General features: G+C 62.3%; 52 protein-coding genes (2 of these 52 running past the window's edge). 13 read left to right on the top strand and 39 right to left on the bottom strand.

Annotated features, from left to right (window positions below):
• The 5 genes from KO539_RS14090 to KO539_RS14070 all read right to left on the bottom strand — a co-directional run.
• A protein-coding gene (locus KO539_RS14090; protein WP_219310250.1) for a type II and III secretion system protein family protein crosses the window boundary here: on the bottom strand, positions 1-839 show its 5' portion. 610 nt of this gene lie to the left of the window's left edge; only the first 839 of its 1,449 coding nucleotides appear in the window; it begins with the start codon at positions 837-839; its stop codon lies off the left edge, out of view.
• An 18-nt stretch (positions 840-857) separates the two neighbouring features.
• Positions 858-1,715, bottom strand: coding sequence for a Flp pilus assembly protein CpaB (cpaB, locus tag KO539_RS14085; RefSeq protein WP_219310248.1), 858 nt, complete (start codon positions 1,713-1,715; stop codon positions 858-860).
• Entirely contained in the window at positions 1,712-3,085 is a 1,374-nt protein-coding gene (locus KO539_RS14080) for an ATP-binding protein (RefSeq protein WP_219310246.1), read from the bottom strand. Before KO539_RS14080 ends, cpaB begins: the two co-directional genes overlap by 4 nt.
• A gap of 93 nt (positions 3,086-3,178) precedes the next feature.
• Positions 3,179-3,712 (bottom strand): prepilin peptidase, encoded by a 534-nt coding sequence (locus tag KO539_RS14075; protein WP_219310245.1) that lies wholly within the window; start codon positions 3,710-3,712, stop codon positions 3,179-3,181.
• A gap of 53 nt (positions 3,713-3,765) precedes the next feature.
• Positions 3,766-3,948, bottom strand: coding sequence for a Flp family type IVb pilin (locus KO539_RS14070; RefSeq protein WP_034752975.1), 183 nt, complete (start codon positions 3,946-3,948; stop codon positions 3,766-3,768).
• A gap of 481 nt (positions 3,949-4,429) precedes the next feature.
• Here KO539_RS14070 and KO539_RS14065 point away from each other — a divergent pair, with 481 nt between their 5' ends.
• Complete coding sequence (locus tag KO539_RS14065) at positions 4,430-5,476, top strand: GGDEF domain-containing protein (protein WP_219310244.1); 1,047 nt, start codon at positions 4,430-4,432, stop codon at positions 5,474-5,476.
• Here KO539_RS14065 and KO539_RS14060 read toward each other — a convergent pair.
• Entirely contained in the window at positions 5,473-6,699 is a 1,227-nt protein-coding gene (locus KO539_RS14060) for an HD-GYP domain-containing protein (protein WP_219310243.1), read from the bottom strand. The two genes, KO539_RS14065 and KO539_RS14060, sit on opposite strands and share 4 nt — an antisense overlap.
• 149 nt (positions 6,700-6,848) lie before the next feature.
• On the opposite strand from KO539_RS14060, the gene KO539_RS14055 reads away from it, so the two are divergent.
• The 4 genes from KO539_RS14055 to KO539_RS14040 all read left to right on the top strand — a co-directional run bounded on the left by KO539_RS14055 (position 6,849) and on the right by KO539_RS14040 (position 13,218).
• Positions 6,849-7,790 carry a LysR substrate-binding domain-containing protein gene (locus KO539_RS14055; RefSeq protein WP_219310241.1) on the top strand — a complete coding sequence of 314 codons (942 nt, stop codon included), beginning with the start codon at positions 6,849-6,851 and terminating at the stop codon, positions 7,788-7,790.
• 194 nt (positions 7,791-7,984) lie between these two features.
• The gene (locus KO539_RS14050) at positions 7,985-11,581 is read left to right on the top strand and encodes an indolepyruvate ferredoxin oxidoreductase family protein (RefSeq protein ID WP_219310239.1); all 3,597 of its coding nucleotides are present in this window, start codon (positions 7,985-7,987) and stop codon (positions 11,579-11,581) included.
• Between the two features lie 154 nt (positions 11,582-11,735).
• Positions 11,736-11,921 carry a hypothetical protein gene (locus KO539_RS14045; protein ID WP_219310237.1) on the top strand — a complete coding sequence of 62 codons (186 nt, stop codon included), beginning with the start codon at positions 11,736-11,738 and terminating at the stop codon, positions 11,919-11,921.
• Between the two features lie 202 nt (positions 11,922-12,123).
• Positions 12,124-13,218, top strand: coding sequence for a type I restriction endonuclease (locus KO539_RS14040; protein ID WP_219310235.1), 1,095 nt, complete (start codon positions 12,124-12,126; stop codon positions 13,216-13,218).
• Between the two features lie 65 nt (positions 13,219-13,283).
• On the opposite strand, the gene KO539_RS14035 is transcribed toward KO539_RS14040, so the two are convergent.
• On the bottom strand, positions 13,284-14,294 hold the full coding sequence (locus tag KO539_RS14035; RefSeq protein ID WP_035823717.1) for a substrate-binding domain-containing protein: 1,011 nt from the start codon (positions 14,292-14,294) through the stop codon (positions 13,284-13,286).
• A gap of 444 nt (positions 14,295-14,738) precedes the next feature.
• Here KO539_RS14035 and KO539_RS14030 point away from each other — a divergent pair, with 444 nt between their 5' ends.
• On the top strand, positions 14,739-15,071 hold the full coding sequence (locus KO539_RS14030; RefSeq protein WP_035828508.1) for a hypothetical protein: 333 nt from the start codon (positions 14,739-14,741) through the stop codon (positions 15,069-15,071).
• Between the two features lies 1 nt (position 15,072).
• Here the strand turns inward: KO539_RS14030 and KO539_RS14025 are convergent, their stop codons facing one another.
• On the bottom strand, positions 15,073-16,116 hold the full coding sequence (locus tag KO539_RS14025; RefSeq protein WP_219310233.1) for an MBL fold metallo-hydrolase: 1,044 nt from the start codon (positions 16,114-16,116) through the stop codon (positions 15,073-15,075).
• Positions 16,117-16,285: 169 nt separating this feature from the next.
• Between KO539_RS14025 and KO539_RS14020 the strand changes: the two genes are divergently transcribed.
• Positions 16,286-16,909 (top strand): TetR/AcrR family transcriptional regulator, encoded by a 624-nt coding sequence (locus tag KO539_RS14020; protein WP_219310231.1) that lies wholly within the window; start codon positions 16,286-16,288, stop codon positions 16,907-16,909.
• Here KO539_RS14020 and KO539_RS14015 read toward each other — a convergent pair.
• Positions 16,882-17,979, bottom strand: a complete 1,098-nt coding sequence (locus KO539_RS14015) for an exo-alpha-sialidase (RefSeq protein ID WP_219310228.1) — start codon at positions 17,977-17,979, stop codon at positions 16,882-16,884. The genes KO539_RS14020 and KO539_RS14015 overlap by 28 nt on opposite strands.
• Before the next feature lie 2 nt (positions 17,980-17,981).
• Positions 17,982-18,251 carry a MoaD/ThiS family protein gene (locus KO539_RS14010; protein WP_219310226.1) on the bottom strand — a complete coding sequence of 90 codons (270 nt, stop codon included), beginning with the start codon at positions 18,249-18,251 and terminating at the stop codon, positions 17,982-17,984.
• Positions 18,252-18,343: 92 nt separating this feature from the next.
• On the opposite strand from KO539_RS14010, the gene KO539_RS14005 reads away from it, so the two are divergent.
• Entirely contained in the window at positions 18,344-18,655 is a 312-nt protein-coding gene (locus KO539_RS14005; protein ID WP_035823702.1) for a hypothetical protein, read from the top strand.
• A 1-nt stretch (position 18,656) separates the two neighbouring features.
• Here the strand turns inward: KO539_RS14005 and KO539_RS14000 are convergent, their stop codons facing one another.
• The 13 genes from KO539_RS14000 to KO539_RS13940 all read right to left on the bottom strand — a co-directional run bounded on the left by KO539_RS14000 (position 18,657) and on the right by KO539_RS13940 (position 31,718).
• Positions 18,657-18,947: a 2Fe-2S iron-sulfur cluster-binding protein gene (locus KO539_RS14000; RefSeq protein ID WP_219310225.1), complete on the bottom strand. Its 291-nt coding sequence runs from the start codon at positions 18,945-18,947 to the stop codon at positions 18,657-18,659.
• A gap of 16 nt (positions 18,948-18,963) precedes the next feature.
• Positions 18,964-20,112 carry a Gfo/Idh/MocA family protein gene (locus tag KO539_RS13995; protein ID WP_225243055.1) on the bottom strand — a complete coding sequence of 383 codons (1,149 nt, stop codon included), beginning with the start codon at positions 20,110-20,112 and terminating at the stop codon, positions 18,964-18,966.
• A 9-nt stretch (positions 20,113-20,121) separates the two neighbouring features.
• Positions 20,122-21,174 (bottom strand): sugar phosphate isomerase/epimerase, encoded by a 1,053-nt coding sequence (locus KO539_RS13990; RefSeq protein ID WP_219310223.1) that lies wholly within the window; start codon positions 21,172-21,174, stop codon positions 20,122-20,124.
• A gap of 79 nt (positions 21,175-21,253) precedes the next feature.
• Entirely contained in the window at positions 21,254-22,189 is a 936-nt protein-coding gene (locus KO539_RS13985) for a substrate-binding domain-containing protein (protein ID WP_225243231.1), read from the bottom strand.
• Positions 22,190-22,277: 88 nt separating this feature from the next.
• On the bottom strand, positions 22,278-23,285 hold the full coding sequence (locus KO539_RS13980; protein WP_219310221.1) for an ABC transporter permease: 1,008 nt from the start codon (positions 23,283-23,285) through the stop codon (positions 22,278-22,280).
• Positions 23,266-24,753 (bottom strand): sugar ABC transporter ATP-binding protein, encoded by a 1,488-nt coding sequence (locus KO539_RS13975; protein ID WP_219310219.1) that lies wholly within the window; start codon positions 24,751-24,753, stop codon positions 23,266-23,268. Before KO539_RS13975 ends, KO539_RS13980 begins: the two co-directional genes overlap by 20 nt.
• A complete protein-coding gene (locus KO539_RS13970; RefSeq protein WP_257626291.1) occupies positions 24,753-25,778 on the bottom strand; it encodes a LacI family DNA-binding transcriptional regulator in 1,026 nt (341 codons plus the stop codon). Before KO539_RS13970 ends, KO539_RS13975 begins: the two co-directional genes overlap by 1 nt.
• 125 nt (positions 25,779-25,903) lie before the next feature.
• A complete protein-coding gene (locus tag KO539_RS13965) occupies positions 25,904-26,488 on the bottom strand; it encodes a hypothetical protein (protein WP_219310215.1) in 585 nt (194 codons plus the stop codon).
• 24 nt (positions 26,489-26,512) lie between these two features.
• Complete coding sequence (locus KO539_RS13960) at positions 26,513-27,424, bottom strand: glycerophosphodiester phosphodiesterase (protein ID WP_219310213.1); 912 nt, start codon at positions 27,422-27,424, stop codon at positions 26,513-26,515.
• Complete coding sequence (locus KO539_RS13955) at positions 27,399-29,039, bottom strand: hypothetical protein (protein WP_257626290.1); 1,641 nt, start codon at positions 29,037-29,039, stop codon at positions 27,399-27,401. Before KO539_RS13955 ends, KO539_RS13960 begins: the two co-directional genes overlap by 26 nt.
• Before the next feature lies 1 nt (position 29,040).
• Positions 29,041-29,898: a hypothetical protein gene (locus KO539_RS13950; protein ID WP_219310204.1), complete on the bottom strand. Its 858-nt coding sequence runs from the start codon at positions 29,896-29,898 to the stop codon at positions 29,041-29,043.
• Positions 29,899-29,931: 33 nt separating this feature from the next.
• Positions 29,932-30,957: a hypothetical protein gene (locus tag KO539_RS13945; RefSeq protein WP_219310202.1), complete on the bottom strand. Its 1,026-nt coding sequence runs from the start codon at positions 30,955-30,957 to the stop codon at positions 29,932-29,934.
• A complete protein-coding gene (locus KO539_RS13940) occupies positions 30,954-31,718 on the bottom strand; it encodes a hypothetical protein (RefSeq protein WP_219310200.1) in 765 nt (254 codons plus the stop codon). Before KO539_RS13940 ends, KO539_RS13945 begins: the two co-directional genes overlap by 4 nt.
• 175 nt (positions 31,719-31,893) lie before the next feature.
• On the opposite strand from KO539_RS13940, the gene KO539_RS13935 reads away from it, so the two are divergent.
• The 4 genes from KO539_RS13935 (at position 31,894) to KO539_RS13920 (ending at position 36,253) form a co-directional block, all read left to right on the top strand.
• A complete protein-coding gene (locus KO539_RS13935; RefSeq protein WP_219310198.1) occupies positions 31,894-33,270 on the top strand; it encodes a caspase family protein in 1,377 nt (458 codons plus the stop codon).
• Between the two features lie 85 nt (positions 33,271-33,355).
• A complete protein-coding gene (locus KO539_RS13930) occupies positions 33,356-34,177 on the top strand; it encodes a hypothetical protein (protein ID WP_219310196.1) in 822 nt (273 codons plus the stop codon).
• Between the two features lie 32 nt (positions 34,178-34,209).
• Positions 34,210-34,941, top strand: coding sequence for a hypothetical protein (locus KO539_RS13925; protein WP_219310194.1), 732 nt, complete (start codon positions 34,210-34,212; stop codon positions 34,939-34,941).
• 46 nt (positions 34,942-34,987) lie between these two features.
• Positions 34,988-36,253 carry a DUF6445 family protein gene (locus KO539_RS13920; protein ID WP_219310192.1) on the top strand — a complete coding sequence of 422 codons (1,266 nt, stop codon included), beginning with the start codon at positions 34,988-34,990 and terminating at the stop codon, positions 36,251-36,253.
• Between the two features lie 62 nt (positions 36,254-36,315).
• Here the strand turns inward: KO539_RS13920 and KO539_RS13915 are convergent, their stop codons facing one another.
• From KO539_RS13915 to KO539_RS13840, 16 genes are all read right to left on the bottom strand, one after another.
• The gene (locus KO539_RS13915; RefSeq protein ID WP_035823672.1) at positions 36,316-37,257 is read right to left on the bottom strand and encodes a LysR family transcriptional regulator; all 942 of its coding nucleotides are present in this window, start codon (positions 37,255-37,257) and stop codon (positions 36,316-36,318) included.
• Between the two features lie 93 nt (positions 37,258-37,350).
• Positions 37,351-38,325, bottom strand: coding sequence for a glycoside hydrolase family 43 protein (locus tag KO539_RS13910; RefSeq protein ID WP_219310191.1), 975 nt, complete (start codon positions 38,323-38,325; stop codon positions 37,351-37,353).
• A gap of 4 nt (positions 38,326-38,329) precedes the next feature.
• A complete protein-coding gene (gene yjfF / locus KO539_RS13905; RefSeq protein WP_099401186.1) occupies positions 38,330-39,304 on the bottom strand; it encodes a galactofuranose ABC transporter, permease protein YjfF in 975 nt (324 codons plus the stop codon).
• Positions 39,301-40,371: an ABC transporter permease gene (locus tag KO539_RS13900; RefSeq protein ID WP_219310189.1), complete on the bottom strand. Its 1,071-nt coding sequence runs from the start codon at positions 40,369-40,371 to the stop codon at positions 39,301-39,303. Before KO539_RS13900 ends, yjfF begins: the two co-directional genes overlap by 4 nt.
• Positions 40,368-41,909, bottom strand: coding sequence for a sugar ABC transporter ATP-binding protein (locus tag KO539_RS13895; protein WP_219310187.1), 1,542 nt, complete (start codon positions 41,907-41,909; stop codon positions 40,368-40,370). The genes KO539_RS13900 and KO539_RS13895 overlap by 4 nt, the downstream gene beginning before the upstream one ends.
• A 9-nt stretch (positions 41,910-41,918) precedes the next feature.
• On the bottom strand, positions 41,919-42,881 hold the full coding sequence (locus tag KO539_RS13890; RefSeq protein WP_035823666.1) for an ABC transporter substrate-binding protein: 963 nt from the start codon (positions 42,879-42,881) through the stop codon (positions 41,919-41,921).
• A 160-nt stretch (positions 42,882-43,041) separates the two neighbouring features.
• On the bottom strand, positions 43,042-44,067 hold the full coding sequence (locus KO539_RS13885) for an arabinan endo-1,5-alpha-L-arabinosidase (RefSeq protein WP_219310185.1): 1,026 nt from the start codon (positions 44,065-44,067) through the stop codon (positions 43,042-43,044).
• A gap of 65 nt (positions 44,068-44,132) precedes the next feature.
• On the bottom strand, positions 44,133-45,680 hold the full coding sequence (locus KO539_RS13880) for an alpha-N-arabinofuranosidase (protein WP_219310183.1): 1,548 nt from the start codon (positions 45,678-45,680) through the stop codon (positions 44,133-44,135).
• A 154-nt stretch (positions 45,681-45,834) separates the two neighbouring features.
• Positions 45,835-46,602, bottom strand: a complete 768-nt coding sequence (locus KO539_RS13875; RefSeq protein WP_219310181.1) for an SDR family NAD(P)-dependent oxidoreductase — start codon at positions 46,600-46,602, stop codon at positions 45,835-45,837.
• Between the two features lie 36 nt (positions 46,603-46,638).
• On the bottom strand, positions 46,639-48,216 hold the full coding sequence (locus tag KO539_RS13870; RefSeq protein WP_219310179.1) for an aldehyde dehydrogenase (NADP(+)): 1,578 nt from the start codon (positions 48,214-48,216) through the stop codon (positions 46,639-46,641).
• Entirely contained in the window at positions 48,213-49,205 is a 993-nt protein-coding gene (gene araD1 / locus KO539_RS13865; RefSeq protein WP_219310177.1) for an AraD1 family protein, read from the bottom strand. Before araD1 ends, KO539_RS13870 begins: the two co-directional genes overlap by 4 nt.
• Positions 49,206-49,217: 12 nt before the next feature.
• Positions 49,218-50,960, bottom strand: a complete 1,743-nt coding sequence (locus KO539_RS13860) for an IlvD/Edd family dehydratase (protein ID WP_034752921.1) — start codon at positions 50,958-50,960, stop codon at positions 49,218-49,220.
• 196 nt (positions 50,961-51,156) lie between these two features.
• On the bottom strand, positions 51,157-52,227 hold the full coding sequence (locus tag KO539_RS13855; protein ID WP_219310176.1) for an aldose epimerase family protein: 1,071 nt from the start codon (positions 52,225-52,227) through the stop codon (positions 51,157-51,159).
• A gap of 17 nt (positions 52,228-52,244) precedes the next feature.
• A complete protein-coding gene (locus KO539_RS13850; RefSeq protein ID WP_219310175.1) occupies positions 52,245-53,192 on the bottom strand; it encodes a family 43 glycosylhydrolase in 948 nt (315 codons plus the stop codon).
• A gap of 24 nt (positions 53,193-53,216) precedes the next feature.
• Positions 53,217-54,569 carry an MFS transporter gene (locus tag KO539_RS13845; protein ID WP_219310174.1) on the bottom strand — a complete coding sequence of 451 codons (1,353 nt, stop codon included), beginning with the start codon at positions 54,567-54,569 and terminating at the stop codon, positions 53,217-53,219.
• Positions 54,570-54,678: 109 nt separating this feature from the next.
• Positions 54,679-57,336, bottom strand: a complete 2,658-nt coding sequence (locus KO539_RS13840; RefSeq protein WP_219310173.1) for a TonB-dependent receptor — start codon at positions 57,334-57,336, stop codon at positions 54,679-54,681.
• A gap of 276 nt (positions 57,337-57,612) precedes the next feature.
• On the opposite strand from KO539_RS13840, the gene KO539_RS13835 reads away from it, so the two are divergent.
• Positions 57,613-57,671, top strand: the 5' end (the start) of a protein-coding gene (locus KO539_RS13835; protein WP_219310172.1) for a hypothetical protein. 160 nt of this gene lie beyond the right edge of the window; only the first 59 of its 219 coding nucleotides appear in the window; the start codon lies at positions 57,613-57,615; its stop codon lies beyond the right edge, outside the window.

Below are 57,671 nucleotides of genomic sequence, written 5' to 3'. Positions count from 1 at the left end.
ATCACCGTCGGCTCGGCCAGAATGCGCACCAGGCCATCCTGTTTCTGCGCCTCGATGGTCAGTTGCTGGCGGCCATTCGACTTGCGTACGTCGAGCAAACCATTGGCCGTGCCACTGAGGAAATTCGACAGCAAGGTGGTGGCCCAGCTGCCGGAAGCGAAGCGCAGGGTGGCGCCCACTTCCAGCCGTTCCAGCAGCGACTTCGACACTTCGGCGATCTGCACGGCCAGCATCACCTGCTGCGGCGCGCTGACGTCGAGCATGTTGATGATGCGGCTGTTCGCGCCGCCCGCGCCGCCACCGGGCGCCGTGGCGGCGAGGGGCATGGCGGCGCCATCGACAGGCTTGGGCAGCGCCAGCGGCACTGTAGCGCGGCGCACATACGCGTGCGCCAGCTCGACGGCGCGCAGCACGGCGCCCGCATCCTGCACCGTGCCCGACAGCACCAGGGTGTCGGCCACGGCCGTGACGCGGATGGCTTTTTCTTCCGGCATCAGGGCCGCCAGAGTCGCTTGCAAGCCGGCCGGGTCCATGCTGACGCTGACGTTCACCACGCTGCACACGCCGCTTCGGCCCTGGATGATCATGTTCGTGCTGCCCACCTCGACGCCGACCACATACAAGGTGTCGGGCGCGACCAGCATGGCTTGCACCACGGCCGGGTTGCCGACGCTGCGCTGCTGCACGGCTTCAGGCAGGCGCAGCATGCTCGACTTGCCCACCTGCAGCTGCAAATTGCCGGGCGAGGCCGCTTCACCGCCGCAGCGCGGACCAGAATCGGCCGCCGCGCCGGCCAGCGGCGACAGCAGGCAGAACAGTATCAACAGGGCGCGGTTCATGAGCGTGTCCATGGTTGGCTAAAAACATTCGCGCGACTGGCGCGTCCCGTCGATGACGCCGCTGCACTGGCGCGTCGCTTCCGGCGGCGCCTTCGCCACGCGTACCGCGCGCGGCGCTGCGGCCAGCACGGGTGCGGCGGCAGGAACAGGTTCGTCAGCTTCGTGCGGTCCGCCCAGCAGGGTCAGCTTGGTGGCGCCCACCGTCACGCCCGGCTGCGGGTCGACCTGGTTGCGCAGCACCAGCGACAGGCTGCCCACGCTGCGCGCCAGGTCCAGGTTTTCCGCCTGCTCCGGCGTCACTTCCAGGGTCACCGCATTGACCACGCGCGGCTTGGTCTCGTCGCGCCCCACTTCCTGCGCCACGGCCAGCACCAGGATGCGTTCGAGCACGATCTTGGAAATGTTGCGGCTTTGCGGAAAGGCGCGGTCGCCGGCATCTTGCTGGGTGCTCACGATGATGTCGACATAGTTGCCCGGCAAGGCGAAGCCGGCCACGCCGATCACATCGTTGACGCGCACGGTGATGGCGCGCCGCCCTTCCGTGATCAGCGCCGACAGGCCGCCCAGGGTGCCGGCCGGCGCCAGCTTGGCTTCGCTCAGCGGCTCGCCGCGCAGCACGCTGGTTTTCAGCACCCGTCCCGCCAGCTTTGCCGGGTCTTGCAGCGCGCCCTGCGGCAAGCTTTCCGCCGGCCATACAGCCAGGCGCAGCATCTCGGGCGTCAGGCGCTGGCCCAGGTTGACATCGCTGGCGGCGACGACGATCTTGCCCTTGCCGGCCGGCGTCTGGCGCAGCAGCCAGTGCGAGGCCAGCAGCACGGCCAGCAGACCCAGCACGACCGCCAGGCCCATCATCAGGAGGGCGCGCCGGTTTTTCATGCGATACGCTCGCACAGGCTGGCGGCCGGCATGTCGCAGCTGGCAAACAGGCTGCCCCAGGCCTGCTCCAGGGCGGCCAGCGTCAGGCGCGGCTCGCAGCCGGCAAAGCCGGCGAAGTCGCCTATGCGCGCCAGCAATTCCTGCGGATAGCTGGCCAGCAAGGGCCGTCCCTGCGCGCCATGCAGCTGCAGCAGGTGATTGACGGCCAGTTCGTCGATGGCCATGCCGGCCAGCCGGCATTGCTGGCGGAACAGGGCGCGATAGGCGTTCTCGGCCAGCGGCCCCACCTGCACCTTGTAGCCGATGCGGCGCAGCAAGGCGGCGTCAAACAGCTCGCCCGGCGGCACATTCGTGGCCAGCACGAGGGCATTGTCGAACGGCACGCTGATCTGCACCCCGCCGGGCAGACCCAGCTGATCGCTGCCGCGCGCCAGCGGCTGCATCAGCCGCGTCAGCAATTCGGGGGCGCCCAGGCGCTGGCGGCCCAGGTCGTCGATGATCAGCATGCCATTGTTCGCCCGCACATGGGGCGGCGCCTGGTAGCAGCCGCCGCTGGCGTCATGGCGCAGCTCCAGCATGCCGGCGTCGAGCTCGGCACCCACGTGGATCACGGGACGCTGGCACAGCACCCAGCGGATATCCGTGCTGCGCCGCTCCAGCGCCTGGCGCGCATGGCTGATGTGCTGCGGCGCGGGCGGCAGGTGCTGGGCCGGATCGTACAACTGGATGATGTCCTGGCCGACGACGATGGCGTGCGGCACGGCGACGAGGCCGTGCAGCAATTGGCCCAACTGCAGCGCCAGGGTCGACTTGCCGCTGCCGGGCGGACCGTACAGCAGCAGCGAGCGTCCCGAATGCAGGGCAGCACCGACCACGTCGAGCATGCCCGGCCCCGCATGGGCGCCACCGAGCACGGCCGCCAGGTCGTCGCTGCCGACGCGCTGTTCCTGCGCCTGCCACGACTGGCGCGCCACCATGGCGCGGTACGCTTCCAGGGTGACGGGCGCGGCGCCGATATATGCGCAGCGCTCAAGAAAAGCGCTGGCGCGCTGCTTGCCGGCGCCCGTCAGCTGGTACTGCACATCGATATCGGATTCGCCGCGCCAGGCCACTTCGGCCATCTGCTCGGTCACCATGAAATCGAGCACTTCACGCAAGACATTGATCGACAGACGCAAGCGCGTCGTCAGTGCGGACAAATGCGTCTTGCCGCCCACAAACATCAGCTTGGCGATCAGTTCGACGACCAGCGGCCGCTCGAGTCCCGTTTCACGCAAGCTCTTCGGCTGCGGCGGCAAGGGCGGCATCAGGTTCGCATCGGCAGGGCGCGGCGTGCTGTCGGTGCTCAGGGAATAGTCGACCTCGGTCATGCTGCGTCTCCTAGCCGGTTAGGACTGCATTGAACAGAATTCATTCTAGCGAGCGGGCATAGCTGCCCATTGATTCAGAGCAATGAATACCAATCAGAAATAATGCCGCCCTTGCACCAGCAGGCAGCCCAAGGCAATGGCCAGTCCGTACGGCATGTTGCCCACGCTGGCGCCACTGCCCAGTGCGTTAGGCGCCAGGGGAATGCCGGCCATGCGCGCGATCATCGGCCACAGCAGCTGGCGCAGATTGACCAGGCAGGCGCGCCACTTGCCCTGGTACGTGATCATCAGCACGGCCATCAGGCCGCCCAGGACAAACGTGGCGAAACAGATCTGCAGCACGGGCCAAGGACCGGCAAAGGCGCCCGCCATGGCGATCAGCTTGACGTCGCCGGCGGCCATGCCGCGCAGCACGTACAAGGGTAAAAAGAGGAAAAAGCCCGTCGCCATGCCGCCCAGCCACAGCGGCAGCACGTTTTGCGGCCACAGCCACAGGTGCACGACCAGGCCGGCGAGGATGCCGGACAACACCAGCCAATTCGGAATCTTGCGGCGGATCAAATCACTGACGGCGGCCCCCGTCACGAAGCACAGCAACAGCAAATCGCACAAGGCAGTTGCAGGCATGGCATACCTCCCGAAAAAAACCCGCTGCCGGCCGGCCAGCAGCGGGCACCCGCTTAGGGCGTCAACACCAGGTTCGACGAAATGTCGGTGAGGACGGCCAGCAAGTTGGTCTTGATCAGCAAGAAACCGGCCGTGATGGCGGTAGCCATCAACGCCGCAATCAGGCCGTATTCGATTGCCGTAATGCCATCCTCATCCTTGACAAACTGCTGTACTGCCGACAGGAAGGTATGCATGACAAGCTCCCAAAAGTGAATCACAAGTCCCTGGCGCAATCGGGTGTGAAACATTGCCCTTTCCTGCTAATATGTTTCCTGCCGTAAATTTCTGCGCCATTACATTGACTATAAAGCGTCCACGTTTTGGCAAATTGACGCGCCACAAGTTTCCACATGGAAATTATCAAACTCTGGTGAAATGGCGGCTGGCGCAAACAAATGTTGCGATCCGGATTGAAAGCCTGCGTCAGGGCAAGTTTTTTGCAATGCAGTGCATGAATCTCATGTATTTACATGAAATATTGCATACGTTAATTGCCTATTAGGCAAAAAGACATTATCCTGCTTAGCTCTTCTTTGGAAAGGCCTCTCGCCCGGCGGTACAGAGCGTCATGCCACCAAATAAATCTTGGCTTCTTGTAGACGGACGCGAACATGCTCTTGCTTGATGCAATGCTGGTATGACGACACTTGTGTGACTACTTTCCAGAGATCGACAATGGATTCCCTACTGAAACACATGGTGGACATGACCGGGCACCGCGACCACACGATGCTCGACATCTCCGTGATCTCGGCGGTCCAGGAACTCGCTGCCGCGTCGCAGACCCGTGTGCTGGCCCTGACCACCGTGCGTGGCCAGGTGTTCGTGCGGTCGCGGGCCATCATCGTGGCGGGCAGCGTGGCCCGCATGGAAGAGCATAACGACCCTACCCTGGCGGGCGAACCGCTGTCGGATTACCCGGCGCTGGCCGCCTGCATCAAGCGCCATGAAGCAAGCGCCGACACCTTGTGCGCCGACGGCCGCCACCTGCTGTGGCTGCCCATCTGGATCGGCGACCAGGTCACCACCTGCCTGGAAATCACCAACCCCACGCCGTACACGGGCGCCACCATCCAGGTGATCGGCGGCATCGTCAGCGTGTACCGCAATTTCCAGAACCTGCTCGACTACAGCGAACGCGATTCGCTCACCGGCTTGTTGAACCGCAAGACCTTCGACGACCAGCTGGCGAAAATCCTGCAAAGCCGCGGCGACACGGAAGCGGAGAAGCCGCGTCCCGTCGATGAAGAACGGCGCCACCATACGGACACGGAACGGCAATGGCTGGCCGTCATCGACGTCGACCATTTCAAACTGGTCAACGATAAATTTGGCCACCTGTATGGCGATGAAGTGCTGATCCTCATCGCCAACCAGCTGCAATCGTCGTTCCGCTCGCAAGACCGCATCTTCCGCTTCGGCGGCGAGGAATTCGTCGTGCTGCTGCGCTCGATCACCCTGGACAATGCGCAGAAAATCATCGACCGCTTCCGCACCAACGTCGAAGCGCACGACTTCCCGCAAGTGGGCAGAGTGACCGTCAGCGTGGGCTTCGTCAGCATCAACGCCTACGAGGCGCCCGTCATCATCCTCGGCCGCGCCGACCAGGCCCTGTATTACGCGAAAAGCCATGGCCGCAACCTGGCCTGCCACTATGACGAGCTGGTGTCCAAAGGTCTGTTAACCACCATTACCTCGAACGATACGGCAGAATTCTTCTAGGCATCCGCCAGCGATAAAAAACGCATGGGATCGACCTGCCACTTGGCGGCCGACTCATGGCCGACGATCTTGTCGGCGCCGCCGAAACCGAAGCCGCGCGACAGGTCGACCGTTTCCGGCTTGATGTAGGTCTTGCTCTTCGTACTGAAAAACACATTCACCTTCGGCGCCAGCAGATTGCTTTCGTGTGCCTCGACAACGACGGCCAGGCGGCCCGATTCCAGCATCACCATGGTGCCGACCGGATAGATGCCCACGCAGCGCATGAAATCCTGCGCGAACACGGGATTGAAATGGAATTTGCTCCATTCATAGATCTTGCGCAGGGCTTCGGCGGCGGGGATGCCCTTGTGATAGCTGCGGTCCGACGTCAGCGCGTCATACACGTCGACGATGGCGGCCATCTGCGCCAGTTCGCTGATGGCGTCGCCGGCCAGCTGGTCGGGATAGCCGCTGCCGTCGCGCCGTTCGTGGTGGTGCAAGGCGATGTCGAGGGGAATCGCGCCCAGCTCGGGCGACTGGCACAGGATATCGTAGCCGTCGCGCGGATGGCGCTTGATCAGGGCAAATTCTTCCGGCGTCAAGGGACCGGGCTTGTTCAGCACGCTGTCGGGCACCAGAGCCTTGCCTGTGTCGTGCAGCAAGCCACCGAGGCCGGCCTGGTGCGTGGTGGCCGCATCGATGCCGCGCGAGCGGCAAAACGCCACCAGCAGCGCACACACGCTGACGGAATGCAAAAAGGTGTAGTCATCCTTGCTCTTGATGCGCAACAAGCCGACGAGGGCGCCAGGATTGCGCAGGATCGATTCCGTGATGTCTTGCACCGTGTGCTGCACGCGGTCGAGCTCGACCGCCTTGCCCAGGCGCACGTCGGCCATCACCGTGCGCACCAGGCTGGCCGCCTGCCGCCGCACCTGCGTGGCGCGCGCCAGCTCCATGCCCAGCGACACGCGCGTGACCACTTGCGGCGCCGCGGCGATCTGCACCAGTTCGCGTTCCGTCTCGGCGCGCGCCTGCGCCACGGTGGGCGCGTCCTGCACGTCGAGGCCCTTGCCACTGTCGATCACCACGTCGTGGATGCCGGCCTGCACGATCTTGCGGATCTCATCGTCGCTGCGCAACAGGAAACGGTTGCGCACGAAGGGATGCGTCATCCAGTCGCAGCTGAGGTCATGAATGTACATGCCCACTTTTAATTGAGACGAATCAACTTTCTTGAGCATGCTGTCATCCCACAAATACGCGGCTGGAGCACCGAAGGCGCTAGAATGAGTATAACAAAATTGTTATTCTGCTGGCCGCGTTCGGCGCCGTGGCGCAACACCCGGTTTTTTCCGCTCAACGCATCCTCAACGCACCGCTCTTGAACCCCATGGAACTGCGCCAATTACGCTACTTTGTTGCCATCGTCGACCACGGCTCGCTGTCGCGCGCGGCCCTGGTCCTGCACGTGGCGCAGCCGGCCCTGACGCAGCAGCTGCGCCAGCTGGAAGAGGAACTGGGCGTGCAGCTGTTGCACCGCTCGGCCCAGGGCGTGCTCAGCACGGACGCGGGCAAGGTGTTTTACGAACATGCGCAGGCGATCCTGAAACAGGTGGCCGACGCCCGCTCGGCCGTCACGCAAAGCGCCACGCGGCCGTCCGGCAATGTCACCCTGGGCTTGCCGCACAGCATTTCCGGCGCCCTGGCCCTGCCCCTGCTGCTGGCCGCGCGCGAACGCTATCCCGAAATCACCCTGCAACTGACGGAAGAAATCACGGGCAACCTCAATGAACAGCTCAAATCGGGCCGCATCAACCTGGCCGTGCTGTTCGACGATGGCCAGCTGACGCCGTTTTCCTGCAGCCCGCTGGTGGAAGAAGAGATGCGTTTTATCTGCCGCAGCGATTCGCCGTTCGCGCCCGCCGGCCATGCCGTGTCGTTCCAGCAAGCCCTGAGCGCCACCCTGATCCTGCCGGGCCTGCAGCATGGCGTGCGCCCACGCATCGACAGCCGCGCGCGCGAACTGGGCCTGGAAACGGCGAACGTGATCGAGATCAACTCGATCGCCATCCTGAAATCGGCCATCCTGGCCGGCATGGGCGCCACCATCCTGCCGGCCGCGCCCATGCTGGCCGAGCTGGACAGCGGCGCCATGCGCAGCTACGCCATCCACAGCCCCGTCCTGTCGCGTACGGTGGCCCTGTGCGCCTCGAAAAATATCCCGCTGACGAATGCAGGCAACGCCGTGAAAAACCTCGTGCTGCAAGTGGCCGCCGAGCTGTGCGGCAGCGGGCGCTGGGTGGGGGCAAACGTGCTCTCGCCCATGGCATAAGTATTTCTTATACCCCCATCGGCAAAGCGTATTTGCCCCCTCCCCTGACTCGTTCTACACTGACCACATTAACTATTTTAAATTTAAAATAGTTATATGCCGCCCACACGCGGCCATCCCGTCTGCACAGCGCGCGCCTTACCGGGCGCGCCCCTTGTACAGCCGTCATCTGAAACACCCTTTTGGAGACAGCCATGTCCGTGACCACGGAAAACGGCTCCGCAGCGTTCGTTAGAAACGCCGGTGCCGCGCCATCTACACCGCTTGAACCTTCCCGTTTGACCACCGTCAGCCTCGACGACAAATACACAGCCACTTCCGGCGCCATCTTCCTGTCCGGCATCCAGGCCCTCGTGCGCCTGCCGATGATGCAGCGCCTGCGCGACCAGGCCGCTGGCCTCAACACGGCTGGCTTCATCTCCGGCTACCGGGGCTCGCCCCTGGGCGGCCTCGACGAGAACCTGTGGAAAGCCAAGAAACAGCTGGAAGCGCACCACGTGCAGTTCGTGCCCGGCGTCAATGAAGACCTGGCCGCCACGGCCGTCTGGGGTTCGCAGCAAGTCGACCTGATCGGCCCGGCCAAGTATGACGGCGTATTCGCCATGTGGTACGGCAAGGGTCCGGGCGTGGACCGCTGCGGCGATGTCTTCAAGCACATGAACCATGCGGGAACGTCGAAACTGGGCGGCGTGCTGCTGGTGGCCGGCGACGACCATGGCGCGTATTCGTCGACCCTGCCGCACCAGTCCGACCATTTGTTCTCCGCCTCGATGATTCCCGTCCTGTATCCGTGCAATGTGCAGGAATACCTGGACCTCGGCATCCACGGCTGGGCCATGTCGCGCTTTTCCGGCTGCACCGTGGCCTTCAAGGCCCTGGCCGACACGGTCGAATCGTCGGCCTCCATCGATGCCGATCCGTTCCGCGTGGAAGTGAAGATTCCGCAGGATTTCATCATGCCCGAAGGCGGCCTGAACGCGCGCCTGTCGAGCATCCCGCTGGGCCAGCAGGCGCGCAACCAGGAAGCGCTGATGCAGGACTACAAGATCTATGCAGCCCTGGCCTACGCGCGCGAAAACAAGCTCAACCACACCACCATCGACAGCCCGAACGCCAAGCTGGGCATCATCGCGTCCGGCAAATCGTATCTGGACGTGCTCGAAGCGCTGGAAGAACTGGGCATCGATGAGCAAATGGCGGCCGACGTCGGCATGCGGCTGTTCAAGGTGGCCATGCCGTGGCCGCTGGAACCGGACAGCGTGCGCGAATTCGCGCAAGGCCTCGATGAAATCCTCGTGGTAGAAGAGAAGCGGCAAATCGTCGAGTACCAGTTGAAAGAACAACTCTACAACTGGCGCGACGACGTGCGCCCTAGAGTCATCGGCAAATTCGACGAAAAGGGCGAATGGGTGGCGCCGCGCGGCGAATGGCTGCTCACCTCGAAGGCGGACTTTTCCGTCTCGCAAGTGGCGCGTGTCATCGCCAGCCGCATCGCGCGCCTGATTTCCGACCCCGTCACCTGCGACCTGATCAAGGCTCGACTCAGTTTCCTCGACGCCAAGGATGCGGTATTAAAGAAAGCCGTGAACACGCCGTTCCGTCCCGCGTTTTACTGCTCCGGCTGCCCGCACAACACCTCGACCAAAGTCCCCGACGGCAGCCTGGCGCTGGCCGGCATCGGCTGCCACGTGATGGCCACGTCGATCTACCCGGAAATGAACAAGCTGACCACGCACATGGGCGGCGAAGGCGCGCCGTGGATAGGCCAGGCCGCGTTTTCCGAACTGCCGCACGTGTTCCAGAATCTGGGCGACGGCACGTATTTCCATTCAGGGTACCTGGCCATCCGCGCCGCGCAGGCGGCCAAGGTCAACATCACCTACAAGATCCTGTACAACGACGCCGTCGCCATGACGGGCGGCCAGCCCGTGGACGGCCTCATCACCGTGCCGATGATGGCGCAGCAGGTGGCGGCCGAAGGCATCGCCCGCATCGCGCTGGTGACGGAAGATTTATCGCGCTACAGCGACCGCAGCAACCTGCCCGCCCACGTAACCTTGCATGACCGCAAGGACATGGATGCCGTGCAGCGCGAATTGCGCGAAGTAGCCGGCGTGTCCGTGCTGATCTACGACCAGACCTGTGCCGCCGAGAAACGCCGGCGCCGCAAAAAGGGCGAGTATCCGGACGTGGCCAAACGCATGGTCATCAACGACGCCGTCTGCGAAGGCTGCGGCGACTGCGGCGTGCAGTCGAACTGCGTGTCGATCTTGCCGAAGGAAACGGAATTTGGCCGCAAGCGCACCATCGACCAATCCTCATGCAACAAGGATTACTCGTGCGCCAAGGGTTTTTGCCCCAGCTTCGTCACGGTCGAAGGCGGCAGCCTGAAGAAGACCAAGACGGGTGCCAGCAAAGCGGGCGAGACGGACAACTTCGGCCCCTTGCCGGAACCGGTACTGCCCGCCTGCGACGCGCCGTACAACATCCTCATCAACGGCATCGGCGGCACGGGTGTCATCACCGTCGGCGCCCTGATGGGCATGGCGGCCCACCTGGAAGGCAAGGGCGCGTCCGTGCTGGACATGACGGGCATGTCGCAAAAGAATGGTTCCGTCACCTCGCACGTGAAAATCGCGCGCTCCCCGGCGCACATCCGCGCACAGCGCATCGCCACGGGCGAAGCGGACCTGATCCTGGGCTGCGACATGCTGACGGCCGGCGCGCAGGATGCCGTGTCGAAAATGCGTCCGGGCCGCAGTCTGGCCGTCGTCAACCTGCACGAGCAGCCGCCGGGCACGTTTGCGCAGAATGCCGACTGGCAATATCCGACGGCGGAAGTGCGCCAGCTGATCGAGGAATCCGTCGGCGGCGCGGACGCGGCCGACTTCATCGACGCCACAAAATTAGCCACCGCGCTGATGGGCGACTCGATCGCCGCCAACCTGTTCATGCTCGGCTACGCCTGGCAAAAAGGCCGCATCCCGCTGACGGAAGCGGCCTTGCTGCGCGCCATTGAACTCAATGGCGTGGGCATCGAGTCGAACAAGAAAAGTTTCCTGTGGGGCCGCCGCGCCGCCGTCGACGTGCGCAAGGTGACGCAGATCGCCACGCCGTCGCAAGCGATCATCGTGCAAATGCCGCAAAGCCTCGATAGCGTCATCAAGAAGCGCGTGGAGTTCCTCACGGCCTACCAGAACGCCGCGTATGCGGATGGTTATTCCACTTTGGTGAAACAGGTGCGCGACCGCGAAAACACCCTGGGACTGGGACAGAAATTGTCGACGGCCGTGGCGAAAAGCTATTTCAAATTGCTCGCCTACAAGGACGAATACGAAGTGGCGCGTTTGTACACGGATGGCCGTTTCGTGGAGCAATTGCAGCAGCAGTTCGAAGGGAATTTCTCCGTCAAATTCAACCTGGCGCCACCGCTGTTCGCCAAGAAAGATGCCAAGGGTCACCTCGTAAAAGCGGAGTTCGGTTCCTGGATGTGGCGCGCCTTCAAGCTGCTGGCCAAAGCCAAGGGCTTGCGCGGCGGCACCTTCGACATCTTCGGTTATACAAACGAGCGCAAGATGGAACGCGCCCTCATCGTCGAATACCGCGAACTGCTGGCCGGCATGCTGGTCAACCTGACGGCCGAGAACCTGTCCACCTGCGTGGAACTGGCGACCCTGCCCGAGAAAATCCGCGGCTTCGGCCACGTCAAGGAAGCGGCCGTCGCCACGTATCGCCAGGATAAGGCGAGATTATTGGCGGTACTGGCTGACGGAACAAAACACGCGGCCTAAGACTCTAAGCTACAGCGCTTGATTCGTAATGCGCTATGCCAGCAGCAGTACACTCTGCCGGCATAGCGCATTTTTATTCAAGCCTGCACATCTTTATCACACCAGAAAAACGACAACATCACATTCCTCATAAAAATCAGTCACTTACTATCACATGACCAAGCACTGGGTCACCCGGGCAATCGCGCTGCTTCAGTCAAGCCGCGACCCGGTACCGCATGAGATCAATGAACTGGATTGGAAGCTAAGCCTGTCTGGCAATAAAGAGCGGCTCATCGAGCATTTGATTGCCTTCACCAATGAAAATAACCCACGTAACGGCATCAATTTTAGATATTAAAATATATACATTTTTCAATAAAAATTGTTTTCTTTAAGTTATCGGAAGTAATTTTTATATTTTTTCTCAGAATTTGCTTTTCCAGAAAATTCGATTTTCATTGCCACACAGATGAAATTCGTGCAAAACTTATTCGTTCATTCTGTATTTTCAACAGGGACGAGTACGTTTACGAATTTCTACCCACGCCATAGGAAAAGCAATGGATTTAATCGACCAACTCAGAGCACTTGCCTCCCGAATCGCAGCGACCAAGGATATTATCCAGACGGAGGAAGCCACAAAAAACGCGATGATCATGCCTTTCATCCAGATTTTGGGCTACAACGTATTCGATCCCACGGAAGTGACACCAGAATTAATTGCCGACGTCGGTACAAAAAAGGGAGAAAAAGTCGATTACGCCATTCTCAGTGATGGCAAGCCAATTATTCTCTTCGAATGCAAGAAAAGTGGTGGAGACCTGAGCATCAATCATGCTGGGCAGTTGTTCAGATATTTCCATGTCACTGCAGCACGATTCGGTGTGTTGACAAATGGGCTTACCTATAAATTCTTCACCGATCTTGAGCAACCCAACAAGATGGATGAAAAACCCTTCTTTGAGTTTAATATTCTGGACTTCAAAGAGCGTGATGTGGATGAACTCAAGAAATTTGCAAAATCTCAATTCGACGTCGATACCATATTGACGACAGCGAACGATCTAAAATATACGCGTGCTATCCAGAATCGTCTGGCAGAATGGACACTCAATCCCTCCGAAGAATTTGTAAAAATACTGTCATCAGATTTACTCGGAGGGAAGCGCTTTACACCCGCTGTCAAAGATCAATTTACCGTCATTACTAAACGGGCATTTGAGCAATTATTGGGGGAGCGCATCAATGATCGCCTCAAGGGCGCAATGACGCCGGAATCATCGCCGGCACAAGAACTGGTACCAGTCATTCCTCCTGAGGGTATCGTTGAAAACCCGATCATCACGACACCAGAAGAGATCGAAGGATTGCACATCATCCGCGCGATACTGCGCGGTGTTGTCAGTTCGCGCCGCATAGTCATGCGTGATTCGCAGAGTTACTGTGCGATCTTGTTAGACGACAATAATCGTAAGCCAGTTTGCCGCCTACGCTTCAACAATACTGAAAAACTTGCCGTTGGCCTGTTCAATCAAAAGAGGGAAGAGGAAAAGTTTCCAATTGCCAGCCTAGACGATCTGTACACCCATGCAGAACAATTGAAGGCTACCGTCCTGATGCATTTGCCTACGGAAGATGCAGAGAAAACAGCGTAAGAGATAGCATTAGATACTGTAGAACCAAGTCCGGGACGAGTTCCGGACTTGCAACGCATGCTTACTCAATCCGCGCAGCGACCCACCGTCGCCCCCGGCAGCAGCACCGGTTGCCATATCTCCTGCAGCCGTTCCGGCGGCGTGCCGGCCAGCAGCGATTGCAGCATTTCAACCATCTTGGCGCCGGCGCGGCGCAGGTCTGGCTGGTCGATGGTGGTGACGTTGATGCCAATCAAGGTGTCTTCCACATTGCCCCAGACGATGACGGAGATTTCCTTACCGATCTCGATGCCCGCATCCATCAGCGCGCGCACTACGCCGACGCCGGACAAGTGGTTGTCGACGATGACGGCAGTCGGGCGGGGCGAGCAGGCCAGCAATTGCTGCATGGCCTGGTAGCCGCTGCGGCGATCAAAAGTGTTGTCGAGCAGATAGGCGGGATCGACCGGCAAGCCCGCTTGCGCCATGCAGCGGATAAAACTTTCCTTCCGCTCATAGGCAAAATGCAGCGCCAGCGGCGCGCTCAACAACGCGATGCGCTGGTGGCCATGCGCCGCCAGGAAGGACACGGCCAGGTCGATGCCCGTGTCGTTGTCGTAGTCAAAATACGCATACGGCGCGTCGATGCGCGTGCGGCCATTCGCGACAAAAGGAAAGCCGACTTTCGTCAGATAGGCGATGCGCTCGTCGACCACCTTGGTGCGCCCCACCACCAGGCCATCGACCTGGCGCCCGCGCACCATGTTTTCATATGACGGCTGTTCATTCTGCGGCGACACGGGAGCGATGATCAAACTCATCTTCGACGCTTCGACGGCGTCGGACATGCCATTGACCACGGAAAGAAAGACGCTGTCGCCCAGGTCGCTGGGCAGCAGGGGATAGATCATGCCCAGCACATTGGTGCGGCCGACGGCCAGGCTGCGCGCGAGCGGGTTGGGCCGGTAGCCGACTTTCTTGGCGGCGGCCAGGACGATTTCACGGGTGCGGGAATTGACTTCCGGATAGCCGTTCAACGCCCTGCTGACCGTCGTTTTCGACATGCCGAGGGCAATTGCGAGGCTCTTGAGATTCATGTTAACTACCTGTCTGTATGGCAAAAGAAACCAACTCTGACCGTCAATTATAGCCCAGAGCGCCAAACAGGCCGCGCATTAGCGTGCGCAGACATGGTATAAAAACAACAATACATTGACTATCTAAAAAGCAACGTTTTATATGTGAGCACTTGTGCCTCTCTATGGCACTGCAGCGCCAATGGCTGATAAACAATGCTCGAAGGCGACAGCATGTGCTCACTTCGACAATCACTGGCTCACCTTTGGCATGCCGTGTCGACAACACAGGGCGCACGCGATAGCATTATCAAGAAAACATATTTACTGGAACTGTGCGAGAATTTGTCCTACTCTTGATTCAGGTAAAGGTTACCGCCAGACATGTTACGTCTGGTGCAGCACATCTTCCTGGACTCCCCTCTTTTCTGTACACGCCTGGACATACTTTCAAAGGTGAACAATGTGGTCACGCTAACGTCTGTCAACAACTTGCAAGCCTCGCTGGCCACGGCGCAGCGCCGGGTCGAGCAAGGCCAGAACCAGGTACAGCGCGACAGTGAACAGCTGGCGCAAAGCCGCCAGTTGCTGGCGCGGGAACAGGAATCGCTGAGCCAGACGCAGCGCAGCAGCCAGCAAGCGCAGGCCGACGCCCCCACCGCCATCAAGGCGCCGCAGCTGGATCAGGCGATCAAGGTGGCCGTGCCGCAACAAGCCATCCCCGCCGCGCCGAAAAGCACGCCCCAGCTGAACGGCTATGGCCAGACCCTGGGACGCCTGATCGACGTGACGGCGTAAATTACCGGCCCATTTCTTCTTCCAGCATCGCCAGCCACCATTTTTCACCTTTTTTCGGCTGCGCCAGGTCGACCGCCTCGCCCATCTGCGGCGTGGCCAGGTTCACGCCCTGCTTGGCCGCCAGCCCCGTGATGCGGTCGAACGGTTCATGCCAGGCGTGCAGCCCCAGGTCAAAGGTGCCGTTGTGCACGGGCATGAGCCACTTGCCACGCAAGTCCAGGTGGGCTTGCAAGGTCTGTTCCGGCTGCATGTGCACGTCCGGCCACAGCTTGTCGTAGGCACCCGTCTCGATCATGGTCACGTCGAACGGGCCGTACTTGTCGCCGATCTGCTTGAAGCCATCGAAATAGCCGGAGTCGCCGCTGAAAAACACGCGCACCTCGGGCGCGTCGATCACCCACGAGGCCCACAGGGTTTGATTGCCGTCAAACAAGCCGCGCCCCGAGAAATGCTGCGATGGCGTGGCAACGAGTTTCACGCCGGCAATCGTCGTGCCTTGCCACCAGTCGAATTGCTGTACCTTGTCCTTCGGCACGCCCCATTCGACCAAGGTGTCGCCCACGCCCAGTGGCGCAACAAAATGTTCCGTCTTGGCGGCCAGTTGCAGCACGGCAGCATAGTCGAGGTGGTCGTAATGGTTATGCGACAGGATGACAGCCTTGATCGGCGGCAAGTCGGCGATGCTGATGGGCGGCTGGTGAAAGCGCTTCGGTCCGGCCCACTGCACCGGCGAGGCGCGTTCGGAAAACACGGGATCCGTGAGGAAGAATTCATTGTTCAGTTTCAACAGCAGGGTCGAGTGGCCGAGGCGAAACAGACTGTTATCGGGCGCGGCCAGCAGCTGCGCCCGGCTCAAGGCTTGCACGGGCACGGTAGCGGCCGGCACCGTGCTGTCCGGTTTATCAAAGACAAAAGTCCACAGCAGCTTGAGCGTCGCTGCCGTACCCAATTTGTACATTTCCACAGGATTGCGGAACTTGCCTTCGTGGCGTTGTGGGGATTCAGAGGGCGCGGCAGGCGCGGCGCGCAGGGTGCAAGAACTCATGATGATCAGGACTCCCAGAAAGAAGAGACGACGTGCGGCTCGGTGCAAGTGCATATGTGGCCCGGCAAGGAATGTACAAGGATTAAATTACACTACACAGTGTAGTTCCTATTTCTAGCAAAGTAAACCAGGAGGTGTAAAATATTGTTTTCAAAGGAGATTTTCAGCCATGGCCGCACCGCAACGCCTCACCGACCGCAAGCGCGTCGCCATCGTCGATGCCGCCATCGCCGAGTTCCGCGACCACGGTTTTGATGCGACCAGCATGGACAGGATCGCCGCCACGGCCGCCGTTTCCAAGCGCACCGTGTACAACCATTTCCCCAGCAAGGACGAGTTGTTCGCGGAAATCCTGCAGCGCATGTGGGAAAGCAGCATGGCCCAGCCCGCCGTGCCCTATGTTGCCGACCAGCCCCTGCGCCCGCAAGTGCTGGCCCTGGTCGAGCAGAAAATGGGCTTGCTATGCGACGCGGCCTTCATCGACCTGGCGCGCGTGATCTTTGGCGAAACCATCCACTCGCCCGAGCGGGCGCAAGCCATGGTGGCGCGCCTGAATGAAAAGGAAACGGGCCTGTATATCTGGATCCGCGCGGCGCAGCAAGACGGGCGCATCAAGGCGGGCGAGACGGTGGAAGTGGCGCACCTCTTGATGTCGCCTTTAAAAACCTTTGCCTTCTGGCCGCAGATCACCCTGGGTGAGCCTCTGCTGGGCCCGGCACGCCGGCGCGAAGTGACGGAACTGGCCGTCGATATCTTCCTGTGCTACTACGGCGTGGCAAAACAGACGGCATAAACGGGCGGCAAGTGAGCGGAGATGGTCTGCCAATGCTCGCCCTCGTCGCCCGAATACCAGGCGCCCCCTGTCGTTGAGGCCATCAATAAACTTCGGCCGTCGCCGGCCAGCGCCAGCCCGTGGCGGTAGATGAGGTCGTAGCAATGCTGCTGCGGCAAGCCCGCGCGCAACACCTCGAACGTTTTTCCGCCATCGCGCGTGCGCGTGACGGCCAGCGCGCCATCGATGGGAATGCGCAGCACATCCGCCTGCGCCGGCACGAACCAGGCCGTGTCGCCATCGCGCGGATGCACGGCCACGGCAAAGCCGAAATGCGACAGCGGCGCCGTGGTGACTTCCTGCCAGTGCCAGCCGGCATCGTCCGAACGCCAGATGCCGTTATGGTGCTGGCACCACAGCGCGTCCGGCGTGCCGGTGCTGCGCACGATACGATGCGGGTCTTGCACGGCTTCGTTTTCATCGAGCTCGGGCGGCATGTAGTCGGCGCGCATGCCCGTCGCGCTCAGGCTCCAGCTGGCACCGCCATCGCGCGTTTGCCACACGCCGCCGCAGGACACGCCGACCAGCACCTTTTGGCTGTCGCGCGGGTCGACACAAATGCTGTGGATGCCGGGCACGTCATAGCCGCCGCCAAACCACTGCGCCCGCTGCGGCGCGTTCCACAAGGATTCCACCAGCTGCCAGCTGTCGCCGCGGTCGCTGGAACGGAACAGGCCGCCAGGTAAAGTCCCTGCCCACAGCACGCCAGGCTGGTCCGCGCCGCCAGCGGCCAGCGACCAGATCTGCCGCAGAGTCCAGTCCACGCTATCGGTGCTGTCTTCCGGCTTGGCGGGGTAGGCGGGCACAGCGACTTCCTGCCACGCGCTGGCGCCCGCGTCGAGGCGGTGCAGCTTGGCGCCGAAGTGCCCCAGGTTCAGGGCCGCGTACAGGGTACCGTCGCGGCCATCGTGCAGCAGCATGGAAACGGGATCGCCAGCAAACTGCACCAGCGCCAGCTGCCAGGCGCCGGCCACATCGACATCGAACTGGAACAGCCCCTTGCGGGTGCCGAGATACGCGCGTTGAGCCATACTTAACCTCCGGAAAGTGCTTGCAAGATATAGACCTGGCTGTCGGGCCGCAAGGCATCGTCGAGCACGCGCCGCTCGCGGCAGCGGGCGCCGTCGATGAAAATCACCACATTGGGACGCAAAGCCCCCTGCTCGTCGAGCACGTAGCCGCGCAGACGCGGCTGTTGCGCAAACGCGCTATCCAAGGCCGCGCGCAGGCGTGGCGCGGCCACCTCGAGCGTGGGGACGTCGAGGAAGCGTGCCAGTTGTTGCGTAAAATGCAGATGCGCCATGCTGCCCTTCGACGTCGTCGGCCTCGACTCATTCTAGTCCGCTTTGCGGCCAATACAATTAAAATAGCGGCAAGCACACAAGGAGGCCAGGCATGACGATTACCCCGGAAGAACTAGCGGTGCTGATGCAGGAAGTGGAAGTGGCCGATCCCATCGATTTTGCCGACTTGCCCTTCGACGAGCAGGAATTGCGCGGGCTGATCGCCAACCACCTGTGCGAGATGGCCGACGCGATGGAAAGTTTCAGCCCGGAAGACCGCAACCTGGCCCTGCTGGCCGTGGCGGCCAAGCTGGTGCTGGAAAATCTCGTCTTGCACGTGCAGTTGCTGCGCCGCCACGGCCTGCCCGTCAGCGACAGCGTGGACGCGCTGCTGCAGCGCCTCAAGGGCGGCAAGTCCTCCTGATTCAAGCGCCCGTGCGCACGGCGCGCGCCTGGATGGTGAGATCGCTTTCCGCCACGGCCACGCAGGGCAGGATGTAGCCGTCGAGCCGCTCATCGGGGCTAATGCCGGGCCAGTCCACCGTGTAGCGGATCTTTCCTTCGGGCATGTGACAGAGGCAGGTGCGGCAAGTGCCGTTGCGGCAGGAACTGAGCAGGCGGATGCCAGCCAGCTCGGCGGCGGCCAAGATGGTCGTGCCCGCTTCGGCCGGGAATTGCCAGCCTTGCGGAAGGATGGTGATGGTAAAGGAGCGCATGGCTCCAGTGTAACAGTCAGCTTGCCAGGGTCGTCCAGCTCGCGCCATTGGCATGGCTGCGCAGCACGGCTTCCGCAAAGGCCAGGCCGGCCACGCCATCGGTGACGGTGGGCAGCCAGCTCGCTTCCTTGGGCATGGGCAAGCCCGATTGCAAGGCGCGGATGGCCAGGGCCGCGTCCAGGTACAGCTGCGCGAACGCTTCCAGATACCCCTCCGGATGGCCGGCCGGCACGCGCGTGGCGTGGCGCGCGGCGGCGCTGTCGACTCGGCCCGGACGCAGCAGTTGCCGGTTGCCACCCTGCGGCGTACACCACAGCTCATTTGGTTTTTCCTGGTCAAAATCGAGCTGCGCCTTGCTGCCGAACAGGCGCAAGCGCACCGTGTTTTCGCAACCGGTGGCCACCTGGCTGGCCCACAAAGTACCCTTTGCCCCATTGGCGTAGCGCAGCATCACCTGCACGTGGTCGTCCAGGGTGCGATTCGGAACAAAGGTCGACAGTTCCGCCAGCACGGATTGGGGCGTCAGTCCGCTGACGAATTGCGCCAGGTGGTAGGCGTGCAGTCCCACGTCGAGCAGGGTGCCGCCGGGACCGGCCTTGTGCGGGTCGTTATGCCAGTTGCCCTCGTTCATGCCGCCAGCCGCGATGGCATCAGCCAGCCAATCCTGCGAATACTCGACTTGCACGAGGCGCAGCTCGCCGATCTCGCCCGCCTCGACCATGGCTTTCGCGTGGCGCAGCAGCGGGTAGCCGCTGTAGGTATGCGTGAGCGCAAACAGCACATTTTTGCGTTGCGCCAGCGCCGCCAGCTTTTGCCCTTCCGCCAGAGAAATGCCCAGCGGCTTGTCGCAGATCACGTGGATGCCCGCTTCCAGGAACGCCGTGGCGACGGGCGCGTGCAAGTGATTCGGCGTGACGATGGCCACGGCCTCGATGCCGTCCGTCCTGGCGGCCTCCGCCTGCGCCATGGCGCGGTAATCGCAATAGCTGCGCTCGGGCGCCAGGTGCAGCGCGGCGCCGCTGTCACGCGCGCGCTGCGGGTCGGACGACAGGGCGCCCGCCACCAACTCGTACTGGTCGTCAATGCGCGCCGCGATGCGGTGCACGGCGCCGATGAATGCGCCCTGCCCGCCCCCTACCATGCCCAGCCGTAAGCGTCGCTGCATGTCGTCTCCTTATTTCAAGCCAAGCAAGTGATGAATTTGATCCTGGTCAACCGCACTGCCCGCGAAATCGTCAAATGCGTGTTCAGCCACGTGGATGATGTGATCGCGGATGAAACGTGCGCCCTCTGCAGCGCCATCTTCCTGGTGTTTCAAACAGCATTCCCATTCCAGCACGGCCCAGCCGGGAAAGTCGTACTGCGCCATCTTCGAGAAAATCGCCTTGAAGTCGATCTGCCCGTCGCCCAGCGAGCGGAAGCGCCCGGCGCGGTCTTGCCAGTCGGCATAGCCGCCATACACGCCCTGGCGCCCGTTCGGCCGGAATTCCGCATCTTTCACATGGAAGGCCTTGATGCGCGCATGATAAATGTCGATGAAGGCCAGATAGTCGAGCTGCTGCAGCACGAAGTGGCTGGGGTCGTACAGAATCGACGCGCGCGGGTGGTCGTTGACGGCGGCCAGGAAGCGCTCGAAGGTCACGCCGTCGTGCAAGTCCTCGCCCGGATGCAATTCATAGCAGACGTCCACGCCGGCCGCGTCAAACGCATCGAGGATGGGCAGCCAGCGTTTGGCCAGCTCGGCAAATGCCGTTTCCACCAGGCCAGCCGGGCGCTGCGGCCATGGATACAGATACGGCCAGGCCAGCGCGCCGGAAAACGTCACGTGCGCCGTCAAACCCAGGCGCTGCGAGGCGGTGGCCGCCCACAGCAGTTGCTGCGTGGCCCAGGCCGTACGGGCCGCGCTGTCGCCACGCACGTGGTCGGGCGCAAAGCCATCGAACAGGGCGTCGTAGGCGGGATGCACGGCGATCAGCTGGCCCTGCAAATGCGTCGACAATTCCGTCACTTGCAAACCGTGGCGCGCCAGCAAGGCTTTCACGTCGTCGCAATACTGCTGGCTATTGGCCGCTTGTTCCAGATCGAACAATCGCGGCGCCGTCGGCAGCTGCAAGCCCTTGTAACCCAGGCCGGCCGCCCATTGCGCCAGGTGCTCGAGCGAGTCGAACGGCGGCTCGTCGCCGAGAAACTGGGCCAGGAAAATGGCCGGGCCCTGGATGGTTTTCATATCAATGTCCTGTTAACCCAAACCGAAACCCGGGGTCGTACCCTGAGGGTACGACCCCAGCCCTTGTTTTGGGGTGTCGTTAAAAAGGCGAGTTCGGAAAGTAAAACTGCTTGGCGTTCTCGCGCGTGATCAGCACCGAAGGGATGATCGTATTGGCCGGCAATTTATCACCTTTCAGGCGCGCTTCCGTCGTCAGCTTGATGGCGTCGTACATGAACTTGGGCGAGTACGATACGTCGGCCACGATCAGCGGGTCGGAACCGTCCATGATCTTTTTCACCGCGCCCTTGGCGCCCGCGCCGCCGAACACTTGCTTGATGTCCGTGCGCTTGGCTTGCGCGATGGCTTTTTGCACGCCGATGGCCATGTCGTCATCGGCGGCCCAGACGGCGTCGATGTGCTTGAAGCGGGTCAGGTAATCCTGCATGACCTTGAAGGCATCGTCGCGGTTCCAGTTGCCGTACTTGGCGTCCAGCACCTTGATCTCGGGATGGCCCTTCATCACGGCGGAAAACGCGTCGTAGCGCTCGTTGTCGAGGGTGGTCGGCATGCCGCGCAGCACGACGATATTGCCCTTGCCATTCAGGCTTTTCGCCAGATACTCGGCCGGCAGCTTGCCGAACGCCGTGTTGTCGCCCGCGATGTACGCATCCTGCGACTGCGTGTTCGTCAAGCCGCGGTCGACCACGGTCACGTAGACCCCCTTGTTTTTCACTTGCGCCACGGGCTGCGTCAGCGAGGCCGATTCGATGGGGAAGATCACCAGGGTGTTGATCTTGTTGACCGTCAACATGTCCTGCAACTGGTTCGCCTGCTCGGGCGCCGTGGCGGCCGTCTTGACGATGATTTTCAGGCCCGGATGGGCTTTTTCCAGTTCCGCCTTGGCCTGGTTCGCCCACCAGACGATGCCCGAGGTAAAGCTGTGCGTGGCCGTGGGAATCGCCACGCCCACCACCAGCTTCTCCGCCGCCTGTGCACTCGGCAGCGCCCACGCCTGCATCACCAGCACTGCCATCCCTGCTACCCGTCTAAAGCTCTTCATGCTGCTCTCCTCCAAGGTTGTGGGCGCCCGTTGGCCGCCCTTTCAGAACGCCGCTGTGTTTTTATTTGCGGCCTCGCTGCAGGAAGGCGACGGCGATGATCACCACGCCTTGCACTGCGGCATTCAGGTAGACACTGATGATGCTGGTCAAATTCAGGATATTGCTGATCACGGACAAGAGGATGGCGCCGATCACGGTGCCGACGATGCGCCCCTCTCCGCCCTTCAGGGCCGTGCCGCCGACGACGACGGCGGCGATGGCTTCGAGTTCCCACAGCAAGCCCGTGGTCGGCGTGGCCGAGCCCAGGCGCGGCACGTACAGCACCGTGGCGATCCCCACGCAGACGCCCAGCAGCATGTAGGTGGCAATTTTCACCTTGTCGACATTGATGGCCGCATAGCGCGCCACTTGCTCGTTAGAACCAATCGCCTGCACATGGCGGCCAAAGGTCGTGCGGTTGAGGATGATGGCGCCGGCCGCGGCGACGAATAAAAAGATCCAGATCGGGATCGGCGCGCCCAGCACGCTCGTGTAGTAGACGGGGCTGTACAGCTCGGACAGGGTCGCATCCAGGGTCAGCGCGCCGCCATCGGCCAGGTACGTGAGCACGGCGCGGAAGATGCCCAAGGTGCCCAGGGTGACGATGAACGGCTCGATATTGCCCTTGCTGATCAACAAGCCATGCATCAGGCCGAAACCGGCGCCCAGCACCAGCGCCATGGCGATGCCCAGCACCAGCATGGTGATCGGCGCCAGGTCGCCGCCCGCCCCTTGCGCCAGCGCATTCATGAAATAGATCATGCAGCCGGCGATCAGGGCCGCCATCGAGCCAACGGACAAGTCGATGCCGCCCGAGATGATCACGAAGGTCATGCCGACGGCGATGATGCCAATAAAAGCCGTGCGCGTGAGCACGTTCATCAGGTTGTCGACAGTGGCGAAGTCGCCATTGAGCAAGGTGCCCGCGATGCACAGAGATAACAGGCCCAGCACGGGGCCAAAGCCCTTGATGCGCGCGCCGAATCGAGCAATAGGGGATACGGTGGTGTCAGTGCGTGCCGGTTGCATGGGCAATCAACTCCTCTTCAGTCAGGTGGTCAGCAGACAGGGTGGCTTGCAAGGTGCCGGCGCGCATCACGGCCACGCGGTGGCACAGGCCTATCAATTCGATCAGTTCGGATGAAATCACGATCACGGCGCGCCCTTCGGCAGCCAGGCGGTGGATCAGGAAATAAATGTCACGCTTGGCGCCCACGTCCACGCCACGGCTCGGTTCATCGAGCACGACGACGCGCGGGTCTGAATGCAGGTATTTCGCCAGCGCCAGCTTTTGCTGGTTGCCGCCAGACAGCATGCGCGCGCGGCTGTCCAGGTCGCCCGTGCGGATATTGAAATCCTCGACGGCCTTGGCCAGCGCCCCCTTTTCCGCTTTCAAGTCCAGCCATGGCCGCGCATAGCGCTCCATCGTCATCATGGTGAGGTTTTCCCGTAAACCCAGGTTCACGTGCAAGCCCTTGCCCTTGCGGTCTTCGCTCAGATAGGTCATGCCGTGCTGCATGGCTTCACGCGGCGTGCGGATGTCCACGGGCTGGCCATTGATCTCGATCACACCCGCGCTGCGCGGACGCAAGCCCAGCAAGGCCTCGAACGATTCCGTACGCCCCGCGCCCACCAGGCCCGCAAAGCCCAGCACTTCGCCGGCGCGCACCTCGAAGGACAGATCCTTGGCCCAGCCGGGCACAGACAAACCCTCCACTTTCAGCAACACAGGAGCGTCTTTCGCCAGCGGCACTTTGGCCGGGAACATGTCGGACAATTCGCGCCCCACCATCAGGTTCGCCATCTGCTGGCGCGTCAAGCTGGCCGTCGGCTCGCGCGTGACGAAACGCCCGTCGCGCATGACGATGACCTCGTCCGTGTTGCGCTCGACCTCGTCGAGCTTGTGCGAGATATATAAAATCGTCACGCCATCCGCTTTCAGCTGCGCCATGACGGCAAACAATCGCTGGGTTTCCGACGACGTCAGGGTGGCCGTCGGCTCGTCCATGATCAGGAAGCGGGCGCGGCGCGACAAGGCCTTGGCGATTTCCACAAGCTGCTTTTCAGCAACTATGAGGTCGCGGATTGTCGTATCGGGCGACACGTCCAGGCCCACCTGTTTCAGGTAGCGCGACGCTTCTTCCTTCATGGCGCTCTCGTCGAGCAGCCAGCCGCGCGTCTTTTCGTGGCCAAGGAACATGTTTTGCGCCACCGTCAGGTGCTCGGCCAGGTTGAATTCCTGGTGGATCAGCACGATGCCGGCCGATTCCGCGGCGCGCGAACTGTCAAAGTGCCGGGGCTGGCCATCGATCAGTAGCTGGCCTTCGCTGACGGCTTCGTAGCCGGCGAGGATTTTCATCAAGGTCGACTTGCCGGCGCCATTTTCGCCGAGCAAGCCATACACGCGCCCCGGCGACAGGGTAAAACTGACGCCATGCAAGACGCGCACGGGGCCGAAATCCTTGCAGACCCCTTCGAAACCGACGGCAACGCTCACTATGCACTCCCTCGCAAAATTAATTGGTGTTGCAGCAGCACGCCCGGCACTTGGGCAGCCGGGTCCGCCAGGCGTTGCAGCAACAAGCGCGCCGCCGTCTCGCCCAGTTCGCGCATCGGCTGGGCAATCGTGGTGAGGCCAGGGGCTATCTGCGCGGCAATGGCGATATCGTCGAAGCCGATGACGGCCACGTCCTCGGGCACGCGCTTGTTCAGCTGGCGCAGCGCGCTCAAGACGCCGATGGCCAGGGTATCGGAGACGGCAAAGATGGCCGTCGGTGCGTCGGGCTGCGCCATCATCCGCAACGTGGCGGCCGTGCCCGCTTCGTAATCGAGGCTTTGCACCGTGTGCACCCACTGCGGCTGCACGGGCAAGCCGGCCGCCGCCAAGGTGTCCAGATAGCCTTGCTGGCGTTGCCGTGCGTACAGATAGCGTTCATCGGAGTTAATCAGGCCGATGCGCGTATGACCGCGCGACAGCAGATGGGCAACGGCGTCGGAGGCGGCGCGGTGGTTGTCGATGCCGACATAGGGCACGGCCACGGCCGGGTCGAACTCGCAGCAGGCCACCCACGGCAGGCTGACGGATTCATGCGACAAGGCATGTTGCACCGTGTCCGGATCGAGGCAGATGGCGCCATCGGCGCGGTGCATGCGCAGCAAGTCGAAGTAGGAGCGCTCGCGGCCCGCGTCGGCGCCCGTATCGCACAGCAGCACGAAATAGCCATGTTCGCGCGCCACCGTATCGATGCCGCGCACGATTTGCGCATAGAAGGGGTTGCCCACGTCAGGCACCATGGTCAGCAGCATGCGGCTCTCGGCCGTGCGCAGGCTGCGCGCCAGGTGGTTCATGCGGTAGCCGAGCGCGGCCACGGACGCCAGCACCTTGTCGCGCGTGGGCGCCCGCACTCCCGCCTGCTCGTTCATCACGCGCGAGACGGTGGCCACCGACACGCCCGCATGCGCGGCGACGGCGCTGATGGAGACGGTTTCTGTCGGCAAAGGGGATGGGACGGCTGCTGGCATGGTGCTTTTCATATAAATGTAATCGATTACATTTATATGCCAGTCGCGCGCGCGATGCAAACATTATCGATGCTGCGATGCGCAAAAACTGTGTAAAAAGCGGCCCTGCGCAGGCCGTCGGTAAGCTATTTCTGGGGCTGCAAGGCGCTCTGCTGCACGGCAAAACCGGCGCGCACGGCGGACAGAGCCGCCACCCACAGGATCAGGCCGGCACCGAGGCAGCCGACTGGATGGATGGGGCCATGGCGCAGGGTCAGCGGATAGCCGATGGCCCACACGCACAGCGCCATGCCGATGGCCAGGTGGCGGCGCGCCTTGAACAGCCAGGCCAGCGGAAAGAAATGCAAGCCCACGATCAAGATGACGGCAGGAATGAACCACGCCTGCAGCCCCAGGTTTTTCAGGACGTTACCGACGATGAAGATGGCGAGCCATTGCCCGGCATTCACGATATTGAACAGCCTGCCCACGCGCCTGGCCTGTGGCGATTGTTCCGCCGCCGCATGCGCGGCCCGATGGCGGCGAAACTGGCGCCACGCCAGCACGAACAGCAAGACGGTGATTGCGGCAACCGGCAGCAACCTCAAGGGATGCGCGCCATACGTCTGCACGCACCAGGCAGCCACCCACAGGCCGCCAAACAGGGAAAAGAACATGGCGCCAATGGCGCTGCCGGCAAGGTTGGCGGGGGTCGATGGTGGCATGGTCATGGCGTGGTCTCTCGGTGAAAGCGCTTACTTCATCATCGCGCAAAACGTCTCGGGATTGCCGTCAAGGATGACGCCGCTGGGCAGACGGTGGCTGCGCCGCTGCGCGCGCAACAGCGAGGCGGCCAGGGCCGAGTCGCCATCGACGGCATACACGAAGACGGGCATGTTCAGGCTGGCGGCGTCCACCAGCAAATTCGGATTGGCGTCCAGGCTGCGCGCATCCACGTGCACACCCGTGGGCATGCCGATCTGCTGCTGCACGCGCTGCAACCACGGCTTGTCCAGCTTGGGTGGACGGGCATTTTTTGCGATATAGCGGCTGATCCGGTTCGTGCCGGCCGCCTGCGCATTGCGCGCGTCAAACACGAGCAGGCCCAGGTAACCCTGCGGATCGGCGCGGCGCGCGCAAGCGAGGTTGTTCGGCACGCCCGACGTCAGGAACCAGTTGCCGTGCTTGATGTTCGCGCGCAACTGCCCCACCAGGGTGGCGATCGGTGCGCACGAGGACACGACATCCTTGATTTCCGCGTTCAGGGTTTTACTCGGGAAAGCGGTGGCCAGGTCGGCGACGTCGCTGACGAAGGGCGGTGTTTCCGGCGTGGCCACGCCACGGTTCTTCATGCTGGCGGCGCGCCAGTCGTCGGCCGTCAGTTGTTTCACGGTGCGGGGCGAGCCCGTGTCGACGACTCTGCCCGTCAGCAAGTCGTGGTGCACCACCCAGCTGCCGTCGCCCAGCAGCTGCAAATCCGTCTCGACGCCGTCCCAGGTGCCGAAATACGTGTTGCGCAGCGCGCTCAGCGAGTTTTCCGGCGCATTGCCGGCGCCACGGTGGGCATGCACCTTCATGCCCAGGCAGTCGGCCTGGACGGCCGTGCTGGCCATGGAAAGCAGCAAGGCCAGCGCGGCCGCCTTATTTTTGTCCCGGATGATAGCCATAGTGAATTCCCTGCAAAACGTGGATGCGGATCGCTTCGTTGACGGGGTAGCTGTAGCCCTGCCCCACCGCCACGACGTGCGTGATATTGGCCAGCAAGCCCTTGCCGGCGATTTGCCAGCGCGTGCTGTCGTCGGCGGCCTGGCGGTTCCAGTCCAGCATCTGGCGGAACAGCTCGCTCTTCGTGACATTATTGTCCGAGAGGGTAAAGATACCCCAGGTTCCCAGGAAGGCGCCAGCCAGCACGCCCGTGGCGATCCAGGCGGAACGACGGCTCAGCTGGCCATCGGCGCCCGCCTGCTCGCCGCGGCGTGCCGCCAGCACCAGCAAGCCCACCGTGGCGATCAGGTACAGCAATTTCGAGAAGTGGCCGATGGCGCCCAAGAGCGAGAAGAACAGGGCGACGGGCGGCACGATGGCCGCGCGCGCCGCTTCCTTGCCCTCTTCAAAATACTTGCCGCCCACTTCGAAATCGTTGCGGCTGGCGCGGTATTCCACCAGCTTTTCCGCCGTCTGGCGCGCGGCGAACTGGTCGAACAGGCGGCTGAACTCGGCTGGACTCGCATACGCCTCCTGCACCACGACACCTTTCGGCAAGCGCAAGCCCTTGCTCGCTTCGCTGCCATCGCCACCGTCCGGCCCGTCGCGCAGCACGGCCTGGATGCCGGGGCGCGCGACGAAGGCGGCGAAAGACAAGCCAGGCGGAATGCGGTCGCCCTTGATATGCAAGCCCTTGCTGGCCGCTTCCGACGCATAGCGGCGCTTGACGGCGGCGCGGAAGCTCAATTGGTCGGCCGGATGCCAGTTGGCCGATACGGGCACCTTTTTGCGCACATTGTTGACGACGGCCGCCTTGCGTCGCGCCGGCACGGAATGCGGCTGCCAGCCGTGGCGCGACAGGCTTTGCCGGTAATCGTTCCACGCCGTTTCCTGCTGCTGGCGCAAGCCTGCATCGTCGTCGGGAATCATGCCCGAATACAATTTCCACTTGTCGTGCACTTCGCCAATCGCCTTCTGATACTTGTCATAGTAACCGGCCGCGCCGCCGGCGATCTTGCGGACATTGAAATTGATCAACTGTTCCTTGGCCGGCTCCATGCGCTCATCGAGGTGGCCCACCGAGACGGCCAGGAAAGGGAACAGCGCGAGGAAAGCCTTGCCTTCCGGCTTGGCAAACAGAGTAGCGTCATCGACCAGGCCCTGCAATTGCAGGCTGCCGCCCACCAGCGAGCGCTGCATCAGGGTAGTGTTGAAGGCCAGGCGGCGAAATTGCGCATCGCGCGTTTCGACCAGCACCGTGACCGTGGTCTTCAAAATGCCGAACACGACTGCCGCCGTGGCGACGCAGCAAAAGAGGATCTTTTTCCAGCTGGGGCCGCTGCCATTGTTCTTCAGGCGGCGGCGCCACATCAGTTGCAGCACCACCAGCGCGGCGGCGATGCCCGACAGGCTGCGGCCATAGAATTCCACGCCTTCCACGTCCTGCGGCTTGACGTCGCCGCCCACCACGTCGAGCAAACGGGCATTGAAGCCCAGCTCGAAGCACAAATACATGATCGTCAGGACGATCAGGATCAAGGTCTGCCGGATCTGCAGACTGCGCAAACTCGCGGCCATCTTATTTCCTCAAATCGATGACGACGGGCTTGATCTCTTCGGCCTGGAAGATCATCGGCGCCGCCGGGGCCGCCGCCGCGGCACGCGGCGCGGGCAGGCTGATGGCGGTGGGCGTTGCCGTCCTGGCTGATGGTTCCTGGCGGCGCGCCCTGGCGCTGGCGCGGCTGCCCGCTTTCGGCGCGGCGGCAGGCGCCGGAGCTGCCGCCGGCGGCGCCGGGATCACGCGGCCGCTGTCGTTGCCGCTCCCAGGCAGGGTGGCGATGGCAGGACCCGTGCCGCGCAAGGCATCGTCGGCAAACGGCTGGGCGCGCGTATCGACGCCGGGCGGCACGGCCACGCTGGCGTTGAGCAGGCGATTGTCCGTGTAGATCATGCGCGACAGGCGGTTGTAGTTGGGAAAGTCGATATTCAGCGATTTTCCATCGGCCGCCACGTCCACGCGGGGGCGGTCCTTGCAATTGCCGACCGTCCACTGCAGCACGTCCGTGCCCTGGAAAGCCAGCACTTCATAGCGGTAGGCGCAGCCGCGCTCCTGGGTTTCCACGATCACCACGGTGCGCTCGCCCACGTTTTCCACCCTCGCCACGCGGGCCGTGATGGCATTGGCCAGCGGCACGACGCGAAACGCCTGCGACAGCTTGATCGAATACTTACCCTGCGGATCCTTGCGCAAGGTCCCTTCCGTGCCGTCGCGCAGGCGGAAGGTGGAAATCGGCGTGCCGAACAGCTCGGCCGTATCCAGGCCCATCAACACGCCGCCACGGCCGTTCGGCGTCATGGCGCAGCCCGTCAACAGGACACCGGCGGCCACGCCGGCGATCAATTTGCGCCAGTGCGCGGATGCAAAATTCTTATACATTGTCATGCTGGATAACTTTCTCTTATTTCGGGGTCAGGGATTGATGACGGCCAGCGGATTGCCCGGTCCCGGTGGCGGCAAGACTTTCTGGCGGTTGCGCGACAGCACGGTGAAGGCACCCAGGGTGTCCGGTCCGGCAACGATTTCCAGCTGTTCGCGCTGCAGCCAGGTGCGGATTTCCGCCTCCGTGGCCTCGGCGCGGAACAGCACGCGCGTGCGCACGCCCGTCTCGACGCCGCTGCCGCCGTTGCGGAACTCCGCATTGCCGACGACGGCGCCCTCTTTCGGCAGGAACAGCCACGCCGATTGCACCACCATCACGCTGGCGGCCACGGCCGTGACGAGCTTCAGCCAGCGGTTCGCATTGGCTGCCTGCATCGGCACCTTCGCTGCTGGCGCGGCGGCATCGGCCAAAGCGATCTGTAATTGCTGCAAGCCCTGGCGCAGCAATTGCCGGTAGGCCACGCGGCCATCCTTGCCCAGCTCGCTCGACAGCGGTGTGCCGGTCAAGGCGTAATCATCGCCGGGCAAGGCCACGCGGGCGATCACGCCGGGCGCCGCCGTGGCGCCATTCGCGCGGCCATGCCGCTCCAGCCAGCGCGCCGCCTGCAGGCGCTCCTGGCTGAACACGCCCAGGCAGGCGCCCAGGTCCGTCACGGCCAGGGTCACGGGCATGTCGCACAGCACCAGGCCCGCGCGCGGGTCGGCGGGCGCGTCGCGCTCTTCGACCACGAGGCCGCAGGCGTCCGCATACGATGCGTCCGGCGTGACGAGCCAGCCGCGCCAGTGCTGCCGCGTGCTGTCCCACGCGTCGAGCAGCACGGCGCCAAAGCCGGGACGGCGCGCCAGCAGGTGGATCTGCCCACCGGCGATGGGCCGCCCGGCCAGCGGCGCCGCATCGCTGCGGCGCGCAAAACGTTGCATAACGTGTTCCGGCACGGCAATGCCGCGCCAGTCCGGAGTAGTGCCCCCCACCTCGCCGTCCAGCAATTCGGTGGAAGACGGGGGCGATGGCAGGCGCGCGGCAACGATGGCCAGCGAGGGCGTCAATGCAGTCATGCCGATGGCCTTTCATCAGTGTTCGGTTGGGTGGACGCGGGGTCCATGTGCAGGGATAACGCGGCCACGCACAAGATATCCAAAACTATTTGCGCCGCCTGCATATCGCGCGCGGCCAGGGCATCGCCCACGCGCAGCTTGAGCAGGTTCAAGACCCAGCTGCCCAGCAAGGTGGCGCGGTGGGCCGGCTCGACGATCTGGCGCCCCGCGCTATTGGCCTCGCCCTTCTGCCTGTGCACCAGGCCCAACTTGCCGCCGTGGTAATGCGCGGAAGCGATCTGTTCGGCCAACTCCTTGACGGGCATGCCGCCGCAGCCACAATGGCGCAGCAGCAAGATCAAGTCGTGCGGCAAGGTCGTAATAAAACTGTCGGCCGCGTCGCGCACTTGCTGTGGCGTGAGCTGATAGTCGCGCAGCGGTTCCGCATACGCATCGGGCGCGCGCAGCGCGCAGCCTTCTTGCGCATCGGCATCTTCGTCATCACGCTGCTTGCGCAGCTGGTCGATGATGAAACGCTTGAAGTACAAAAACAGGGCACCGACGTGGTGGGGCGCCGCGTCGCTGTCGCCGTGCAAGACTTTTTCGATGAAAAACTGGTGGCGCAAGTCGGCCAGGGAATCACCGAGCGACGCCGCCTCGCGCGGACGGCACGGCGTCAGCGCGGCGATGACGCGCTGGTAAAACTCGCCCAGTTCGCCTTGTGTCAGCTGCTGGCGGCGGGTCCAGAAAGCATGAATCCGTTCAAATTGTTCCGATTGCAAAGCCGGTCCGATCGTGTGTTGGGCGGCACGCGCCACTGGCCGGCGGCGATGAGCAGCGTGCGCTGGCCAGACAAGAGAAACTTGTCAGTAAGGTAAAATGCATTTAAGCAATTTTCTCATATCACAGTAAAAATCGCTAACTTTTGTTACTTTCACGACAATTCCCGAGACGCCGATGCATCGCCTGATTCCCCTGTTCTTGAGCCTCCTCTTTTTACTCTACGGTAACGTCGTGCAAGCGGCCGTGGGCAACGCCGCCAGCGGTCCCGGCAAGCGCATCGCCCTGGTGATCGGCAACGCGGCCTATCCGCAACCTCTATTGAATCCCGTGAACGATGCGCGCGCCATGGCCGAACGGCTGCGCCGAATGGGCTTTGAAGTGCTGTTGCGCACGGACATCAATGCGCAACAGCTGCAAAAGGCCTCGGCCGAGTTTTCCACGCAGGCGCGCGGCGCCGATATCGCCCTCGTGTTTTACGCGGGCCACGGCGCCCAGGCGGGCGAAGCGAACTATGTGTTGCCGCTGGGCGCCAACATGAATGCGCTCAGTGCGGCCGCCATCGCCGCCCAGGGCGTGTCCGTTTCCAGCCTGGCGGGCGACTTGCAGCGCACGGGCGCGCGCGGCGCCGTGCTGATCCTCGACGCTTGCCGCCAGGAATATACTCGGGGCGGCGCCGTGGTGGCCCCCGGCGGCAATGCGGCCAGCCACGGCTTTGCCGACACGCAAGCACCACGCGGCGTGGTGATCGCCTATTCGGCCGGCCCGGGCGCCCTGGCGCGCGATTTCTGGTCGCCCGATTCGCGCAACAGCCCCTACACGAGCGCCCTGCTCGATGCGCTGGACGCACCGGGCTTGCCCATGAGCGACGTGTTTTCGCAAGTGGCGGCCAGGGTTGCCACCATGACGCACGACGTGCAAAAACCGCGCGTGTCGTTTGGCGAAACGTCGGCGCGCCTGGTACTGAACATGGGCAGCGGCAAGGGCGTCAGCCAGGCAACGCCGGGCGTGCTGGCCTCCGGCAACAGCGGCATGCGCGCGCCAGTGCCAGCAATGGAGAAGCCGGCAGCACCCGGCGCCAAGGTGTGGCCAGGCAATGTGCTGCAAGACATCAACTATGAAATCCGCATGCAGATCGCGGCCCGCCCGTTTCCCCGCCAGCAACTGGAAAAACGCGCACGCGGCGGCGATCTGGTGGCGCTGACTGCCCTCGGCTATGGCATCGGCGGCGGCGATGCGGGCATCAAACAGCCGAAGGCCGGCATGCAGTGGCTGGAAAAGGCGGCCGCCAAAGACTTTCCGATTGCTCAGACCTATCTGGCGGAATTGCTGATGGTCAAGGGAGATCCCGCTTCGCTGAAACGGGCCGGCGTGCTGCTGGACGCGGCATCGCAGGCGGGCTACAGCCCCGCCCATGCGTATAAATTCGACCTGGCCCGACGCACGGGCGCGCCGCCGCAGGATGCGGCCCGGCATTTGCAGGATGCTTTCATGGGCTTGATGAAGGATTACCAGGGCGCCGCCAAGGACATGATGCAGCCGCCAAAAAAATAATTCAAAATAATTTTAGATTTCCCTGAACTGCCCCCGTTATCCGTGGGTACATGCAATAGAGCATGACAGTGACCAGGGAAATCCCATGCAAACATCCAGCCCAGCAACATTCACCACCGGCCAGCGTGGCCGCATCCTCGCCTACCAGCCGAGCGGACAGGGTTCCGTCAGCGTGGCCGGCATTCAACATGCTTTCGACGTGGCCACGCACTGGCGCTCGGATGTGGCGCCCGCCATCAACGCCGTCGTCGACGTGCGCTTCGATGAGGCCGGCAGCCTCGCCACCGTCAGCGCCGTGGCGACGCAGCAACTGGCGCAGGAAGAAATGGCCGGCGCGGCGAAACTGGCGCGCGAAAAAAGCCAGCAGCTGTGGGGCCAGGCCGTCTCGGCGCTGGGCATCAAGGTGCTGGCCAGCCTGGGCGTCCTGATCGCCGGCGCCTTTGTCTTCAACACCATCGGCATCCGTTTGTTCGCCTCCGTCTCGCGCACCTACTGGCAGTTGCTGGGCTTGTCCGCCGACAGCCTGGAAAGCTTTGCCCGCGATGGCGGCGGCGGTTTTACGTCCGCACAATTTTTCTTCCTGCTGGCCATCGGCGCCTGCTGCGCCACCATGGTTAGCAAGCACCCGAAAGCGGCGCTGGGCAAGTGCGCGCCCCTGCTGTTCATCGTCATCCACAGCAGCTTGCTGTTCATCAAGATCAAGGGCGCCGTCAGCGACGCGGGCAACGCCATGGGCGGCATCATGGGCACCCGCGCGGCCCGCATGGCCGAGCAGATGGCCAGCGAAATGCTGGGGCAAGTGTGGCAAGGCCTCTCGTTTGGCATCGGCTTTTACCTGGTGCTGGCGTCTGCCATCGTCCTGGCCGCTTACGGCGTCGGCGAATACAAACGTAAAACCATCGGCTAATTCACCTCCACACATTCATTGAAGGAAATATCATGCAACGTACCCTCCCTGCCCTGCTCGCCATCGCCGTCTTGCTCTCCGCCTGCGGCAAGCCCTCCGACACTGCAACGCCGGCCGCCTCGGCGCCCGCCACCAGCGTGGCCGATATGGCAGCCAAGGCGCAAGTCAAGGCGGCCGCCGCCAGCCTGCCGCAAGCGGACCCGGCCACGCCAACGTCCAGCTATGTCGACATCACCAGCGGCCACCAGTTGATGTACAGCTACCTTGCCCTGTCCGGCGTGCCGCCCGACTATGCGGCCGTGGCGCAGCGCATCTCGCGCGAATATGCTGGCAGCAACGACGCCTTCCGCAAGCAGGAAGTGCTCGACGCCCTGAAACCGCAGATCGACGCCAAGGTCAATGAGGCCAAGACGAAGCGCTACCTGCGCTACCAGATCAATGGCCAGGGCGCGCTGTCGCCGTACGCGATGGACAAGGCCGCCTTCCCCGCCAAGTTCGCCGACGCGGGCACGTATTACTACATGTACGACAACGGCGACTACAAGCTGGCGTTCACGAATGGCGACGGTTATTCCTTGCTGAAAGTGGACCAGGAAGCGGCGCGCAAGATCGAGGCGGCGCGCAGCGGCTACAAGGACTTCGCCATCGTCGTGTATGCCTACGCCCAGGAAGCGGACATGGCCAGCAACCAGGTCAAGGCGCAGATCGTCAAGGTGGCGATCAAGCTGAACGGGGAAGAAATTCCCGTCAGCCAGGCACGGTAGAACGGGCTCGGTTACACTGTTCGCCACATTGCATCGGGATAGTGACATGGGCGAACAGACACTGGCGGAACAACATCTGGCAAACGGGCAAGGGCTGCAGCAGCAAGGCAAGCTGATCGAGGCGATCAACGCCTACCAGGCCGCGTATAAACTGAACCCGGCCCTGGCCGAAGCACAGCATTTCCAGGGACTGGCGATGCTGGAACTGGGCCAGGGCGCCATCGGCCTGGGCTTGTTGAAACTGTCGCTCAGGCAGCAGCCCGACAATGCCCTGTTCCACTACAACCTCGGCAATGTGCTGCGCAGCACGGACAGCGAGGCGGCGCTGGCCAGCTACGCCACGGCGGCGCGGCTGGCGCCGCACGAACACGATTTCGCCATCAGCCATGCCGAATTGCTGCTGGGGAAACAGCGGCTGATGGAGACCATCGCCGAGCTGGAACGGGCGCACGCCCTGCGTCCGCAGCGTTGGCAAACCCTGCAGGGCTTGGCCGAGCTGTACTACCGCACGGGACAGCAGGAACTGGCCTTGGCCCGCTACGCGCAAGGCCTGGCGCTGCACCCGGCGCTGGCGCAAACGTGCCGCATCGGCTTTGCCAGTCCGCAAGCGGAACAAGTAGAAACGCTGACACCGATCAACGTCGCGCCATCGCTGCAGGACTTCCTGCGCGAAACAGATTTGCACATCCTCGACGATTTCCTGCCCGACCCCGCCGCCTGGCGCGCGCAGGCGCTGGCGTTGCCGTTCGAGCAGCAGCGCTATGCGGGACAAAATTATCCGGGCAGCCAGACGGCGGGCCAGCCCAGCCAGGCCATCATGGAGCGCATCGCCACGGCGCTGGGCCGCCCCATCCGTTTCATTTCGCCCGACAACGGTTCCTACCGCCTCAGCTATGCGGACGCGATGGCGCGCACGGATATTCACGTGGACAATGAGACGGGCAACAATTTCAATTTCTATGCGGGCGTGCTGTATCTGAACCCGCCCGAGCAGTGCCAGGGCGGCACCACCTTCTGGCGCCACCAGCCCAGCGGCTGGTACCGGCGATTGCCCGAAGCGGACGTGAAAGCGGGTGGCTACGCCAGCTTCAAGGATTTCCAGAAACGCTGGCTGCCCAACAGCAAAGTGCAGAAATTCAACGATTTACTGGAACAGCGCGACAGTTGGCAAGCCTTGCTGGAAGTCCCGATGCGCCACAACCGCCTGATTGTGTACAAGGGACACTACTTTCACTCGATCAGCAATGTGTTTGGCGACACGCCGGAGAATGGGCGATTGGTACAGCTGTTTTTCTTTGAAGTGCCGGATTGAACCCCAAAAGCAAGATCCGGGGTCGTACCCTGAGGGTACGACCCCAGCATTTGCCGTTGGGTTTAATACATATCCGCCGCCGTGGCGCGTACCGCTTTCAACAGCATATCCGCGCCCGGCGACAGCAAATGATCCTGCTGGCGGATGATGCCGAACGCATCCATCTTGCACGGCAACTCGATGGGCAAGATGCTCAGCACGTTCAGCGACTCATAGTAATGGGCCACTTCCGTCGGCATCACGTGCAGGGAATCCGTCTGCTGCAGCAAGGACGTGATCAGGAGCAAGGCGGTGGTATCGACCACGTCGACGGGCGGTTCCAGGCTGGCGCGGCGGAACATCATGTCGAAGCGGTGGCGCAGGATGCTGCCTTGCGGCGGCAATATCCACGGCTGGCCCGCCAGGTCCTTCAATTGCAGGTTCTTGCGCGACAGCAGCGGATGGCCATTGCGCGCCACGGCGCTGGCCGGCTCTTCCGTCAATTCCTCGTAGATCAGGCCCGCGCTGCTTTCCTTTTCCAGGATGCGCCCGATCATGAAATCAAGCGTGCCGTGCTGCAGCATGTCCATCAAGGTATTGCTGTGCTCCAGGTGCACGCCGATGCGCATCAGCGGCGCCTGCTGCTTGATGCGGGCAATCGCGCGCGGCAGCAAGGCCATGGCCGGCGTCATGATGACGCCCACTTCCACCTGGCCCGTCAGGCCTGATTTGAGCGCGACGATGTCGTCATGCGCCAGCGACAAGCTCGTCAGGGCCATGCGCGCGTGGCGTATCATCGTCTCGCCGTAGATCGTCGGCTCCATGCCGCGCGGCAGCCTGTCGAACAGGCGCACGTCGAGCATCTCTTCCAGGTCCTTGATTTGCTTGGACGCGGCCGGCTGCGTCATGTGCAATTCTTCCGCCGCGCGGTGAATGTTGCGCTGCTCGTCAAGGGCGATCAACAACAGCAATTGCCGCGTCTTCAGGCGGGCTCGCAAGAACCAGTTGGGGTTGAGGGTATCCATGAATAAATCATATCATGATCGATATCAGTTTTAATTCAATATCGATGTTATAGATATCGGTATGTCTCCTTTTGATGCGTGGTCAACAAGCGTTCACAATGCCTTGCAGGCGGCGCTCGGGTTGGCGGCCGGGCCAGCCGTTTGATGGATGAATTCGATGGTGCCATCCGGCTTGTATTTCAGCTCTTCCACGGCCACGGAACGCCGGTATTCTCCGCCGCCGGGCAACTTGTCGTTGTGATAGAAGATGTAGGACTTGCCGTTGAACTCGATGATGGCCTGGTGGATGGTTTTCACGACGGCATTCTTGTCCATGATGGTGCCGCGAAAATGCCAGGGACCGGTCGGTGTCGGCCCCGTCGAATACGCCGTCTCTTCCGGGAAATTGCGCGAGTACGACAAATAATACGTACCCGCATGCTTGTGCATATAGGCCGCTTCCGTGAACGCATCCATGCCGAAGGTCAGGATCGGGCCGTCCAGCTCCGTCATATTGGCTTTCAGCTTGGCGTATTTCAAGACCGTGTTGCCCCAGTAAAGGTAGGCCTGGCCATCCGTGTCGATGAAGACGGCCGGGTCGATATCGTCCCAGGGAATGGCCGTCTGTTTCGTCATGTCGTTCGTGATCAGGGCGCTGCCGCGTGCATCGACGAACGGCCCGGTCGGGCTGTCGGACACGGCCACGCCGATGGCCTTGCCGGGGATGGTTTTATGGTCGACGGTCGAATAGAAATAGTATTTATTGCCGCGCTTGACGATGTCGCCGGCCCACGCATCCTTGCCGGCCCACGCGAAGGTGGAAAAGCGCACGGGCGAGCCGTGATCCGTCCAGTTCGCCATGTCGCACGAGGAATACACGCGCCACTCGTGCATGCGGTAATCCGTATCCGTGGCGCTCGCTTCATCGTGGCCCACGTACAAATACACCCTGCCATTGTCGACCAGCGCGGCCGGGTCGCCCGTGTAGATGTTTTTCACGATGGGGTTGGCCGCCTGCGCGCCGAATAGGACGCAGGCGAGCGCCGCCGCCATGCCGATGGCTGCGGCAAGTTTATTCTTTTGAAACATGGTATTAACTCCGATTGGTATTTTTCTGGCCCATGGCCATCAGTCTTTGCACGACGCAAAAGACGAACAGCAGGCCGCCGATGACGATCTTGGTCCACCACGAGCTGAGCGTGCCGTCAAAGGCGATCAGGGTCTGGATGGTGCCGAGCACGAGCACGCCCGACAGCGCGCCCGCCACATAGCCGTAGCCGCCGCTGAGCAGGGTGCCGCCGATGACGACGGCGGCAATCGCGTCCAATTCCGTGCCTTGCGCATGCAAGCCATAGCCAGACAGCATGTAAAACGAAAACAGCACGCCGCCCAGCGCGGCGCAAAAGCCGCTGAAGGCGTAAATGAACACCTTGGTGCGGCCCACGGGCAAGCCCATCATCAGGGCCGACTGTTCATTGCCGCCGATCGCATACACGGCGCGGCCGAATGGCGTGGCATGCGCCAGCCAGATGGCCAAGAGCAACGTCATCACGGCGATCACCACGCCTGGCGAAACGAAGCCGCCCAGGAAGCCCAATTGCGTCTGCGACATGGCCACGAACAGCGGGTCATCGATGGTGATGGAATTGATGCTGATCAAATAGCACAGTCCGCGCGCCAGAAACATGCCGGCCAGGGTGACGATGAAGGGCTGCAATTTGAAATAATGGATCAGCGCACCCATGCTGGCGCCAAAGACGGTGCCCAGCGCCAGCACGGTGACGATCACCAGCAGCGGCGGCCAGTGCGCCACGTTGAGCAGCCAGGCGGCGATCATCGTCGACAGGGCCAGCACGGAACCGACGGACAAATCGATGCCGCCGGAGACGATGACAAAAGTCATGCCGACGGCGATCACCAGCAAAAAGGCGTTATCGATCAACAGGTTAAAGATCACTTGCGTCGACAGCAGGCCCGGATAGGCGGCGCCACCGAGGCCCAGCATCACCACCAGCAGCAGGACCGTGACGAGCGAGGTGAAATACGGGGTGTGCAGCAAACCCTTCATGCTTTTCTCCGATGCAGCAATTGCTTGAATTCCGACGATTGCGACAGGCAGACGAGGAAGACGACGACCGACTTGACGACCATGTTGACTTCCGGCGGCACGCCCAGCGAATAGATCGTGTAGGTCAGGGTCTGGATGATGAGCGCGCCTATCATGCTGCCCACGAGGCTGAACTTGCCGCCGGCCAAGGACGTACCGCCTAGGGTGACGGCCAGGATGGCGTCCAGTTCCAGCATCAGGCCTGCATTGTTCGCGTCGGCGCTCTTGATGTTCGAGCTGATCATCAGGCCCGACAGGCCCGCGCAGGCCGCGCAAAAGACGTACACGAAAAAGATCAGGGTGGCCGTCTTGATGCCCGCCAGGCGCGCGGCGACGGGGTTGATGCCGACGGCCTGGATGAACAGGCCCAGGGCCGTCTTGCGCATCAGCACGGCCGTGATGATGAACACGGCAGCGACGAGAAACAGGGAGAACGGCAAGCCGAACAGGTAGCCGCTGCCGATGAAAAAGTACGGCTGGTAGTAAACGGTGACGATCTGGCCATCCGTCAGCAATTGCGCCAGGCCACGCCCCGCCACCATCAGGATCAGGGTGGCGACGATGGGCTGCAAACCGAGGCCCGCTACCAGCACGCCATTCCAGGCGCCGCACAGCAAAGCCGCGCCCAGGGCCGCGGCCAGGGCCCAGCCCATGGGGATATTGCTGACGTAGGTCGGCACGCCATTCTCCATCACCATGGTGCCGCCAATCAGCATGGCGGCCACGGTGCCGGACAGGGCCACGACGGCGCCCACGGAAATATCGATGCCGCGCGTGGCGATCACCAGGGTCATGCCCAGCGCCGCCAGCATCAAGGGCGCCGCGCGGTTGACGATGTCGATCACGCTGCCGTACAAATGGCCGTCGCGAATTTCCAGGTGAAAAAAGCCGGGGATGGCAAAAAAGTCGACCAGCAGCAGCAAGAACAGCGCGGCCAGGGGCCGGCTCAAGGGGTGATGCAAGACGGTATTCCCCGTAAAAGAAGCCGGGCGCGCCAAGGGCACGCTGGAGGGTGTGGATAAACTCATGTGGCGTCTCCGGCGATCACTTGCAGCACGGAGCTATCGTCCAGCTCGCCGCGCGCATAGTCGCCGCAGGCCTTGCGGTCGCGCATGACGACGATACGGTCGCTGCAGCGCAGCACTTCCGGCAATTCGGACGAGATGAACAGGATCGCCATGCCCTTGCGGCACAGTTTGCTTACATAGCTCATGATTTCCTGCTTGGCGCGCACGTCGATGCCGCGCGTCGGTTCGTCTAAAATCAGCATGGCCGGCGACGTCACCAGCCAGCGCGCCAGCAAGGCCTTTTGTTGATTGCCGCCCGACAAGCTACCGATCGGCGTTTCGATGCTGGCCGTCTTGATGCCGAGCGCCTTCACATACTCGTCGGCCAGCGCCTGCTGGCGTTTGAACGGGATGGCGCGCAGCAAGCCCGTGCGGGCCTGCAAGGCCAATATGATGTTTTCGCGCACGGACAGCGACAAAATCGCGCCCTCGTGCTTGCGGTCTTCCGAGCAAAAGCCGATGTCCCGGGCAATCGCGTCGCGCGGCACGTTGAACTGGCGTGCCTTGCCTTGCATGACGATGCTGCCAGAGTCGGCCTTGTCGGCGCCGAACAGCAAACGCGCCAGTTCCGTGCGGCCCGAACCGAGCAAACCGGCCAGGCCCAGCAATTCGCCCTGGCGGATGTGGAAATCCATGGGCAGCAAGGCGCCCTTGCGGCCCAGTCCCTGCGCTTCAAGCACAGTCGGACCGAAGCTGGCCGCGCCCGCTTCTTGCGCCAGATCCAGCGCCTGTTCCTGCGTGTCGGCCGCCACGCCGATCATTTTATTGACCAGCGCCAGGCGCGACAGTTCGCTGCACGCATACTCTCCCTCGCGCTCGCCATTGCGCATGACGGTAATGCGGTCGGAAATGGCGTAGGTCTGGTCGAGGAAGTGGGTCACAAACAGAATCGCCATGCCCTGCTCGCGCAGGCGGCGCAGCACGGAAAACAGCAGATTGACTTCCGCCTCGTCCAGGCTGGACGTGGGTTCGTCAAGGATCAGCACGCGGGCCGAAATGTTCAGCGCGCGCGAAATGGCCACCATTTGCTGGATGGCCAGCGGAAAGCTGGACAATTGCGCCGTGACATCGATATCGATCTGCAATTGCTGCAGCAAGGCACGCGCCTGCTGCTGCATGGAACGCCAATCGATGACGCCAAAGCGGCGCGGGTAGCGGCCGATAAAAATGTTTTCCGCCACCGACAGGTTCGGGCACAGATTGACTTCCTGGTACACGGTGCTGATGCCGAGCAACTGCGCATCCGAGGTGGATGCGGGGGCGATGGGTTTGCCATCGAGCAGAATCTGGCCGCTGTCGGGCGTGTAGACGCCCGTCAGCACCTTGATCAGGGTCGATTTCCCGGCGCCGTTCTGCCCCATCAGGGTGTGCACTTCGCCCGGATACAGGCGCAGGGCAACGTCGCTGAGGGCTTTGACGCCGGGAAAGGACTTGCTGATGCCGCGCAACTCCAGCAAGGGAGCTGGCGCGGCATTGTGTTGCGCTTGCGTATTCATCATGCGGCAAGCTTAGTACTTACGGTTCGGGAATTCCTTGGCGGCCACCTCGGCAGGGAACACGCCTTCCACCGTCGTGATGCGCGCTGGCACGGGTTTACCGGCCACCACATCGCGGGCGATCGACATCAATTGCGGGCCCAGCAGCGGGCTGCATTCCACGGTGACGTTCAGCTTGCCGGCGATCATGGCTTCGAACGCGCCTTTGACGCCATCGATCGAGATGATGATGATGTCCTTGCCCGGTTTCATGCCCGCTTCTTCGATGGCCTGGATGGCGCCGATGGCCATGTCGTCATTGTGCGCGTACAGCACGTTGATCTTCTTGCCTTCGGCCTTCAGGAACGCTTCCATCACTTCCTTGCCCTTGGCGCGCGTAAAATCGCCCGTTTGCGAACGGATGATCTTCAGCTTGGGATTCTTGCCGATGACTTCCTGGAAGCCTTCCTTGCGGTCGATGGCCGGCGCGGAACCGACCGTGCCTTGCAGCTCGACGATGTTCAGTTGCGCGTCCGGGGTTTTCTTGGCGTGCTCGAGCAGCCATTGGCCGGCGCGGCGGCCTTCTTCCACGAAATCGGAACCGATGAAGGTCACGTACAGCGATTTGTCGGCCACGTTGACGGCGCGGTCCGTCAGGATGACGGGAATCTTGGCGGCCTTGGCTTCGCGCAAGACCGTATCCCAGCCGGACTCAACGACCGGCGAGAAGGCGATCACGTCGACTTTTTGCGCGATGAACGAGCGCAGGGCCTTGACCTGGTTTTCCTGTTTTTGCTGCGCATCGGCAAATTTCAGGGTGACGCCATCTTTCTTGGCCGCATCCTTGATGGAGACGGTATTGGCGGTGCGCCATTCGCTTTCGGCGCCTACCTGCGAAAAGCCCATGACGAGGGGCTTGGCGGCGAAAGCGGAAGAAGTAGCGGACAGTGCGAGCAGCATGGCGCTGGCGAGGAGTGTGCGGCGTGTCAATTTCATTCTTGTCTCCAGTTTTTTTTGGAATACCATCACAGCCGGATGCCGGATGGGCGGTTTTTTATGAACCCATGGTAGGAGAAAGCAACATAGCCATCCAATCAATTCTTTTTCGCTTGCGATACCGATTTGCGTATCACGTGCCGCCCGTCCCCTGCTCCACTTACCGTTTTGCGGCCGGTAATTCACGGCTTTGATAGCGGCTCACGTCGCGCGCGTCGACTTGCGGCCAGCCATCCTTGTCCCACGTCATGGGCAGGATCTTGAGCTTCTGCAAGTAATTGTCCGCCGTTTCGTAGGCGTGCAGCACCAGGTAATCCTTGCCGTCGAAGGTGTAGGCGCTGTTGTGGCCCAGGCCTTGCCAATCCTTGTCGCCTTTCAGCAGCACCGTGCCGCCGCCCTGCGCCATGTCGCGGCCATCCTTGTCCAGGTACGGCCCCGTCACGCTGTTGGAGCGCCCGACAGCAAGGTGATAGGTGCTTTTTTCCTTCTGGCAGCACAAGCCCCAGGAAACGAAGAGGAAGTAATCGTTGCCGCGCTGGAAGATGAAGGGTGCCTCGATTTCCTCGGGTGCGGGCTTGAATTCGCCGGCCCTTGGCGGCAGCGGCACGCGGCGCGCCAGCGAGTGCCACTCTTGCGGTTCCGCAATGCGGGTCCAGTCTTTGTTGAGTTTCACCAGCTTGATGCCATTCCAGAACGAGCCGAACGACATCCATGGCGTGCCCTTGGCATCGGTGATGATGTTCGAGTCGATGGCGTTCCACTCGTCGCGCTCGGGCACGGATTGCAGCAGCATGCCCTGGTCGACCCAGCGGTAATCGGGCGCGCGGGGGTTCAAGGTCGTGTTCACGGTCACGCCGATGCCGGACGTATTCTTGCCAAAGCCGGACACCGAGTAATACAGGTAATATTTACCGTCGTGAAATTGCACGTCGGGCGCCCAGATATGGTCGTCAAAGCTGGGGGCAGCTGTTTTTGCCCACGTGGGCTGGCCCGCGAAGACGCGCCCTTCCGGCTGCCAGTCGACCATGTTTTTCGAACTGTAGAAGGTAATGCCGGGACCCGTGCTGTACAAATAATACGTGTCGCCGTCTTTCGCCATCACGGGGTCGTGCACGCTGACCTGGGCCGCCTGGACGGTACTGAGGGCAAGCATGGCCACCAAGGCCATCGTTATCGAAAATCGCATCGTGTTCTCCACATGACCAGCCGGCCCGTCATGCGGGCCGGCTGGATACATCAACATCGGCAGGTTTAGTCGACCGCCACCACCACGACGGCCTTGGCAGGCACCGACACGGTCAGCTTGCCGCCTTGCGCCTTGGCATTGAACGCCACCGGCTGCACGGCTTGCGGTTGCGCAAAGCTGTTGACGGCGTCCATCTTGCCTGCGGTCAGCACGCGGCCCGTCACGCTGGCTACCTGCTTGCCGGCCAGCGCCACGTTCACGTCGACGGCCTTGTGCGGGTTCGTGTTGACCAGCGACAAGTACACCTTGCCATCCTTGGCGCGCGCGGCCGAGGCGCTCACTTCCGGAATGCTGACCTTGCCCAGGCTGTACTTGCCATTGCCCTGGATGGCGACCGGCAGCGAGGTGGCATCCTGGAACGGCACGTACATTTCAAACGCGTGATACGTAGGCGTGAGGAAATATTTATCCTTGTCCGTGATGATCATCGCCTGCAGCACGTTGACCATTTGCGCGATATTCGTCATGCGCACGCGGTCCGCGTGGGCGTGGAAAATATTGAAGTTCAGGGCGGCGACGAGCGCGTCGCGCAAGCTGTTTTGCTGAAACAAGAAGCCCGTGTTGGTACCCGGTTCCACGTCGTACCAGGTGCCCCATTCATCGACGTACAAGCCCGTCTTTTTCGATGGGTCGTTCTTGTCGATGGCGGCGATATTGTTCTTGATCAAGCTATCGATGCGCAGGGTGCGGCTCAGTGTCGAGATCCATTCATTTTCGCCAAAGCCCGTGGCGGCGCCCTTCTTTTCCCACACGCCGGTCGGCACCGTGTAGTAGTGGAAACTGATGGCGTCCATCATGTTCGGCTTGATTTCGCGGCTCAGGGTGCTGGACCAGCTGATGTCGTCGTCATTGCCGCCGCTGGCGATGAATTTCGGGCGCGCGCTTTCCGGCGTCTTCATGAAGGTGTGATAGTGCTTGTACAGGTCGGCATAGTACTGCGGACGCATATTGCCGCCGCAACCCCAGGCTTCATTGCCGATGCCAAAGTAATCGACCTTGTACGGCTGGGCGCGGCCATTCTTGCGGCGCAGCTCGGCCAGGGTCGATTTGCTGTCCGAGGTCATGTATTCGAGCCATTCGGACATTTCCTGCGGCGTGCCGGAACCGAGATTGCCGTTGATGTAGGTCTGCGCGCCCAGGAGCTCGGCCAGGTCGAAGAATTCGTGCGTGCCGACGGCGTTCGACTCTTCCACGCCGCCCCAGTTGGTGTTGACCTTGGTCGGACGCTGGGCGCGCGCGCCGATGCCATCCTTCCAGTGGTATTCATCGGCAAAACAGCCGCCCGGCCAGCGCACCAAGGGCACGTGCAACTGTTTCAGCGCGCCCAGCACGTCATTGCGCCAGCCCTTGGTATTCGGAATGGAAGACTCCGGCCCCACCCACATGCCTTCATAGATACCGGTACCCAGATGCTCGGCGAACTGGCCGTACACGTTCTTGTTGATCACGGAACCGGGCTTGGCCACGTCGATGGTGACACTGACGGGCGCGGCAAAGGCACTGCCGGCCATGGCCAGGCTGAGGGCCACGATGCTGGTATGGATGAGTTTCATGCTGTCTCCTGTTTTTGAGTGAAAAGCAAGGGCCGGGATCAACCCGGCGATGGAATGGCGATGCCTCTCCTGCCGCGGGGTTGGGGCGGCAAGAGGGTATTTCTAGATCGGAGGGCCGGTCAGCACCGGCGCGAATTAAACGATGCGCTAAGGCTTAGATCCAGCCGGCATCCACAATGAATTCCTGGGAGGAACACATCGCTCCGTCATCGGAGGCAAGGAACAGCACCATGGCGGCGATGTCCTGTGGCATCAGCTTGCTTGGCAAGCATTGGCTTTTCTTGATTTCCACTTCGGCCGCGTCGTCGACCCACAGGTCGATCTGGCGCTGCGTCATGACCCAGCCCGGTGTGACGGTATTGACGCGGATATTGTGGGCGCCATAATCGCGCGCCAGGCCCCGCGTGAGGCCCACGACGGCGGCCTTGGTGGTGGCATACACGGGGTAGCCGCCCGACTTCATGTGCCAGGAAATCGAGCTGACGTTGATGATGGAACCGCCGCCCTGGCGCTTCATGCCCTCGAAGACGGCCTGGCAGGTGAAGAACATGGGACGCTGATTGATCGCAATGCGCTCGTTCCAGTATTCCAGGGTGACGTCCTGCGCCTGGTGGCGCTGGTCGTTGGCGGCATTGTTGACGAGGATATCGAAGTCGCCCAGCTTGTCGGCCAGTTCGGCCATGACGGCTTGCAACGAGGGAATATCCGTGATGTCGCAATGGCGGAACAATGGCGCCGTCAGGCCCGCTTCGGCCAAGCGGCGGCACAGGGCCTCGCTCGCTTCCACGGCGATATCGACAAACGCCACCAGCGCGCCCTGGGCGGCAAACTCCGCCACCAGGGATTCGCCGATGCCGCTGCCGCCACCCGTGATGAACACGCGCTTGCCCTGCAAGCTGCCATATTTCGCCAATTGCTTCATTCTCGTCTCCGCCTGTGTATTTTTATTTTTTGATGATTAAAGTTTGCCCAGCACGCCATCGTGACGGCGCCAGATCCCCAGCGGATTATCGTCGTGCAGCGACTCTGGCAGCAAGTCTTGCGGCAGGTTCTGGTAGGACACAGGACGCAGGAAGCGGTTGATGGCCGCCGTGCCCACGGACGTGCTGCGGCCGTCCGAGGTGGCAGGGAACGGTCCGCCGTGCACCATGGCCGTCGACACTTCCACGCCCGTCGGGAAACCGTTGGCCAGGATGCGGCCCACGCGGCGTTCCAGCACGGGCAGCAAACGACGCGCATCTGCCACGTCGCCGGCATCGATCTGCAAGGTGGCCGTCAGCTGGCCTTCCAGGCTTTCCGTGATCGCCAGCAATTGCTCGATGTCGCGGCAGGCGACCAGCAGCGAGGCCGGGCCGAAGACTTCGTCGCGCAAGTCGTGCTTGGCCAGGAAAGCCTCGCCCGACGTGACGAACAGGGCGGCGGCGCCCTTGCCTTCGTCGCCCGCATTTTGCACCAGCGGCGTCACATCGGCATGCTGCGCCAGGGCGGCGACGCCCTTGGCATAGCTGCTGGCGATACCGGCCGTCAACATGGTGGCGGCCGGCGCCGGCGCCAGCGCGTCGGCGGCAGCGGCGGCAAAGGCAGTGAAGTCAGGGCCTTCCAGGCCCAGCACGAGGCCGGGATTGGTGCAGAACTGGCCCACGCCCATGGTCAGCGAAGCGGCAAAGCCGCTGGCGATCGACGCGCCACGGGCGGCCAAGGCTTGCGGCAGCACGAACACAGGGTTGATGCTGCTCATTTCCGCATACACGGGGATCGGTTGCGCACGTTCCGCCGCCACCTTCATCAGGGCGATGCCGCCCGAACGCGAACCCGTAAAACCGACGGCCTGGATGGCCGGATGGGCGACCAGGGCCTGGCCGATGCCATTGCCCGTGCCCGTCAGCAAGGCGAACACGCCGGCCGGCAGCTTGCACAGGGCAATCGCTTTCACGATGGCGCGCGCCACCAGCTCCGACGTGCCCGGATGGGCCGAGTGGGCTTTCAGCACGACGGGGCAGCCGGCAGCCAAGGCCGAGGCCGTATCGCCGCCCGCCACCGAGAAGGCCAGCGGGAAGTTACTGGCCGCAAACACGGCGACGGGGCCGAGGCCGATCATGCGCAAGCGCAAGTCAGGACGCGGCGGCGTGCGGTCAGGCAGCGGGCTGTCGATGCGCGCATCGGTCCACGATCCTTCGCGCAGCAAGCCGGCGAACAGTTTCAATTGACCCACCGTGCGGCCACGTTCGCCTTCCAGGCGCGCGCGCGGCAAACCGCTTTCCGTCATGGCGCGCACGATCAGGTCGTCGCCCAGCTCGCCGATTTGCGCGGCGATGGTGTCCAGAAAATCGGCGCGCTGCGCATCCGTGGTGGCGCGGAACGGGTCGAACGCGGCTTGCGCCAGACGGCATGCCTCGTCGATTTGCGCTACGTCAACCATGTGGAAAGCGGGCGCGATGTGGGCGCGCGCGGCCGGGTCCCACGCTTCGAAGGAGCCGCCATTGCCCTTGACGGCGACGCCGCCGATCAATGCATCACCGGTGATATTGAAACTCATAATGTGCTCACTTTCGCAAATTCGGTTGGGAAGACGTCGAGGCGGTTGCGCAAGGCAGGGCCAAAGGCCGGCGCTTCGATTTCAAAGGTTTCACCCGGCGCCACGCTCACGCCATCGGCAAAGCTTAACGTTGCCGTGCCGAAGAAGTGCACGTGCACGTCGCCAGGGCGCTTGAACAGCGGATACTTGAAGTGATGGTGTTCCAGGTTGGCAATCGTGTGCGACATATTCTCTTCGCCGCTGACGAACGCTTTTTCCCAACGCACATTGCCAGCTGCATCCAGCACGCGCGAAGTACCGGCGATATGCGCAGGCAATTCGCCTACCAGCAGGGCCGGGCCCACGCTGCAGGCGCGCAGTTTCGAGTGGGCCAGGTACAGATAGTTCTGGCGTTCCGTGATGTGGTCCGAGAATTCATTGCCGATGGTGTAACCGACCCGGTAGGGCTGGCCGTCGTCGCCGATCACGTACAGGCCGGCGATTTCCGGCTCTTCGCCGCCATCGAGGGCAAAGTCCGGCATGCGCAGCGGCTGGCCGCCGGCGCGCACGATGGAGCCGTCGCCTTTATAGAACCATTCGGGCTGGGCGCCGGCCGTGCCGTCAGCGGGCTTGCCGCCTTCCACACCGAGGCGGAACATTTTCATCGAGTCGCTCAGCGACTCCGCATCGCCGCCAATCTTCTTGTGCATGGCATCGCGCGCGCCGGCGCTGCCCAGGTGGGTCAGGCCCGTGCCCGTCACGTAGCAGTGCGCTTCATCGGCGTGGTCGAGCGGCGCCAGCAGGCGGCCGCTGGCGGCCACATCCGCATACAAGTGCGTGGCGTTGCCGACAGTGGCATTGACCAGCTCCGCCAGGTTGACTTTTTTGCGGATGGCGTCTTGCGCCAGCGCATAGGTCGTGTTGTAGCCTTCGATGACGCGGATGACGTCGTCTTGCAGCAGGCCGACGAGGCGCCCGCCGTGTTCATTCGTAAATTGCAGCAACAGCATGGGATTCTCCGCTTAGTGTGAGTGGCGCGGCACGGCGGAACCGCGATTGCCGACCAGGAAGTCGAAATCGCAGCCTTCATCGGCCTGCAACACGTGTTCGATGTACAGCTGCTGGTAGCCGCTCTTCGGCCCGGGTGCGCTGCCCAGTTCGCGGGCCGCCAGGCGCTCGGCGATTTCCGCGTCGCTGATGTCGATGTTCAGGCTGCCGTTGTGGCAATCGAGGGCGATCATGTCGCCATCCCTGACGATGCCCAGCGGGCCGCCGGCCATCGCTTCCGGCGCCACGTGCAGCACGACGGTGCCGTAGGCCGTGCCGCTCATGCGCGCATCCGAAATGCGCACCATGTCGGTGATGCCTTGCGCCAGCAGTTTCGGCGGCAAGCCCATGTTGCCCACTTCCGCCATGCCAGGATAGCCTTTCGGGCCGCAGTTCTTCATGACCAGCACGGAGTTCGCGTCGACATCCAGATCCGGATCAACGATGCGCGCCTTGTAATGTTCAAAATCTTCGAACACGACGGCCTTGCCGCGATGCTGCATCAGGTGCGGCGAGGCGGCCGACGGTTTCAGCACGGCGCCGCGTGGCGCCAGGTTGCCGCGCAACACGCAAATGCCGCCATCGGCCAGCAAGGGGTTGTCCAAGGTGCGCACCACCTCGTCGTTGTAGATCGGCGCTTCAACGCAGTTGTCCCACAGCGACTTGCCGTTGACGGTCAGCGCGTTCTTGTGCGGCAGCAGATCGCCCTCGCCCAGGCGGCGTATCACGGCCGGCAAGCCGCCCGCGTAGTAAAACTCTTCCATCAGGAAACGGCCCGACGGCAGCAAGTCGACGATGGTCGGCGTGCCGCGGCCTACCTTGGTCCAGTCTTCCAGTTCCAAAGGCACGCCGATGCGCCCGGCAATCGCCTTCAGGTGGATCACAGCGTTGGTCGAACCGCCGATGGCCGCGTTGACCTTGATGGCGTTCTCAAACGCTTCGCGCGTCAGCACTTTCGACAGGCGCAGGTCTTCGTGCACCATCTCGACGATGCGGATGCCCGACATATGGGCCAGCACGTAGCGGCGCGAGTCGACGGCGGGGATGGCCGCGTTGTGCGGCAGGGACGTACCCAACGCTTCCGCCATGCTGGCCATCGTCGAGGCCGTGCCCATGGTGTTGCAGGTACCAGCCGAGCGCGACATGCCCGATTCGGCCGACATGAACTGGTGCAGGGTGATGGAGCCCGCCTTCATCTGCTCGTGCAGCTGCCATACGGCCGTGCCGGAACCGATGTCCTTGCCATTGAGTTTGCCGTTCAGCATGGGGCCGCCGCTGACGACGATGGTCGGAATGTCGACGCTGGCCGCACCCATCAGCAGCGCTGGCGTCGTCTTGTCGCAGCCGACCAGCAGCACGACGGCGTCCATCGGATTGCCGCGGATCGATTCTTCCACGTCCATCGACGCGAGATTGCGCGTCAGCATGGCTGTCGGGCGCAAATTCGATTCGCCATTCGAGAAGACAGGGAATTCCACCGGGAAACCGCCCGCTTCCAGGATGCCGCGCTTGACGTGCTCGGCCAGCTGGCGGAAATGCGCGTTGCAAGGGGTCAGTTCGGACCAGGTATTGCAGATGCCGATGATGGGCTTGCCATGAAACTCGTGGTCAGGTATGCCCTGGTTTTTCATCCAGCTGCGGTACATGAAGCCGTTCTTGTCCTGCGAGCCGAACCACTCGGCAGAGCGCAGGGCAACCTTCTTTTTTGTCTCAGACATGCCATTCTCCTGGTTGTGCCATGCCGGATCTAATGTCGTCGGCCCGGGCAGCGATGTTGGAATACTAAAGAATCCTGCCATGCCTTTCCAATCAATTTTTAATGCGTTCCGATATCGAAAACGATATCCATCAGCACCAATGAAAACGCCCTGCGCGCGCGTGGCGGCAGGGCGTGGGCTGTTTTAGCGGCGGTGCTTACTCGGCGGAAAAGCGGTACACGGTTTCCGTTTGATACACCTGACCCGCGCGCAAAATAGTGTTCGGGAAGTGCGACTGGTTCGGCGAATCCGGGAAATGCTGGGTTTCCAGGCATAGCGCGCCGCGATAACGGATGGCGCCCTGCTTGCCTTGCTGGCTGCCGTCGAGGAAATTGCCCGAATAAAACTGGACACCGGGCTCCTGCGTGTACACCTGCATCACCCTGCCCGATTGCGGCTCGCGCACTGTGGCGGCCAGGTTCAGTCTGTGCCCCGGCTGTTGATTCAGCACAAAGTTATGGTCGTAGCCGCGGCCGATGCGCAGCTGCTCATGCGGCACATCGATGCTGCTGCCGATGACGGTGCTCTGGCGCAAGTCGAACGGCGTGCCGGTCACGTCCGCCAGTTCGCCCGTGGGAATCGATCCCGCGTCCACGGGCAGGTAGCGGTCGGCGTTGATGGACAGCGCGTGGCCGAGGATATCGCCGTGCCCCGCCAAATTGAAATAGCTGTGGTTGGTCAGGTTGATCGGCGTGGCCTGGTCCGTCACGGCGCGGTAGCGCAGGCTCAGCGCATTGTCGTTGTCCAGTTCGTATACGACGGTGACGTCCAGCTTGCCCGGATAACCGTCTTCGCCGTGCGGGCTGCTGCGCGTAAACGTCACGCCGACGGCATCGTCCCTGGTGAACGGCTCGGCTTGCCACATGACCTTGTGAAAGCCCTGGTTTCCACCATGCAAGTGATTCGGCGCATTGTTGACGGCCAGCTGGTAATCCTTGCCATCCAGACTGAAACGTCCCTCGGCAATGCGGTTACCGAAACGGCCGATGACGGCGCCCAGGAAAGCGCCGTTGGCCAGATACGGCTCAATGCGCTCGAAACCGAGCACCACGTCGGCAAAGTTGCCGTCGCGGTCAGGCACGTGGATTTCGCTGATGATGGCGCCAAAGTCGAGCACTCTGACTTGCATGCCCTGGCGGTTCTTCAGGGTAAATACGCTGACGGGCTGGCCATCGGGCAGGATGCCGAACGGCGCTTGCGTCACTGAAACAGAATCAACTGGGGTCATGGCGTCGGATCCAGGTTTTACAGGGTCGATGAACGGCCAAACACGGGCATGCCTTGCGCATCCCAGCGCAGCGGTTTGACAAACGTGTGGCGGTCCGGGTTCCACAAAGGGTCGCCGACGATTTCCGTGTAGGTGCGAGCATGGTACACCAGCAATACGCCGTCGCCGTCGTCGGCCGTCGTGAAACTGTTGTGGCCGGGGCCGTAGATGCCGTGCTCGTAGCAGGTGGCAAATACGGGCTCGGGCGACTTGGCCCACGCCGCTGGATCGAGCAAGTTAGCGGAGTCGTCGGCCCACAGCAAGCCCATCGCGTAGTTTTCATCGGTGGCGCTGGCCGAATAGCTGATGAATATCTTGCCGTTGCGCTTCAGCACGGATGGCCCTTCGTTGACCCAGAAGCCGCGGATTTCCCAGTCGAATTCCGGCTTGCTCAACATCACGGGCGGGCCGGCCAGTTGCCACGGCGTGGCCATCGGCGCGATGTACAAGTTCGAGTTGCCCTCGATGGCGACATCTTTCTGCGCCCACAGGTAGTACAGCACGCCGTCGTGCTCGAACGTGGTGGCGTCCAGGCAGAAAGTGTCGATGCCCGTATCGACCTGGCCCATGAATTCCCACTCGCCTTCGAGCGGGTTCGCATTCGTATTGCGGATCGCATACATGCGGTGCTGGAACAGTTTATGTTTGATCTCGCGGCTCGGCGCGGCGGCGAAATACACATACCAGGCGCCCTGGTTGAAGTGCAATTCCGGCGCCCACACCAGCTCGCTGTACGGCCCCGTCTCCGGCTTGTGCCACACGTCGACCGTTTGCGCGCCGGCCAGGCCGGCGATGCTGTCGGCGCGGCGCAGTTCGATGCGGTCGTACTGGGGCACGGAGGCCGTAAAGTAATAATAGCCGTCGCTGTGGCGGTAGATATGCGGGTCGGCGCGCTGTTCGATCAGCGGTTTCAAGACGTCTGCCATGTTGCTTGCTCCATTCAATTATTCTTAGGCGGCCACGTAGCCGCGCTTGTGCATTTCCGACTTCACGCCGCTGTAGTACGTATCGCTGATGCGGTACTTGAACATCAACAAGCCCATCAGCAAGTGGAAGAAGCCGGGGATGATCGACAGCATCAGGGCGATGCCGTTCAGGGCGAATTGCGTTTGCTCATGGTTGGGCTGGTAGTCGAAATACGCGAGCAGCACGCCGACCAGGCCGCCCGCCACCGCCATGCCCGCCTTCTGGCACACGGAAATGCCGCCAAAGGCGAAGCCGGAGACGCGCTTGCCCGTTTTCACTTGACCGTAGTCGATGGTCTCGGCGATGGCCGACCAGAACACGGGCGCGTGCAAATCCACGACAAAGGACAGCAGGAAATACAGGGCAAAGGCCAGCACGGTGTCGCTCGGCTTCACAAAGAAATAGATCGCCAGGCTGATCAGCGCGACGCCGATCTGCGTGTAGCGGAACAATTTGACCTTGCAGTAAAACTTGGTGATCCAGGTCGAGGCGATCATCGCCAGGATGGCGGCCACCACGCCCGCGGTCAGAAAAGCGGCCACCGTTTCCGTGCTGCCACCCAAGTAATATTTCGCGTAATAAATGGCGACGGAGCCGCGCACGACATAGCCGATGGTGCCCGTGACGCACACGCCGCACAGCACCAGCCACTGGTCGTTTTGCAGCAGCACTTTCAATTGATCGAGCAGCGATTGCTTTTCCACCACGTGCACGACCCGCTCGGTGGTGGAGAAATAGCAGAACAGGAACAGGGCCACGCCCATGACGGCCATCACGGCCATGGCCGCCTGGTAGCCCACGGCCGGGTTGCCGCCGCCCCAGCGCTGCGACAGGATCGGCACGACGATGGTCACCATGAAGGCGCCGATCTTGGCGAAGAACAGGCGGTAGCCATTGGCCGACAGGCGGTCCTGCGGGTCGCTGGTCAGGCCGCTGATCAGGGAAATGTAGGGGATGCCCACGCCCGCCGTCATGATGGTCATCAAAATATAGGTCGAATATGCCCAGATCAGCTTGGCGTCATAGCCCCATTCCGGCGTGGTGAAGACGAAAAACACGCTGACGCCGTACGGCACAGCCAGCCACAGCAGATACGGCCGGTAGCGGCCCGAGGCAAAGCTGTAGCGGTCGGTGATCTGGCCCATGACGAGGTCGGCGATGGCGCCCACCACTTTCACGGCCACGAACAGCAGGGCCAGGTCGGTGGTTTTCAAGCCATAGATATCGGTATAGAAAAAGGTGATGATCAACATCATCGACGAGATGACGACATTGAGCGCCATGTCGCCGGCGCCGAAGCCGACCTTTTCAACGGTAGATAATTTTTGCGTCTCCATGCTTTCCGTCCATTCTTTTTATGATGAATCGTGCGTGACTGCCCAACTGACAGGGGCGTTGCCGGCCGAAACCATGGCAACGCCCTTGATTTTTTACTGTGCGACCAACTTACATTTTCCAGCGCAGGGATAAACCAACTGTCCGGTCATAGCGGCGCGTATCGCGCGCATACACGCCCGGCTCGTTCCAGTAATCCTTGAACTTGGTGTCGAGCAAGTTATTCCCATCGAGGGTCACGGTGAACTGGTCGTTGATCTTGTACGACAGCGAACCGTCGAGCTGGGCCGTGGCCGCCACTTTCAAGTCCAGGCCGGGGCCGCCCTGGTTGTAGCTGTCGATGAATTTCGAGCGCCAGTTGTAGGCCAGGCGGCCCGACCAGGCGTCTTTTTCGTACAGCACGACCAGGTTGTAGGCATAGCGCGACACGCCCGTGATGGCATGGCTGCCCGTCTCGTCATCGGTAGTGCCGCTCATGTAGGTGCCGTTCGCTTGCAAGCCCAGGCCGCTCAACAGGCCAGGCAAGCCGTCATAAAACTGCTGGTAGCCAATTTCCAGGCCTTGCAGCTTGCCGGCGGCCGTGTTGTACGGGCGATCCACATCATAGGTCTTGCCGGCGATGGTTTCGCTGGAAATGCGTTGCTGGATGTAGCCGTCGAACTTGTGGTGGAACACGGTGGCCGTCACGGAACCGGCTGGCGCGAAATACCATTCCAGCGCCGCGTCAACATTGTCGCCCGTCACCGGTTTCAAGTTCGGATTGCCGCCCGCGCCCGTCGCCTTGACCGTTTCCGTCGAGTTGACCAGAGCCACGCCCGGGTTCAGCTGGGAAAAGCCCGGACGGCTGATGGTGCGGCCGGCAGCGAAGCGGCCGACCAGGTCAGAGCGCAGCTTGATTTTCAGGGCCACGCTCGGCAGCACGTCGGTGCTGGCCGTGTCGCTGATGACGGGCGTGTAGACGCCATCTTGCGAACTGTTGCCTTGCAAGCTTTGCTCGGTGCGCACGACGCGCACGCCCAGGGTGCCGTCGACGGGGTAGGCGCCCAGCTTGAAGGCGACCTTCGCCTTGGTATAGATGGAATACGTCTTTTCCGTATCCTTGAAGAACGAACCCGGGTCCATGGCCCGCGCCGCGCTGCTGCCCGTGACGGCTTCGCGGATGGTGCCCGTGTTATTGAGCAGGAAGCTGGCGCACGGCGTGTACCACTGCTTCAAGCCATAGTCGGGGCCGCCGCTGGACATCGGTTCCGACAGGCAATTGAGGCCTGGAATCGACGTCACGCTCTGGCGGCTGAACGGAAACGCGGCGCCGGACACGTCCGGTGCTTCCGCATTGCCCTCGTAACTCTTGATCGATTCGGCTTCGCGCTTCACGCCGCGCAAGCCGATGCTGATTTCCTTGAAGATGCCGCCGGCACTCGGCGTGTACGCCAGGTCGGCGCGCACATCGTTCGAGCTGCCCTGATCCCGGCCGTAGCGGTCGAAAAAGCCCTTCAGATAGTAGTTCGACGGGTCTTGCAAATCGACGCCCGTGTAGTCGACGTGCAAGGTGCCGTTCTGATTGGTATTGATGCGGGCATTCGGCACGACGGTAATCGCATCGAGAATCGGGTTGCGCCAGGCATAGGTGCTCTTGGTGCTGGCCACTTCCGACGTGAAACGCCATTCCGGGTTGATATCCCACAAGCCACCCACGGCAAACTGATGCGTCTTCGTCTGGTTCTTGTTCGCCTGCGTCGACATGATGGTGTTGACATTGGTGGACGTGAGCGTTTGCAGCTGGTCGGTGCCGGGAATTTTTGTCGCCGACACGGGCGTGCCCCACCACGGCAAGCCGACGAAGTAATCGGACTCGGCATCGAGCAGGAAGCGCGTGGCCATGCCTTCCGCATACAGTTCGACGTCGGCGTTCGGGCGCCATTGCAGCACGGCATTGGCGGTCGTGCGGCGGCGGTCGCCCTTGATCGGCAGCAAGCCCACCTGATCCGGCCCCGTCAAGCCAGGCAACAGGAAACTTTTATCCACGGGCGCCGTATTGAATGCGCGCTCTTCATGGTAGCGGTGCTGCTGTTGCGACAAGCCCAGCAGCGCGCCCACTTCGCCAATACCCGTCTTCCAGCGGTTCGACAGCATGCCGCTGATGTTCGGGTCGGTAGCCTTGGATTTATCGCTGTAGACGGCGCGCGTATTCACGCTGGCGGTAAACTCCTTGAAATCGAAGGGGCGATTCGTGCGCACGTCGATGATGCCGGCCACGCCGCCTTCGACCTGGTCCGCGCCCTGCGACTTGTACACGTCCACGCGCTGCAACATGGTGGCGGGAATGTCGGCCAGGTTGACGTAGCGGCCCGTGGTGGTGAACAGCTCGCGGCCGTTGAGCAGGGTCGTGACATCGCGCAAGCCGCGGATCATGACGGCGCTGGCCTCGCCCGAATCGCGGCGGATCTGGATGCCGGAAATGCGCGCCAGGGTTTCGGCCACGTTGTTGTCAGGGAATTTGCCGATATCGTCGGCCACGATGGAATCGATGACCTGGTCCGAGCGCATCTTGATCTGCTGCGAATTCTGCGCCGAACGGCGCACGCCGCTGACGGTCACGACCGACACTTCCGCCGCCGGCTCGGCACTGGCGTCCGCCGCCACTGCGTCCTGCGCCCACACCGAAGCCGTGCTCAGCAAGCCAATACCGGCCAGTGCCGCAACGGCTGCCTTCAAAGTGAATGGACGAGGGAAAGTGGCCGCGAGCGGGCCGGTGGCGTTGCGCATCATGAATCTCCAGATATTGTATTGATATTTTTTGTATCGCTTGCATGTCGTTCGCATGCTCGGCGTTTATCTTAGGGGCTGGGCGATAATCTCTCCAATCAATTTTTCCACTGTTTCGATATCAATTTTGATATCGGCGGCTGGAAGGACTTTGGAGGTTGCAAAGCGACAACGGCAGGGGCGTCAGGGATGTTCCGCAGGAGTAACTGCACAAAAAAGTGGCAACACTGTCGTATAGCATGAAATGCGGGGCAGGCCAGCGCGCAAGGCGCTGACTGGATGACATTGACGCATGAGATGCTGGCTAAAGGCCCGCGTCCGGTCTTGTCGGAGGCGAC

The organism is Janthinobacterium sp. NKUCC06_STL, from assembly GCF_019345455.1.
In the GTDB taxonomy this organism is placed as follows: Bacteria; Pseudomonadota; Gammaproteobacteria; order Burkholderiales; family Burkholderiaceae_D; genus Janthinobacterium; species Janthinobacterium rivuli.
Note: the sequence above shows the minus strand (reverse complement) of the source record. Positions and strands in the feature narration are given on the sequence as shown.

Excerpts from the sequence above, each read along its gene's own strand:
- KO539_RS13985 (WP_225243231.1), bottom strand. The coding sequence starts at position 22,189 with ATGGCAGTGCTGGTGATGCAGGCGTGGGCGCTGCCGAGTGCACAGGCG.
- KO539_RS13855 (WP_219310176.1), bottom strand. The coding sequence starts at position 52,227 with ATGACCCCAGTTGATTCTGTTTCAGTGACGCAAGCGCCGTTCGGCATC.
- KO539_RS14020 (WP_219310231.1), top strand. The coding sequence starts at position 16,286 with ATGGCCGCACCGCAACGCCTCACCGACCGCAAGCGCGTCGCCATCGTC.
- KO539_RS13995 (WP_225243055.1), bottom strand. The coding sequence starts at position 20,112 with ATGCAGCGACGCTTACGGCTGGGCATGGTAGGGGGCGGGCAGGGCGCA.
- KO539_RS13945 (WP_219310202.1), bottom strand. The coding sequence starts at position 30,957 with ATGACTGCATTGACGCCCTCGCTGGCCATCGTTGCCGCGCGCCTGCCA.
- KO539_RS13935 (WP_219310198.1), top strand. The coding sequence starts at position 31,894 with ATGCATCGCCTGATTCCCCTGTTCTTGAGCCTCCTCTTTTTACTCTAC.
- KO539_RS14005 (WP_035823702.1), top strand. The coding sequence starts at position 18,344 with ATGACGATTACCCCGGAAGAACTAGCGGTGCTGATGCAGGAAGTGGAA.
- cpaB (WP_219310248.1), bottom strand. The coding sequence starts at position 1,715 with ATGAAAAACCGGCGCGCCCTCCTGATGATGGGCCTGGCGGTCGTGCTG.
- yjfF (WP_099401186.1), bottom strand. The coding sequence starts at position 39,304 with ATGAAGGGTTTGCTGCACACCCCGTATTTCACCTCGCTCGTCACGGTC.
- KO539_RS14070 (WP_034752975.1), bottom strand. The coding sequence starts at position 3,948 with ATGCATACCTTCCTGTCGGCAGTACAGCAGTTTGTCAAGGATGAGGAT.
- KO539_RS13915 (WP_035823672.1), bottom strand. The coding sequence starts at position 37,257 with ATGGATACCCTCAACCCCAACTGGTTCTTGCGAGCCCGCCTGAAGACG.
- KO539_RS14025 (WP_219310233.1), bottom strand. The coding sequence starts at position 16,116 with ATGAGTTCTTGCACCCTGCGCGCCGCGCCTGCCGCGCCCTCTGAATCC.
- KO539_RS13980 (WP_219310221.1), bottom strand. The coding sequence starts at position 23,285 with ATGCAACCGGCACGCACTGACACCACCGTATCCCCTATTGCTCGATTC.
- KO539_RS14065 (WP_219310244.1), top strand. The coding sequence starts at position 4,430 with ATGGATTCCCTACTGAAACACATGGTGGACATGACCGGGCACCGCGAC.
- KO539_RS14040 (WP_219310235.1), top strand. The coding sequence starts at position 12,124 with ATGGATTTAATCGACCAACTCAGAGCACTTGCCTCCCGAATCGCAGCG.
- KO539_RS14050 (WP_219310239.1), top strand. The coding sequence starts at position 7,985 with ATGTCCGTGACCACGGAAAACGGCTCCGCAGCGTTCGTTAGAAACGCC.
- KO539_RS13885 (WP_219310185.1), bottom strand. The coding sequence starts at position 44,067 with ATGCGATTTTCGATAACGATGGCCTTGGTGGCCATGCTTGCCCTCAGT.
- KO539_RS13840 (WP_219310173.1), bottom strand. The coding sequence starts at position 57,336 with ATGATGCGCAACGCCACCGGCCCGCTCGCGGCCACTTTCCCTCGTCCA.
- KO539_RS14055 (WP_219310241.1), top strand. The coding sequence starts at position 6,849 with ATGGAACTGCGCCAATTACGCTACTTTGTTGCCATCGTCGACCACGGC.
- KO539_RS13965 (WP_219310215.1), bottom strand. The coding sequence starts at position 26,488 with ATGACCATGCCACCATCGACCCCCGCCAACCTTGCCGGCAGCGCCATT.
- KO539_RS13880 (WP_219310183.1), bottom strand. The coding sequence starts at position 45,680 with ATGAAACTCATCCATACCAGCATCGTGGCCCTCAGCCTGGCCATGGCC.
- KO539_RS13875 (WP_219310181.1), bottom strand. The coding sequence starts at position 46,602 with ATGAAGCAATTGGCGAAATATGGCAGCTTGCAGGGCAAGCGCGTGTTC.
- KO539_RS14045 (WP_219310237.1), top strand. The coding sequence starts at position 11,736 with ATGACCAAGCACTGGGTCACCCGGGCAATCGCGCTGCTTCAGTCAAGC.
- KO539_RS14015 (WP_219310228.1), bottom strand. The coding sequence starts at position 17,979 with ATGGCTCAACGCGCGTATCTCGGCACCCGCAAGGGGCTGTTCCAGTTC.
- KO539_RS13890 (WP_035823666.1), bottom strand. The coding sequence starts at position 42,881 with ATGAAATTGACACGCCGCACACTCCTCGCCAGCGCCATGCTGCTCGCA.
- KO539_RS13990 (WP_219310223.1), bottom strand. The coding sequence starts at position 21,174 with ATGAAAACCATCCAGGGCCCGGCCATTTTCCTGGCCCAGTTTCTCGGC.
- KO539_RS14080 (WP_219310246.1), bottom strand. The coding sequence starts at position 3,085 with ATGACCGAGGTCGACTATTCCCTGAGCACCGACAGCACGCCGCGCCCT.
- KO539_RS13950 (WP_219310204.1), bottom strand. The coding sequence starts at position 29,898 with ATGTATAAGAATTTTGCATCCGCGCACTGGCGCAAATTGATCGCCGGC.
- KO539_RS13845 (WP_219310174.1), bottom strand. The coding sequence starts at position 54,569 with ATGGAGACGCAAAAATTATCTACCGTTGAAAAGGTCGGCTTCGGCGCC.
- KO539_RS13895 (WP_219310187.1), bottom strand. The coding sequence starts at position 41,909 with ATGATGAATACGCAAGCGCAACACAATGCCGCGCCAGCTCCCTTGCTG.
- KO539_RS13960 (WP_219310213.1), bottom strand. The coding sequence starts at position 27,424 with ATGGCTATCATCCGGGACAAAAATAAGGCGGCCGCGCTGGCCTTGCTG.
- KO539_RS14060 (WP_219310243.1), bottom strand. The coding sequence starts at position 6,699 with ATGCTCAAGAAAGTTGATTCGTCTCAATTAAAAGTGGGCATGTACATT.
- KO539_RS13860 (WP_034752921.1), bottom strand. The coding sequence starts at position 50,960 with ATGTCTGAGACAAAAAAGAAGGTTGCCCTGCGCTCTGCCGAGTGGTTC.
- KO539_RS14010 (WP_219310226.1), bottom strand. The coding sequence starts at position 18,251 with ATGGCGCATCTGCATTTTACGCAACAACTGGCACGCTTCCTCGACGTC.
- KO539_RS14000 (WP_219310225.1), bottom strand. The coding sequence starts at position 18,947 with ATGCGCTCCTTTACCATCACCATCCTTCCGCAAGGCTGGCAATTCCCG.
- araD1 (WP_219310177.1), bottom strand. The coding sequence starts at position 49,205 with ATGCTGTTGCTGCAATTTACGAATGAACACGGCGGGCGCCTCGTCGGC.
- KO539_RS13920 (WP_219310192.1), top strand. The coding sequence starts at position 34,988 with ATGGGCGAACAGACACTGGCGGAACAACATCTGGCAAACGGGCAAGGG.
- KO539_RS13925 (WP_219310194.1), top strand. The coding sequence starts at position 34,210 with ATGCAACGTACCCTCCCTGCCCTGCTCGCCATCGCCGTCTTGCTCTCC.
- KO539_RS14035 (WP_035823717.1), bottom strand. The coding sequence starts at position 14,294 with ATGAATCTCAAGAGCCTCGCAATTGCCCTCGGCATGTCGAAAACGACG.
- KO539_RS13910 (WP_219310191.1), bottom strand. The coding sequence starts at position 38,325 with ATGTTTCAAAAGAATAAACTTGCCGCAGCCATCGGCATGGCGGCGGCG.
- KO539_RS13900 (WP_219310189.1), bottom strand. The coding sequence starts at position 40,371 with ATGAGTTTATCCACACCCTCCAGCGTGCCCTTGGCGCGCCCGGCTTCT.
- KO539_RS13970 (WP_257626291.1), bottom strand. The coding sequence starts at position 25,778 with ATGCCAGCAGCCGTCCCATCCCCTTTGCCGACAGAAACCGTCTCCATC.
- KO539_RS13870 (WP_219310179.1), bottom strand. The coding sequence starts at position 48,216 with ATGAGTTTCAATATCACCGGTGATGCATTGATCGGCGGCGTCGCCGTC.
- KO539_RS14075 (WP_219310245.1), bottom strand. The coding sequence starts at position 3,712 with ATGCCTGCAACTGCCTTGTGCGATTTGCTGTTGCTGTGCTTCGTGACG.
- KO539_RS13930 (WP_219310196.1), top strand. The coding sequence starts at position 33,356 with ATGCAAACATCCAGCCCAGCAACATTCACCACCGGCCAGCGTGGCCGC.
- KO539_RS13955 (WP_257626290.1), bottom strand. The coding sequence starts at position 29,039 with ATGGCCGCGAGTTTGCGCAGTCTGCAGATCCGGCAGACCTTGATCCTG.
- KO539_RS13850 (WP_219310175.1), bottom strand. The coding sequence starts at position 53,192 with ATGGCAGACGTCTTGAAACCGCTGATCGAACAGCGCGCCGACCCGCAT.